This window comes from Collinsella sp. AF20-14LB, assembly GCF_003459505.1.
GTDB lineage: Bacteria > Actinomycetota > Coriobacteriia > Coriobacteriales > Coriobacteriaceae > Collinsella.
Window position 1 is genome coordinate 76,746 of sequence record NZ_QRWD01000001.1, and the last position, 57,671, is coordinate 134,416.

Annotated in this window: 52 protein-coding genes, 2 tRNA genes and 1 pseudogene (1 of these 55 only partly in view); 13 read left to right on the forward strand and 42 right to left on the reverse strand. The window is 63.0% G+C overall.

Annotated features, from left to right (window positions below):
- Positions 1-29: 29 nt before the first annotated feature.
- From def to gltX, 3 genes are all read right to left on the reverse strand, one after another.
- Entirely contained in the window at positions 30-566 is a 537-nt protein-coding gene (gene def, locus DWX63_RS00345; protein WP_117842449.1) for a peptide deformylase, read from the reverse strand.
- Positions 567-584: 18 nt separating this feature from the next.
- On the reverse strand, positions 585-3,038 hold the full coding sequence (priA, locus tag DWX63_RS00350; RefSeq protein WP_117842450.1) for a primosomal protein N': 2,454 nt from the start codon (positions 3,036-3,038) through the stop codon (positions 585-587).
- Positions 3,039-3,248: 210 nt separating this feature from the next.
- Entirely contained in the window at positions 3,249-4,724 is a 1,476-nt protein-coding gene (gene gltX, locus DWX63_RS00355; RefSeq protein WP_117842451.1) for a glutamate--tRNA ligase, read from the reverse strand.
- A 283-nt stretch (positions 4,725-5,007) separates the two neighbouring features.
- Here gltX and metK point away from each other — a divergent pair, with 283 nt between their 5' ends.
- The 6 genes from metK (at position 5,008) to DWX63_RS00385 (ending at position 13,619) form a co-directional block, all read left to right on the forward strand.
- On the forward strand, positions 5,008-6,288 hold the full coding sequence (gene metK, locus DWX63_RS00360; RefSeq protein ID WP_117842452.1) for a methionine adenosyltransferase: 1,281 nt from the start codon (positions 5,008-5,010) through the stop codon (positions 6,286-6,288).
- 311 nt (positions 6,289-6,599) lie between these two features.
- Positions 6,600-8,207: an L-serine ammonia-lyase, iron-sulfur-dependent, subunit alpha gene (sdaAA, locus tag DWX63_RS00365; RefSeq protein ID WP_117842453.1), complete on the forward strand. Its 1,608-nt coding sequence runs from the start codon at positions 6,600-6,602 to the stop codon at positions 8,205-8,207.
- A gap of 149 nt (positions 8,208-8,356) precedes the next feature.
- Entirely contained in the window at positions 8,357-10,081 is a 1,725-nt protein-coding gene (locus DWX63_RS00370; RefSeq protein ID WP_158559572.1) for a L,D-transpeptidase, read from the forward strand.
- A 132-nt stretch (positions 10,082-10,213) separates the two neighbouring features.
- The gene (locus DWX63_RS00375; RefSeq protein WP_158559573.1) at positions 10,214-11,635 is read left to right on the forward strand and encodes an efflux RND transporter periplasmic adaptor subunit; all 1,422 of its coding nucleotides are present in this window, start codon (positions 10,214-10,216) and stop codon (positions 11,633-11,635) included.
- A complete protein-coding gene (locus tag DWX63_RS00380; RefSeq protein WP_055250391.1) occupies positions 11,635-12,408 on the forward strand; it encodes an ABC transporter ATP-binding protein in 774 nt (257 codons plus the stop codon). Before DWX63_RS00375 ends, DWX63_RS00380 begins: the two co-directional genes overlap by 1 nt.
- On the forward strand, positions 12,405-13,619 hold the full coding sequence (locus DWX63_RS00385; protein ID WP_117842456.1) for an ABC transporter permease: 1,215 nt from the start codon (positions 12,405-12,407) through the stop codon (positions 13,617-13,619). The genes DWX63_RS00380 and DWX63_RS00385 overlap by 4 nt, the downstream gene beginning before the upstream one ends.
- 196 nt (positions 13,620-13,815) lie before the next feature.
- On the opposite strand, the gene cobK is transcribed toward DWX63_RS00385, so the two are convergent.
- The 17 genes from cobK to cobM are packed head-to-tail and all read right to left on the reverse strand — an operon-like array spanning position 13,816 to position 30,225.
- Positions 13,816-14,571 carry a precorrin-6A reductase gene (gene cobK / locus DWX63_RS00390; protein WP_117635183.1) on the reverse strand — a complete coding sequence of 252 codons (756 nt, stop codon included), beginning with the start codon at positions 14,569-14,571 and terminating at the stop codon, positions 13,816-13,818.
- The gene (locus DWX63_RS11355; RefSeq protein ID WP_199411048.1) at positions 14,568-15,209 is read right to left on the reverse strand and encodes a precorrin-8X methylmutase; all 642 of its coding nucleotides are present in this window, start codon (positions 15,207-15,209) and stop codon (positions 14,568-14,570) included. The genes cobK and DWX63_RS11355 overlap by 4 nt, the downstream gene beginning before the upstream one ends.
- Positions 15,210-15,725, reverse strand: a complete 516-nt coding sequence (locus DWX63_RS11360; protein ID WP_117635181.1) for a cob(I)yrinic acid a,c-diamide adenosyltransferase — start codon at positions 15,723-15,725, stop codon at positions 15,210-15,212.
- On the reverse strand, positions 15,722-17,221 hold the full coding sequence (locus tag DWX63_RS00400) for a cobyric acid synthase (protein ID WP_233514417.1): 1,500 nt from the start codon (positions 17,219-17,221) through the stop codon (positions 15,722-15,724). The genes DWX63_RS11360 and DWX63_RS00400 overlap by 4 nt, the downstream gene beginning before the upstream one ends.
- Entirely contained in the window at positions 17,214-18,437 is a 1,224-nt protein-coding gene (locus tag DWX63_RS00405) for a histidinol-phosphate transaminase (protein WP_158559574.1), read from the reverse strand. Before DWX63_RS00405 ends, DWX63_RS00400 begins: the two co-directional genes overlap by 8 nt.
- Positions 18,434-19,408 carry an adenosylcobinamide-phosphate synthase CbiB gene (cbiB, locus tag DWX63_RS00410; protein WP_117842459.1) on the reverse strand — a complete coding sequence of 325 codons (975 nt, stop codon included), beginning with the start codon at positions 19,406-19,408 and terminating at the stop codon, positions 18,434-18,436. The genes DWX63_RS00405 and cbiB overlap by 4 nt, the downstream gene beginning before the upstream one ends.
- The gene (locus tag DWX63_RS00415) at positions 19,408-20,472 is read right to left on the reverse strand and encodes a histidine phosphatase family protein (protein ID WP_233514418.1); all 1,065 of its coding nucleotides are present in this window, start codon (positions 20,470-20,472) and stop codon (positions 19,408-19,410) included. The genes cbiB and DWX63_RS00415 overlap by 1 nt, the downstream gene beginning before the upstream one ends.
- Complete coding sequence (gene cobS / locus DWX63_RS00420; RefSeq protein WP_158559575.1) at positions 20,406-21,173, reverse strand: adenosylcobinamide-GDP ribazoletransferase; 768 nt, start codon at positions 21,171-21,173, stop codon at positions 20,406-20,408. The genes DWX63_RS00415 and cobS overlap by 67 nt, the downstream gene beginning before the upstream one ends.
- A complete protein-coding gene (locus tag DWX63_RS00425) occupies positions 21,170-21,718 on the reverse strand; it encodes a bifunctional adenosylcobinamide kinase/adenosylcobinamide-phosphate guanylyltransferase (RefSeq protein ID WP_117842462.1) in 549 nt (182 codons plus the stop codon). The genes cobS and DWX63_RS00425 overlap by 4 nt, the downstream gene beginning before the upstream one ends.
- Positions 21,715-22,857, reverse strand: a complete 1,143-nt coding sequence (cobT, locus tag DWX63_RS00430) for a nicotinate-nucleotide--dimethylbenzimidazole phosphoribosyltransferase (protein WP_117842463.1) — start codon at positions 22,855-22,857, stop codon at positions 21,715-21,717. The genes DWX63_RS00425 and cobT overlap by 4 nt, the downstream gene beginning before the upstream one ends.
- Positions 22,850-24,232 carry a cobyrinate a,c-diamide synthase gene (locus DWX63_RS00435; RefSeq protein ID WP_233514419.1) on the reverse strand — a complete coding sequence of 461 codons (1,383 nt, stop codon included), beginning with the start codon at positions 24,230-24,232 and terminating at the stop codon, positions 22,850-22,852. The genes cobT and DWX63_RS00435 overlap by 8 nt, the downstream gene beginning before the upstream one ends.
- A complete protein-coding gene (cbiE, locus tag DWX63_RS00440; protein ID WP_117842464.1) occupies positions 24,229-25,701 on the reverse strand; it encodes a precorrin-6y C5,15-methyltransferase (decarboxylating) subunit CbiE in 1,473 nt (490 codons plus the stop codon). The genes DWX63_RS00435 and cbiE overlap by 4 nt, the downstream gene beginning before the upstream one ends.
- A complete protein-coding gene (gene cobJ, locus DWX63_RS00445) occupies positions 25,689-26,432 on the reverse strand; it encodes a precorrin-3B C(17)-methyltransferase (protein WP_042435525.1) in 744 nt (247 codons plus the stop codon). Before cobJ ends, cbiE begins: the two co-directional genes overlap by 13 nt.
- Positions 26,432-27,565 (reverse strand): cobalt-precorrin 5A hydrolase, encoded by a 1,134-nt coding sequence (locus DWX63_RS00450; protein ID WP_117758123.1) that lies wholly within the window; start codon positions 27,563-27,565, stop codon positions 26,432-26,434. Before DWX63_RS00450 ends, cobJ begins: the two co-directional genes overlap by 1 nt.
- A complete protein-coding gene (cobI, locus tag DWX63_RS00455) occupies positions 27,566-28,255 on the reverse strand; it encodes a precorrin-2 C(20)-methyltransferase (protein WP_117842465.1) in 690 nt (229 codons plus the stop codon).
- The gene (gene cbiD / locus DWX63_RS00460) at positions 28,248-29,432 is read right to left on the reverse strand and encodes a cobalt-precorrin-5B (C(1))-methyltransferase CbiD (RefSeq protein ID WP_233514420.1); all 1,185 of its coding nucleotides are present in this window, start codon (positions 29,430-29,432) and stop codon (positions 28,248-28,250) included. The genes cobI and cbiD overlap by 8 nt, the downstream gene beginning before the upstream one ends.
- Before the next feature lies 1 nt (position 29,433).
- Positions 29,434-30,225, reverse strand: a complete 792-nt coding sequence (gene cobM, locus DWX63_RS00465) for a precorrin-4 C(11)-methyltransferase (RefSeq protein ID WP_089571784.1) — start codon at positions 30,223-30,225, stop codon at positions 29,434-29,436.
- 458 nt (positions 30,226-30,683) lie between these two features.
- Here cobM and DWX63_RS00470 point away from each other — a divergent pair, with 458 nt between their 5' ends.
- The 6 genes and pseudogenes from DWX63_RS00470 to DWX63_RS00495 all read left to right on the forward strand — a co-directional run.
- Positions 30,684-31,610, forward strand: a complete 927-nt coding sequence (locus tag DWX63_RS00470) for a sirohydrochlorin cobaltochelatase (protein ID WP_117842466.1) — start codon at positions 30,684-30,686, stop codon at positions 31,608-31,610.
- Positions 31,611-31,756: 146 nt separating this feature from the next.
- On the forward strand, positions 31,757-32,290 hold the full coding sequence (locus DWX63_RS00475; RefSeq protein ID WP_117716075.1) for a hypothetical protein: 534 nt from the start codon (positions 31,757-31,759) through the stop codon (positions 32,288-32,290).
- 4 nt (positions 32,291-32,294) lie between these two features.
- A complete protein-coding gene (locus tag DWX63_RS00480; RefSeq protein WP_147336042.1) occupies positions 32,295-33,866 on the forward strand; it encodes an ABC transporter substrate-binding protein in 1,572 nt (523 codons plus the stop codon).
- 22 nt (positions 33,867-33,888) lie between these two features.
- Complete coding sequence (locus DWX63_RS00485; RefSeq protein WP_117842468.1) at positions 33,889-34,911, forward strand: iron ABC transporter permease; 1,023 nt, start codon at positions 33,889-33,891, stop codon at positions 34,909-34,911.
- 12 nt (positions 34,912-34,923) lie between these two features.
- On the forward strand, positions 34,924-36,093 hold the full coding sequence (locus DWX63_RS00490; protein WP_117842573.1) for an ABC transporter ATP-binding protein: 1,170 nt from the start codon (positions 34,924-34,926) through the stop codon (positions 36,091-36,093).
- Positions 36,094-36,122: 29 nt separating this feature from the next.
- Positions 36,123-36,347 (forward strand): annotated as a pseudogene (locus DWX63_RS00495) (DDE-type integrase/transposase/recombinase); the annotation flags it as partial.
- Between the two features lie 3 nt (positions 36,348-36,350).
- Here the strand turns inward: DWX63_RS00495 and DWX63_RS00500 are convergent.
- The 10 genes from DWX63_RS00500 to DWX63_RS00545 form a co-directional block, all read right to left on the reverse strand.
- The gene (locus DWX63_RS00500; protein WP_158559576.1) at positions 36,351-36,962 is read right to left on the reverse strand and encodes a TetR/AcrR family transcriptional regulator; all 612 of its coding nucleotides are present in this window, start codon (positions 36,960-36,962) and stop codon (positions 36,351-36,353) included.
- A 116-nt stretch (positions 36,963-37,078) separates the two neighbouring features.
- Positions 37,079-38,386 (reverse strand): lysylphosphatidylglycerol synthase transmembrane domain-containing protein, encoded by a 1,308-nt coding sequence (locus DWX63_RS00505; RefSeq protein WP_117842470.1) that lies wholly within the window; start codon positions 38,384-38,386, stop codon positions 37,079-37,081.
- Positions 38,387-38,536: 150 nt separating this feature from the next.
- A tRNA-Glu gene (locus tag DWX63_RS00510) sits at positions 38,537-38,613 on the reverse strand.
- 22 nt (positions 38,614-38,635) lie between these two features.
- A tRNA-Glu gene (locus DWX63_RS00515) sits at positions 38,636-38,712 on the reverse strand.
- 128 nt (positions 38,713-38,840) lie between these two features.
- Positions 38,841-40,235, reverse strand: coding sequence for a CCA tRNA nucleotidyltransferase (locus DWX63_RS00520; RefSeq protein WP_117842471.1), 1,395 nt, complete (start codon positions 40,233-40,235; stop codon positions 38,841-38,843).
- Between the two features lie 195 nt (positions 40,236-40,430).
- Entirely contained in the window at positions 40,431-41,363 is a 933-nt protein-coding gene (locus DWX63_RS00525; RefSeq protein WP_117842472.1) for a 1-phosphofructokinase family hexose kinase, read from the reverse strand.
- Between the two features lie 188 nt (positions 41,364-41,551).
- Positions 41,552-42,484: a 1-phosphofructokinase family hexose kinase gene (locus tag DWX63_RS00530; RefSeq protein ID WP_006233969.1), complete on the reverse strand. Its 933-nt coding sequence runs from the start codon at positions 42,482-42,484 to the stop codon at positions 41,552-41,554.
- Between the two features lie 74 nt (positions 42,485-42,558).
- Positions 42,559-44,262, reverse strand: coding sequence for a phosphoenolpyruvate--protein phosphotransferase (gene ptsP, locus DWX63_RS00535; protein WP_117800215.1), 1,704 nt, complete (start codon positions 44,260-44,262; stop codon positions 42,559-42,561).
- A gap of 133 nt (positions 44,263-44,395) precedes the next feature.
- Complete coding sequence (locus DWX63_RS00540; RefSeq protein ID WP_022094575.1) at positions 44,396-44,659, reverse strand: HPr family phosphocarrier protein; 264 nt, start codon at positions 44,657-44,659, stop codon at positions 44,396-44,398.
- Positions 44,660-45,187: 528 nt separating this feature from the next.
- Positions 45,188-47,191 carry a fructose-specific PTS transporter subunit EIIC gene (locus DWX63_RS00545; protein ID WP_117842473.1) on the reverse strand — a complete coding sequence of 668 codons (2,004 nt, stop codon included), beginning with the start codon at positions 47,189-47,191 and terminating at the stop codon, positions 45,188-45,190.
- A gap of 271 nt (positions 47,192-47,462) precedes the next feature.
- Between DWX63_RS00545 and DWX63_RS00550 the strand changes: the two genes are divergently transcribed.
- Positions 47,463-48,320: a MurR/RpiR family transcriptional regulator gene (locus DWX63_RS00550; protein WP_117806188.1), complete on the forward strand. Its 858-nt coding sequence runs from the start codon at positions 47,463-47,465 to the stop codon at positions 48,318-48,320.
- Between the two features lie 59 nt (positions 48,321-48,379).
- Here DWX63_RS00550 and DWX63_RS00555 read toward each other — a convergent pair whose 3' ends face one another.
- From DWX63_RS00555 to mltG, 12 genes are all read right to left on the reverse strand, one after another.
- The gene (locus tag DWX63_RS00555) at positions 48,380-50,008 is read right to left on the reverse strand and encodes a DNA repair protein RecN (protein WP_117842474.1); all 1,629 of its coding nucleotides are present in this window, start codon (positions 50,006-50,008) and stop codon (positions 48,380-48,382) included.
- Entirely contained in the window at positions 49,998-50,858 is an 861-nt protein-coding gene (locus tag DWX63_RS00560; RefSeq protein ID WP_035138200.1) for an NAD(+)/NADH kinase, read from the reverse strand. Before DWX63_RS00560 ends, DWX63_RS00555 begins: the two co-directional genes overlap by 11 nt.
- Positions 50,855-51,658 carry a TlyA family RNA methyltransferase gene (locus DWX63_RS00565; protein WP_229077119.1) on the reverse strand — a complete coding sequence of 268 codons (804 nt, stop codon included), beginning with the start codon at positions 51,656-51,658 and terminating at the stop codon, positions 50,855-50,857. Before DWX63_RS00565 ends, DWX63_RS00560 begins: the two co-directional genes overlap by 4 nt.
- Before the next feature lie 35 nt (positions 51,659-51,693).
- A complete protein-coding gene (locus tag DWX63_RS00570; RefSeq protein ID WP_006233978.1) occupies positions 51,694-51,933 on the reverse strand; it encodes an exodeoxyribonuclease VII small subunit in 240 nt (79 codons plus the stop codon).
- 2 nt (positions 51,934-51,935) lie between these two features.
- Positions 51,936-52,523, reverse strand: coding sequence for a transcription antitermination factor NusB (gene nusB, locus DWX63_RS00575; protein ID WP_117842476.1), 588 nt, complete (start codon positions 52,521-52,523; stop codon positions 51,936-51,938).
- A 3-nt stretch (positions 52,524-52,526) separates the two neighbouring features.
- Positions 52,527-52,889: an Asp23/Gls24 family envelope stress response protein gene (locus DWX63_RS00580; RefSeq protein ID WP_117842477.1), complete on the reverse strand. Its 363-nt coding sequence runs from the start codon at positions 52,887-52,889 to the stop codon at positions 52,527-52,529.
- A gap of 24 nt (positions 52,890-52,913) precedes the next feature.
- Positions 52,914-53,477 carry an elongation factor P gene (gene efp / locus DWX63_RS00585; protein ID WP_006233983.1) on the reverse strand — a complete coding sequence of 188 codons (564 nt, stop codon included), beginning with the start codon at positions 53,475-53,477 and terminating at the stop codon, positions 52,914-52,916.
- 159 nt (positions 53,478-53,636) lie between these two features.
- A complete protein-coding gene (locus DWX63_RS00590; protein ID WP_117842478.1) occupies positions 53,637-54,767 on the reverse strand; it encodes a Xaa-Pro peptidase family protein in 1,131 nt (376 codons plus the stop codon).
- A gap of 131 nt (positions 54,768-54,898) precedes the next feature.
- A complete protein-coding gene (locus DWX63_RS00595; RefSeq protein ID WP_117842479.1) occupies positions 54,899-56,008 on the reverse strand; it encodes a hypothetical protein in 1,110 nt (369 codons plus the stop codon).
- Entirely contained in the window at positions 56,005-56,538 is a 534-nt protein-coding gene (locus DWX63_RS00600; protein ID WP_089571747.1) for a shikimate kinase, read from the reverse strand. Before DWX63_RS00600 ends, DWX63_RS00595 begins: the two co-directional genes overlap by 4 nt.
- Positions 56,539-56,546: 8 nt before the next feature.
- Positions 56,547-57,044 (reverse strand): YqeG family HAD IIIA-type phosphatase, encoded by a 498-nt coding sequence (locus DWX63_RS00605; RefSeq protein WP_117800222.1) that lies wholly within the window; start codon positions 57,042-57,044, stop codon positions 56,547-56,549.
- Position 57,045: 1 nt separating this feature from the next.
- On the reverse strand, positions 57,046-57,671 hold the 3' end of the coding sequence (mltG, locus tag DWX63_RS00610; RefSeq protein ID WP_231500808.1) for an endolytic transglycosylase MltG. 808 nt of this gene lie beyond the right edge of the window; the window shows 626 of its 1,434 coding nt (coding positions 809-1,434); the start codon falls outside the window, past its right edge — the gene reads right to left on this strand; it ends in the stop codon at positions 57,046-57,048.

Genomic DNA, 57,671 nt, shown 5'->3' on the forward strand with positions numbered 1-57,671 from the left:
TTAGGCGGGCGCCCCGGGGACGGACAAACCTACTCCGTCTCGCCCGGTCGAGCGCCGCGGGCCAGGGCGTCCTGGTACTCCTTGACGGCCTTGATCCTCTGCATAGGCTTAAGGCGCTCGAACATGGTGTTGCCATGCAGGTGATCGATCTCGTGCTGTAGGCACACGCAGAACAGGTCGCCCGTAGCCTCGTAGCGAATCAGGTTTGCGTCCAAGTCGTACGCCTCGACGACGACATGGTCGGGACGCTCGATCTCGCAGCTAATGCCAGGGATGGACAGGCAGCCCTCGCCAAACGGCACCATATGGTCGCTCTGCTCCACAATCACGGGGTTGATGAGCACGTACGGGTCGTAGTCGTTCTTGTCGCTGTAGTCGCAGTCGATGGTGACGAGCTGAATAAGCTCGCCGATCTGCGGGGCAGCCAGGCCGCAGCCGCCGTTCTCGAACATCATCTTCTTCATCTTCTCGGCAAGCGCCTCGATCGCCGGGGTGATCTCCTCGATGACGGCGCACTCCTGGCGCAGACGAGGGTCGGGCGACAGTACGATTCCGTTGGCTTCCATGGCCATCCTTTCGGGTTGTTACATCAAATCATAGGCATCGACGTCAACGCTCACGCTCACGCCGCGCACAGAGCCCACCTCTTTGAGGCAGGCGTCGATATCATCAGAGACATGGTACCCCACGGGCGACTTCACAAGCAGATGGAAGCGGTAACGGTCCTTGGCTCTCTCGATTACACACGAAGCCGGGCCCAGAACCTGCGGCACGGAACTCCCCGCCCGCAAAAAGTCGGACGCGGCGGCATGCCAGCGGCGCTTAAGAAGCTTTGCGATACGCCCGACGTAGTCCTGCGCGTCGTCTCGGTTCGCCGACCACACCAAGATGTTGACCAGGCGAACAAACGGCGGGTACAGCGCGTCGCGGCGCTGGTCCAGGTCATAGTCGGTAAAGATCGAACGGTCGTGCTCAGCGACGGCGCGAATGACCGGATCCTCGGGCAGGTAGGTCTGGATGATGACCTCGCCGGGACGATCGCCGCGACCGGCACGGCCCGCGACCTGCTCCAGCAGATCGTAGGCGCGCTCCCCTGCTCTAAAATCGGGCATCTTGAGGGCAAAGTCGGCATTGACCACGCCCACGAGCGTGACTTCGGGAAAGTCGAGGCCCTTGGCGATCATCTGGGTACCCAACAGCACCGCGCAATCGGCGGCATCGAACTGCTCGAGCAGCTTTTTGTGCGCATCCTTGCCGCGCGTGGAATCGGCATCCATGCGAATAATGGCGACGTCCTCGGGCAGCATCTGGTGCAATGCGTCCTCGATCTGCTGCGTGCCCAGCCCCATTTTTGCAAGATAGCGACTGCCACATTTGGGGCAACGGCTCGTGGGCGCGGGATACGGCTGCACGCGCCAAGACGAACCGCATGTGTGACACTGCAGCGTGTGTGTGCGCTCGTGATACGTAAGCGCTGTGGAGCAGTGGTTGCAGGTGGGGACGCAGCCGCACTCGCGGCACATCAGGAATGGCGCAAAGCCACGGCGGTTATGCAGCAACACGGCCTTCTCGCGGCGCTCGACCACACGCTCCAATCCCTCCATCAAGGGTTTTGAGAACATGGAGCGGCTGCCGTGTGCGAACTCGCGACGCAGGTCGGCAATGCGGACCTCGGGCAGCACGGCGTGTCCCGGGCGCTCGGGCATCTCGACGCGCGTCCAAGTGGTGCCGTTATACGTTCCATGGCGGCAGTGGTCGAGGGCCTCGGCAGAAGGCGTGGCCGAGCCCAGCACAAGTGGGCAGCGATAGCGGCGCGCCATCTCGGCCGCAACCTCGCGCGCATGGTAGCGCGGGCTGGAGCCCTGCTTGTAACTGGTCTCGTGTTCCTCGTCGATGATGATGAGGCCCAGGTCGTCAAGCGGGCAAAAGAGCGCTGAGCGGGCGCCGACGACCACGCGGGCCGCACCGCTGGCGACCATATCCCACTGGTCCAGGCGCTCGCCAGCAGATAGACGCGAATGGAACACGGCGACCGTCTCGCCAAAGCGCGAGCGGAAGCGGCCGACGGTCTGGGCCGTCAGCGAGATCTCGGGCACGAGCACGCAGGCAGAGCGGCCTGCCGCGAGCACGCGCTCGATAGCGGAGAGGTAAACCTCGGTTTTGCCGGAGCCGGTGACGCCGTCAACCAGCACCACGTCGCCATGAGCGTCAAGGCGGGCGCGCTCAATCTGCGCGAGTGCCTGTTGCTGGCCGTTGGTAAGGGAGACCGGCGCCTTGCCGCTTGCCGAGGACAGCGTAGTCTGCTCGCTGCAACCGCGCCAGGCACGGCGCTCCTCCACCACCACGATGCCGCGTTTTTCGAGCGCCTTGATGGTCGCCGACATACTGTTATAGAGAAGGTTGAGGTCGCGCGTCGTGACAGGACCACACTGGAGCGCCTCGATGAGTTGGCGCTGGCGGACCGCGGTCTTGGGTGGCGTGTAGTCAAAGCCTTCGGGCGTAAGCATCACCCAGCGGTTTTGGATGGGTTTGACGGCTGGACGCTCAACCGTCCACACACCGTCGTCGCCCTTGACCACACGCGGGCTGCCACCCGGAGGCAAGAACAGGCGCAGACACTCGGAAAGCGTCGCGACATACTCGCGGCTCATCCAACGTGCGATGCGGGCGGCTTCGGCGGTAAAGAGCGGTTTGCTGAGGATGGCCTCGATGGGCTTGATGCGCACCGGGTCGAGGGAGTTGTTGCCCGGCAGATCGCCCAGATCAGGCGCAATGTCGACGACATAGCCCGCGGCGGCACGGTTACCAAAGTGGACCAGGACCGTGGATCCGATCTGGACCTCGTTGGCAAGGGACTCGGGGATGCCGTAAGCAAACGGTTCCGACAGCGCACGGGTGGGGATGTCGAGGACCACGCTCGCGTAGGCGGCAGGGGGCTCGGGCGAAGGCTTAGACTGAGCCGAGGCAGCGGCAGGCTTGGGCTTCACCGGAGCTTCCTCCGGTTCCGGCAAACCAAACAGCGACAGTTGTTGAGCCATACACCACCTCTAACGAACGGACCTGAAAGGGGTGGGACAAAACAATCAGTAGAGTTTGTCCCATGGCCGATACGAGTGTCGAGCTCGTTGCGTCACTCGAACATGGGACAAACACTACTGATTATTTTGTCCCAGCAACCCACTCATCGGTACAGAAACAAGAGCCCCGCTCGGGTGAACGGGGCTCGGATACATGCATTTGCGCGTCTACTACAGCGCCATCGTGCGAGCGCGGTCGATACGCGCCAGGCAGTCGTCGCGGCCGACGAGCGCCATGGTCTCGCCCAGCGGAGGGCTCACCATGTTGCCGCAGACGGCGACGCGCACGGCCTGGAACACCACGCGCTTCTTGAGGTCCATCTGCTCGGGCAGCGGCTCAAGCGCGGCGTCGATGGCCTCGGCAGTCCACTTGTCCACGCCCTCGAGCGCGGCCTTGGCGGCATCCAGAATGGCGCCAAGGCCTTCCTTAGCCAGGCCCTTGTTAACGGATTTCTCGTCATACTCGAGCGTCTCGGCCGTAGCAAAGATGGGAGCGGCGACGGTCACGGCGTCGGCCGGCATCTTGGTGCGCGGCTTGACGATGGCGGCAAGCGCATCAATCCAGTCCTCGCCGTACTCGACGTTGCCCTCGATGAGACCTGCCTCGTGCAGTTCGGGGACCATGATTTCATCGGCAAACTGCGCGTCGGACATGCCGTTGATGTACTCGGCATTGACCCAATCGAGCTTCTTGGGATCGAAGGTCGCCGGGTTCTTGGAGATGCGGTCGAGCGAGAACTTGCTGGCTAGGACATCGCGCGGGATGATCGTGGTCTCGCCGTCGAGCGACCAGCCGAGCAGCGCCAGGTAGTTGACGAAGGCGTCGGAAAGGTAACCGGCGTCGCGGTACTCCTCCACCGAAGTTGCGCCGTGGCGCTTGGAGAGCTTCTTACCGTCGGCGCCCAGGATCATGGAGATGTGGGCGAACGTGGGCACGGGCGCGCCGAGGGCCTCGTAGACCATGACCTGGCGCGGGGTGTTGGACAGGTGGTCGTCGCCGCGGATGACATGGGTGATCTTCATCATGGCGTCGTCGACGACGGTCGCGAAGTTGTACGTGGGCGTGCCATCGGAGCGGAAGATGACAAAGTCGTCGAGCTCCTTGGCGTCGAAGGTCACTTCGCCGTGGACGGCGTCGTGGATACGGACGTCGCCGCGGTCCTCGGGCACCTTGATGCGCAGGACGTAGGACTCGCCGGCCTCGATGCGGCGGCGGGCCTCCTCGGGATCAAGATCGCGGCAGCGGCGCTGATAGCCCTGGAAGGGGTCCTTGCGCTCCTGCGCGGCCTTACGATCGGCATCGAGCTGTTCCTTGGTGCAGAAGCAGGGATAGGCCTTGCCCTCATCCCAAAGCTTCTGGGCGGCCTGCTTATACAGGTCCAGGCGCTCGGTCTGGGCGTAGGGGCCATAGTCGCCGCCCACCTCGGGACCCTCGTCCCAGTCCAGGCCAAGCCAACGCATGGCGCGCAGGATGATCTGCGTGTTTTCGTCGGTGGAGCGGGTGGGGTCGGTGTCGTCGATGCGCAGGATGAACGTGCCGCCGTTAGCGCGGGCGAAAGCCCAGTTATAGATAGCGGTGCGGGCGCCGCCGATGTGCAGCTTGCCCGTCGGTGAGGGTGCAAAGCGGACGCGAACGTCTGATGCCATGGAAATCTCCTCGATTACAGGATGGATGTCTAACCGCACCAGTATAAAGCATCAAAGCAACCTCCGCACAAAGGGCACCGACCTACTCATTGGGGACAGGCTTAAATGACCAGTCTTTGGGCAACCTGTCGGCACTTAGCCAAGGATGGTCATTTAAGTGTGTCCCCAATGAGTAGGTGCGGAAAGGGTGTGAATGTTTGATTTACGCGCTATGATGTGCCCTTGCATAGAGAGCCCAGCGGAATGGTAACGGTCGCCGGGACACGTTTTTGAAAGGACAATCATGTCAGAAGAACTTCGTTCCATCCCACCCCAACACGGGTCCTTTGTTTTTACGTCGGAGTCGGTGACCGAAGGTCATCCCGATAAGATCGCTGACCAGATCAGCGACGCCGTCCTCGACGCAATCCTCGCCAAAGAAATAGAGCTCCAGGAGCAGGGCTACATCGCCCCCAACGGCGTGCCTGCCAACGTGGAGAACGTCCGCTGCGCCTGCGAGACCCTCGTGACCACCGGCACCGTCATCGTCGCCGGCGAGATTCGCACCCAGGCCTACGTCGACGTACAGGAAATCGCCCGCGGCGTTATCCGTCGCATTGGCTACAACCGTGCCAAGTTCGGTTTTGACTGCGACACTTGCGGCGTTATGAGCCTCATCCACGAGCAGTCGCCCGATATCGCCCAGGGCGTTGACGAGTCCTTCGAGACCCAGACCGGCGCTACCACCGACCCGATCGAGCTGATCGGTGCCGGCGACCAGGGCATGATGTTCGGTTATGCCTCCAACGAGACCAAGACCCTCATGCCCATGCCGCACTACCTGGCAAGCCGCCTGGCCGAGCGCCTGGCAGCCGTGCGTCACGACGGCACCCTCGCCTATCTGCGTCCCGACGGCAAGACCCAGGTCACCGTGCGCTACGAGGACGGCAAGCCCGTCGAGGTCACGACGATCGTCATCTCCACGCAACACGCCGCCGAGATCGAGGACATGGGCAAGATCAAGGCCGACCTCATCGAGCACGTTATCACCCCGGTCATGGCCGCCGAGAACATGCCGTGGGACAACGCGGACATCTACGTGAACCCCACCGGTCGCTTTGTCGTGGGCGGCCCCATGGGCGACACGGGCCTCACCGGCCGCAAGATCATCGTCGACACCTACGGCGGCTACGGCCGTCACGGCGGTGGCGCCTTTAGCGGTAAGGACTGCACCAAGGTCGACCGCTCCGCCGCGTATGCCGCGCGCTGGGTCGCCAAGAACGTGGTCGCCGCCGGCCTGGCCGACCGCTGCGAAGTCGAGCTTGCCTACGCCATCGGCGTTTCCAAGCCCCTCTCAATCATGGTCGACACCTTCGGTACCGCGCATGTTGCCGAGGACAAGATCGTCGAGGCCGTCGAGAAGACCTTCGACCTGCGCCCGGGCGCAATCATCCGCGACCTAGACCTGCGTCGCCCCATCTACGAAAAGACGGCAGCCTACGGTCACTTCGGCCGCGAAGACGCCGACTTCACCTGGGAGAATACCGACCGAGTCGAAGAACTCAAAGCAGCCTGCGGCCTGTAAGCTAGCGGCAAAAGCTACAGCCAAATCGAAACGCACCAAAAGAGGTACCGGACCAACCGGTACCTCTTTTTTATTAACCGGTGGTGAAGATGAGCCGACCTGGGACGCAGAATAGGTCACCAGCTCATGAATTTTGCAGCACGAGCGCCTCTACCATGTATCCTTAGTCCCGAGGGGCGGGGCATAAGGTCGATCGCGAGTTCCGCACGAGCCGGAGAGCACTTAATGTGCTCTCCGTGCGAGTCAGGACTGTCCGAGCAGGCGACCTTATGCCCCGCCCCTCGGGACGACGGGATAGAACAGGAGCGCATATGGCAGGCAAGCCACAAACACTAGCTACGACCTCGGCATTCGAGATCTTGGGCCCCGTCATGGTCGGCCCCAGCTCATCGCACACCGCCGGCGCCCTGCGCTGCGCACAAGTTGCCGCCAGCCTGCTGGAAGGCCGCATCACCAAAGTCACCTTTGGCCTGTGGAACTCCTTCGCCCACACCTACCGCGGCCACGGCACCGACCGCGCTCTCGTCGCGGGCATTCTGGGCCTCGACACCGATGACGAGAACATCAAGCAGGCCTTTGACCTCGCACGTGAGCAGGGCCTCGAATATCACTTTGACATCAAGGGCGACGACGCCTCCATCCACCCCAACACCGTCGACATCGATATGGTCGACGCCACGGGCGCCACGGCGCAGGTCCGCGGCGAGAGCTTGGGCGGCGGCAAGATGCGCATCAGCCGCATTAACGGCGTCGGCGTCGACATCTCGGGCATGTATTCCACGCTCTTCGTGGCGCACCAGGACGTCCCCGGCGTGCTCGCAGCGCTCACCAACCTGCTCGCCTACGCCCATGTGAACATCGCCTTCTGCCGCACCTACCGCACCGAAGTGGGCGGCCAGGCCTACTCCGTCTTTGAGACCGACGGCGCCCCCGACGACACCGTCGTCCCCATGCTCCGCAAGCTCGACAATGTCGATTACGCGACCTTTATCGAGCTCCCCGGTTCTGCCTCGTCGCTCTCCCCCGGCGTCTCGGCAAAGGAAATCTTCGACGACGGCGAGCAGCTGCTCGATGCGTGCGAGGAACTGGGGCTCAACATCGGCGCCGTCATGGCCGTGCGTGAGGCACGTCTGACCGGCGAGGCACACGCTATCGCCGCCATGCGCCGCGTACTCGACGTCATGCGCGAAGAGACCACAGCCCCCATTTCCAATCCACAGCGCTCGCTCGGCGGCCTCATCGGCGGCGAGGCAAAGCTTGTCGATGCCACCAGCCGAAACGATCTGAGCATAAGCCTGATGGGCGCCGTCCAGACTGACGCCGTGGCCCGCGCCATGGCCGTGCTCGAGCGCTCGGCCACGATGGGCGTAATCGTCGCAGCTCCGACGGCAGGATCAGCGGGCGTCGTCCCCGGCTGTGTGCTGGCACTCGCAGACCATTTGCAGCTGGACGACGAGCAGGTCATGGATGCCCTTTATTGCGCCGCCGCCATCGGCCTCAACCTCACCACGAGCGCCTGCGTTGCCGGCGCCGAGGGCGGCTGCCAGGCTGAGGTAGGAAGTGCGGCCGCCATGGCTGCCGCCGCGCTGGTGCAGATGCTCGGCGGCACACCCGAGCAGGCGCTCGATGCCAGTTCCATCGCGCTGAGTAATCTGCTGGGCCTCGTTTGTGACCCCGTCGGTGGCCTCGTGGAGGTGCCCTGCCAAAACCGCAACGCCATCGGTGTGGCAGCCGCCTTTAGCTCCGCACAGCTTGCCCTCGCCGGCATTAAGAGCCTGGTGCCGTTTGACCAGATGGCGCACGTCGTGCTCTCGGTGGGCCACGCGTTGCCGGCCACGCTGCGCGAGACGGCAAAGGGCGGCATCGCGCAGGCTCCGGCCGCACTTTCGGCCTGTGCAAAATGCGGTGTGTGCGGATAGCGACAAAGAACGACTCGAAGGTGGGACAAATGTCCCACCTCTTTTGAATGCTACCGTTTCCATACCACAATCAACTAGGTAATCGCTATAATGCAAGCCCAGTAAAAACACGATGAGCCGCAAGGCAAAATCCGAAGGATATGCATACGATGTCGCAAAACGATCGAACTCAACTGATTCCCGATCCGCAGCAGCCGAGCAGGCACACCGGCGGCGTTCAGTCGCCGCGTCCTATCGCGCCGAGCCACGGTCAGCAGCGTGGTGCGGCAAACGCTTCGCAACGCCCGAACCAGCAGCGCCAGCAACGTCAGCAGCGCCAGGCAAACGGCAATACGCCCAAGCAGCCCCCCACGCACGGTCGAGGCGATCGCGGCCCCGCGCGCAAACCCACCGGGAACAATAAGTCGGGCAAAAAGACGACGCTCTTTGTCCTCCTGGGTCTTATCGTCATTGTCTATATCGTAGGCGCCGTAGCATTTTCGCAGGTAGCCTACCCCAACACCACCATCGCCGGCGTCGACGTCTCGTTCTCAAACGCATCGTCTGCCGCCACCAAGGTCAACTCGGCGTGGAAGCACTATAAGCTCACCGTGACAGGCGATGACTTTAGCTGGACCTATCAGCCCGAGTCCGATGAGCCCATTGTCGACGGCGAAGCTGCCGCAAAAGAGATTATCAGCCGCAACGAAGCCATTGTATGGCCGGTTCGCCTTGTAGAATCCTTAAGCGGCAAGACCAAAACAACCGCTAGCTCCAACGAAGTCGATCTTGATCAAGACGTCGACCTGTCCATGCTCTCCGACACCTTTGACCAAAAGCAGTTTGAGAAGGATCTGGGCGCCGCCGTCGACGAGTTTAACGAGGGGCGTTCGGGCGCGTTCGAGGCCAATAGCTCCTATGACGAGCAGGCCGGCAAGTTTACCGTCGAGAAGGCGCGCTCCAACGAAAAACTCAACCGCGAGCATGTCATTAAGTATGCCGAGCTCGAGCTTGCCTCGCTGGCCGAGACCGTAGATCTTTCCAAGCTCGGCAACGATGCCTATGAGCCGCTCAATGGAACGCTGACTGATGATCAGATTCAGTCTGCATGCGATGCCGCCAACAACTTCTTGGGCGTCAACGTGACCCTCAAGCTCAACGGCGAGGATGCCGGCAAGGTTGATGGCAGCTCCGTGTTGCAGTGGATCAGCTTTGCCGATCCGGCCAACCCCACGCTCGATACGTCGCAGATCAGCAGCTGGGCAGCCGAGCTCGCCAACGGCTTCAATACCGTGGGCTCCACTCGCTGGTGGACGCGCGCCGATGGCAAGCAATGCGCCGTCGAAGGCGGCGACTTTGGTTGGTCCATCGACAGCAGCTCGCTCGCCAAGCAGGTCGAGGACGCCATTAACAACAAGCAGACCGGCGAAATCGAGATCAAGTACTCCCAGAAGGCCGACACCTTTACTGCAAAGGGAGAGCCCGACTGGAAGGCATACGTCGATGTCGATCTGTCCGAGCAGCACGCGCGCTACTACGACGAGAGCGGCAATATCGTGTGGGAGGCCAACTTTATCTCCGGCAAGCCGGGAGAGGACGCCACGCCCGAAGGCGTTTGGCAGATCAACAGCAACAATGGCGCCAGCAAGCTCATCGGTGCCAAGGACCCCGAGACCGGCAAGCCCAAATACGAGAGCCCGGTCAGCTATTGGATGCCGTTTGAGGGAAACATGGTCGGTTTCCACGATGCAACGTGGCAAAACGACAAGAGTTTCGACGATCCCAACTCCTACAAGTGGTGCGGCAGCCACGGATGCATCAACCTTCGCCTGGCCGACGCCAAGGCGCTGCACGATTGCATCAAAGTCGGCCTGTGCGTGGTTGTCCACTCGTAGTGCAACGCGCGCATTCATACAACATGCAACTGCTGCGACCAATCTAACAATTCCGAAAAATACCGTCCTATGCGCCTGCCCCAACCGGCGGGCGCATATACTTATCAAGGTTCTTTCTATAAAGGAGACGCTATGCCGAATGTCCCCAACATCACCCCGGGCCCGGATGATACCGAGCACACGCCCGAAGGTGCCACCGAAACGCTTCCTCTGATCACAGACGTACATGCCGACAAGGAGAGCGGACGCACGAACGATACGGCCGAGATTTCCGATGAAGAGGCATATGCCAAGCTCAAGGCAAAACGTGCCGAACGTCGACGCAAAAAGCTGATTCGACGCGGCATTGCCGCCGGCATCGTGGGTGTCATCGCGCTCATTGCTATTGTTGCAACCCTGGTTATCAATGCGCAGCCACAGGGCGCTAGCGGGCCTGCGACCGACATGGTGACTGAGGGCACGTTTAGCACAACGGTCGAGGCAAAAGGCCAGCTCAAACCCATTTCGTCCTCAGTGGTCTCCCCTTCTGTCGACGGCACGGTCGATACGATCAACGTGCAGGCAGGCCAATCCGTCAACGAGGGCGACGTGCTTATGACCATTAAAAACGAAGAGCTCGATCGCAACGTTGCCGAGGCGCAGCGTGCAGTTGCAGCCGCTCAAGAAGACCTCGCCAACGCGAAGAAAGCCGCAGCTGCCGCGCAGGCCAACCCAACGACGGACGTCGACGGAGGTTCCGCAGCGGCTGGCATCTCCGCCGCATCAGCGGACACGAACGCCGTATCGGCCGCGCAGCGCAGCCTCACATCGGCCCAGGCAAACCTCGATCAGGCGAACGCCAAGGCCGCCAGCCGTACGGTCACGGCCCCGAGCTCGGGCAGCATCGTGGCGCTCAACGCCAAGGTGGGCGCCACGGTAACAGGCGGCATGATCATGGGCGAAGGCGACACGAGCGGCGGCAAGCAGTGCATGCAAATCGCCGACCTGTCCAAGATGAAGGTGACGGTTCAGGTGGGCGAAAAGGATATCGCCAAAATTGCCGTGGGCCAAAGCGCCAACGTGACCTATCCCGCGTTTCCCGATATCGTGAGCCAGGGCACCGTCACGGCTATCGCCTCGGTGGCAAACTCTGACTCCGGCTCCGGTAGCGGCGGCAGCGTGACCTTTAACGTCGACATCCTCATCGAAGCACCCGACAGTCGCCTTAAGCCGGGTATGACTGCCGAGGTCTCGGTAGTGACCGAGAAGCTCGACGACGTGGTTATGGTGCCGACCATGGCGCTGATGACCGAAGATGGCGAGCACTATTACGTCAATCTGGCCACCGATTCGGAAGGCAAGAAGACGCGCCGCGTGAAGGTGACCGTCGTGACGCAAAACGACAACGAGGCTGTAGTCGGTAAGACGCAGGTCAAGCGCGACGACCAGGGCAACGAGATCAACCCAGACGTCCCGGTTACCAAGTTACGCGACGGCGACACCATCGTGACGGATACCGGCGCAGGCATGACGGCAGACGGCGGCGACAATATGTCTGCCGACGAGGGCAAGTAATGCGTCCCGTCATCGACATCCGCAACGTGCACCGCATCTTTGAGAGCGAGGCCGGTTGCGCCCACATCCTGCACAACGTGAGCCTGGCGGTGAACCCCGGTGAGTTCGTCGCCATCACCGGCCCCTCGGGCTCGGGCAAGTCGACGCTCATGAACATCCTGGGCTGCCTGGACAAGCCGACGGCGGGTGATTATTTCCTGCAAGGGCTCAACGTCGCCGAGCTCGACGATGATGAGCTCACCGAGGTGCGCGCGCTGAGCATCGGCTTTGTCTTTCAGAGTTTTAACTTGCTGCCGCGTCTGACGGTGATCGAAAACGTCATGCTGCCGCTGTCCTACACCAATGTGCCGCGTAGCCAGCGCGAGATGCGCGCCGTGCACGCGCTGCAAGCCGTCACACTGCCGGTCGACCATTGGGACCACCGCATATCGGAACTCTCGGGCGGACAGATGCAGCGCGTCGCCATCGCGCGCGCCCTCGTCAACGACCCGCCCATCATTTTGGCCGACGAGCCAACGGGAAATCTAGACTCGACAACCGGGGCGCTCGTCATGGAAACCTTCCACAAGCTCCAGAAACGCGGCAAGACCATCGTACTCATTACGCATGACCCCGGCATCGCCGCCGAGGCCGATCGAGCCGTAACCATCCGTGACGGGCGAATCCATGACGGCGCATATGTCGCGCATACACCGAATACGTTACGCGGGGCCGTCAAAAACCTGCCCGCGATTTCTGCAACCACCAATCAGCCGAAAGGAGCGAAGGCATGAGCACCCGCGATCTTGTCCAAGAAGCCCTTCACTCGCTCGAGGCCAACAAGGGACGCAGCCTGCTCACCATCCTTGGCATCGTCATTGGCATCGCCTCGGTCATCGCCATGACTTCGCTCATCGGCGGCATCCAAAACAGCTTGGTCAACAGCTTGGGCCTCAACGCAGCTCGCATGGTTCAGATCTATTCGTCCCAAGAACTCTCTGATTCTGACGTCCAGAAGCTTAAAAAACTGGTACCGCAGATAGAACAGATCGGCATTGTCAACAGCGCGTATACCGAGTACAAGATCGGCGATAAAAGCTATACCGTCATGGCACAGGGTGTCGATAGCGACATGCTCGACGCCGTGGGTGCCAGTAAGCTCGTTGTGGGGCGCACCTACACCGATGTCGAGTCAAAGGCAGGCTCGCGCGTGGCGCTCATCAGCCGCGGCGGCGCCGATCAGCTTTACGGCAACGAACAGGATGCGCTGGGAAAAACCATCAAAGTGTCCAACGGCGAGGTGCAGATTGTAGGCGTGATTGATGGCGGCAGCGACTCCATGGGCTCGCTCACGCTGTATATGCCACGCGAAACCATCTCCGGCCTGTTTGGCGACGAGAATCCTTCATTCCCCAGCGTGACGGCACTTGCCGCCGAGGGCACGGACATGGATGAGCTCTGCAAAAACATCGAGTCCAAGGTGCGCGCGATGAAGGGCATCTCGGAGGACGATGAGTACGACAGTGTATCGGCGACCTCCATGAAAAGCGCCATCGATGCACTCAACTCCTTTATGGGCGCATTCTCGCTCATCATGGGTGCTGTCGCCAGTATCTCGCTGCTTGTCGGCGGGATCGGCATTATGAATATGATGCTCACCAACGTGACCGAGCGAATCCGCGAGATCGGTATTCGCCGTGCCCTGGGCGCCAGTCGTCGCGATATCACCGCGCAGTTTTTGGCCGAGTCCTCGGCGCTGTGCGTCACCGGTGGCCTGCTGGGTGTCCTGATTGGCTATCTGCTGGCCTGGGGCCTCGCGATGTTTGCCGCAGGATCAGGGGTTCTCAACGAGCTCGGTGCCAGTGGGGAGATCACACCGAGCTTTTCAATCGCCACGGTGCTGCTGGCCTTCGGCGTCTCCGTCGGCATCGGCGTAATCTTTGGCTTCTACCCCGCTCGCCGCGCGGCAAAGCTCAACCCGGTGGAGTGCCTACGCTACCAGTAAGCCACCACCAGCTACCAGTAAGCCACCACCAACAAGTTGCGGTGAATTAGGGACTGAATATGCTATCTAGCAGCAAAAACAGACACTATTTCACCGCAACTTATTGAAGGGCTGTTTGCGCCAGTTCTGGGCGTCGTCCTCGAGCTATTGATGGATGACGGGCTTGTACGGGTCGAGCTTGCTCGGGGCGCTCCTCCTAGCGCGCGAACTCCCGTAAGAGAGCGTCTTCCACTTCCCGAAGCGAAAGGGCCCCGCCTCCCTCGGCGGGACGGGTGACCACGATGCAGCGCGCTCCCACAGCGCGCGCTGCGGCGAGCTTCTCAGCCGTGCCGCCTACGGTTCCCGAGTCCTTGGTCACAAGCCACTGGGCGCCCACCTGCCGAAGCATCGCCTCGTTGAGCTCGCGGGTGAAGGGCCCCTGCATGCCGATGACGTGCGACGGCGAAAACCCCGCGTCGATGCACTTCGTTATAGCACCGGGCAGCGGGAGCACACGCACAAAGAAGCGTTCCGCGAAATCGGGGACGCGCGTGTAGGGAGCAAGCTCCTTGCTCCCCGTCGTGAGAAGAACACGACCCGGGTTCTCGGAGAGAAAGCGCGCCGCGCAGGCGATCGACGCGACCGACACGACGCCTTTGGGCAGCGCCTCGACCGGGCGCGCAAGGCGCAGGCATTGTGCACCCACGGCGAGCGAAGCGGCCCGGATGTTGCCGCTTGCGAGCGTAGCGAAGGGGTGCGTGGCGTCGACGACGATGCGCGCGCCGGAAAGCTCGCGATCCATGTCGGCCTCGTCGAGCCTGCCCGCATGCACCTCGATGCCCGGAAGCTCGCCCAAAAGCTCGCCTCCGTACTCGGTTGCCGCGTAGGCACGAGCGGGGATGCCCACCCCGCTCGCCCATTCGCACAGAAGGCGGCCCTCGGTGGTCCCGGCGAAGATGCGCAGCGCCGTCACTTCGGGCCGCCTGTGCGCGTGATCTGGTAGAGTAGCGCGTTCATAATGGCGGCCGCCACGGTCGAGCCGCCCTTGCGACCCCTCGCGACGATGGCCGGCACGCGTCGCGCGAGTAGCTCCTCTTTCGCCTCGACCACGTTCACAAACCCGACCGGCACCCCAACGACGAGAGCGGGCGCGATCTTCCCCGCGTCCATGAGCTCGGCGAGGCGCAGAAGTGCTGTGGGAGCGTTGCCGACGGCCACGATGAGCGGACCCTCGATGCCGCAAGCTTTGTCCATGCTCGCAACGGCGCGAGTCGTGCCCGCGGCGCGCGCAGCCGCGGCGACATCAGGGTCGGCCATGAAGCACACGGCCTTGCAGCCGAGCTTCGCGAGCGCGGGCTTGCTTATGCCTGCGAGCGCCATGTTCGTGTCGGTGAGCACCGTGGCCCCTGCGCGCAGTGCGTCGAGCGCACAGTGCACGGCGTCATGGGTGAACACGAGGGAATCGGCGTACGAGAAGTCGGCAGTGGTGTGGATGACGCGCTTCACGACGGGCTCTTCGAGCGGCGGGAACGTGCGGCCGCCGAGCTCTTCGGTGATGATCTCGAAGCTGCGCCGCTCGATGTCGCCAGGCGCCATCTCCTTGGAATCCATCTAGTACTCCACTCCTTCTCTTGCACATATCCCCTGAGCGTAGGGGTGTTTCTCGCACCGCATCTCGGTTATGTAATCGGCCTTCTCCACGATCTTGCGGGAAGGCGCGCGCCCGGTGAGCGCTACTTCGACGCCGCGCGCGGACATATCGAGCGCGCGGTCCACGAGCGCCTCGTCGACAAGCCCCTTCGAAAGCGCGTCGAGCGCCTCGTCGAGCACGAGCAGCCCCTCCTGCGCGCCCTCGAGCTCGGCGAGCGCGGAAGCGAGGTTCCCATCGTGCAGCTCGCACGTCGCGGCAAGTTCTACCGACGTCATCGACCAGGTAAACTTGTCCGACACCTTCCCCGCGAACACGGGCACGCCGAAATGCTCAGCGAGCAGGCGCACCTCCCCGCTTTCGCCGTCTTTCAGGAACTGCACGACGACGACGCGGCGGCCTGCAGCGAGCATGCGAAGGGCGAGGCCCATCGCCGCCGTGGTCTTGCCTTTGCCGTCGCCATGATACACGTGGATCATACGCCCTCCTCGATAATGCGGTAGACATACTCCATGTCGAGCACCCCGCGCACGACGTCGGCCAGGCGGTCGAACTCGCGCGCACGGTGATCGGCCGCGGACGCCGCGCCCGCAGCACCCACGACGCTCTCGGGCAGGCCGCGCATGCGCGCGAGCGAGCGCGCGAGGGCGAGCGCAACCCCCGGTTCGTCGAACAGGCCGTGGAGATAGGTTCCGAACACGTTTCCGCAGGCCGCGCCTTCCGGTTTGCCGCCAATCGTGCCCGCAGGAGCGCAGGAGACGGTCGTTTCGCCGTCGTGAATCTCGTACCCGCGCGCCGTCATGCCGTTCCACACCGAAAACGCGCCTTGGGCGCCCGTGATGCGCAGTGTCGACTGGGCGAGGCGCTTTTCCTCCTTGAACACCGTACTTGCAGGGATGAGCCCGAGCCCGCGCGCGGTGCCAGCGCCTTCCCTGCCGTGCGGGTCGGAAAGCTCGTCTCCCAAAAGCTGGTAGCCTCCGCATATGCCGAGCACCGGCGTGCCCGCGCCCGAAAGCGCGCGTACACAGGCTCCGATGCCGCTAGCCGCAAGCCAGCGCGCGTCGTCGAGCGTAGTCTTCGAGCCGGGAAGCACCACCAGGTCGGGTCGGCCCAGATCGGTCGTCGAGGAAACGTAGCGCACGCCCACGCCGGGCACGCGCGAAAGCGGGTCGAAGTCGGTGAAGTTCGACAGATGCGGAAGACGCACGACGGCGACGTCGATGACGCCGCGCGCCTCGCGGGCAGATAGGCGCGGCGCGAGCGAGTCCTCGTCGTCCAGGTCGAGCGTAAGATACGGCACGACACCCACGACGGGAACCCCGCACATCTTCTCGAGCGGGGCCAAACCCGGGCGCAGGATTTCCACATCGCCGCGGAACTTGTTCACCACAAGCCCCCGCAAAAGCGCGCGGTCCTCGGGCGCAAGGAGCGCGACCGTGCCGTAGAGCTGGGCAAATACCCCGCCCGGGTCGATGTCGCCCGCAAGCAGCACGGGGGAGGACACGGCGCGCGCGAGCCCCATGTTGACGATGTCATTTTCGGCAAGGTTGATTTCGGCGGGGCTGCCGGCGCCCTCGATGACGATGACGTCGTTTTCCTCCGCGAGCGAATCGAACGCCTCCAAAATCTGCGGCATGAGCGCCTTCTTTCGCGCGAAGTAGTCCCTCGCAGCGAAGGCTCCCTGCGCCTTGCCGGCCACGATGAGCTGGCTTCGGTGGCCGCTTTCGGGCTTGAGCAGGATGGGGTTCATGCGCACGTCGGGCGCGATGCCGCACGCCTCGGCCTGCATGATCTGGGCGCGCCCCATCTCGAGCCCGTCGGCCGTGACACCGCTGTTGAGTGCCATGTTCTGGCTCTTGAAGGGAGCCACGCGCAGGCCGTCCTGCGAAAGCACGCGGCACAGCCCAGCCGCAAGCAGGCTCTTCCCCGCGTTCGACATGGTGCCCTGGATCATGATGGGCTTCGCCCTACCCACGGGTATCGACCTCCTTCGCCGAGCCTCGGCCATCCGCGCCCGCCATAGCGCCGCTGAAAGAAGCGCCGCCCCGTTCGTCGGGTTCGCCTTCGCCCGATGCGCCTTCCGCCCGAAGCGCACGGCCGAACGCCATCGCAAGCCGGGCATTCTCCTTGCGCGTGCGCACCGCGACGCGGCACCAGAAACGGGACAGTACCGAAAACGAGTCGCACGTGCGGACCAAAACCCCCTGTTTATACAGGCGCTCGGGGATGTCTTTCGCCGGCGTGCGGACTAAAAGGAAGTTCGCATCCGACGGCACGACGGAAAGCCCGAGCGAGGAGAGCTCGTGGGAAAGCCACGCTCGCTCGCCCGCCAATACATCGCGCGTGCGCGAGACGTATTCAACGTCCTCCAGGGCGGCGATGCCCGCGGCCTCGGCGACCGAGGAGACGGGCCACGCCTGCCCCGCCCGGCGAATCCCCTCGATGAGTTGGGTGTTTCCGCTGATCAGATATCCCAACCGCAACCCCGCCATTCCGTAGAGCTTGGTGAACGCGGAGAGCACGGCCACATGGCGCGAACACGCGGCGCGTGCGGCCACGCTCCTTTCGCGGGCGTCGGGCGCAAATCCGAGAAAGCACTCGTCCACGACGAGCAGCGCGCCCACCTGCTCGCAGCGACAAGCCGCGGCATCGATCACACGGGGGTCGACGAGGCGCCCCGTCGGGTTGTTCGGATTGCAGAGGTACGCCACGTCTCTCGGCCCCTCGATCGCGCGGGCGAAGGAGGCAGGCACGTCGAAGTCGTCCGCTTCGGAGAGCGGGAACTCCTGCACGCATGCGCCGTAGTACGATGCCGCCTCCGCATATTCAGAGAACGTCGGCGCGCACACGACGAGGCGTTTCGGGCGCACCGCCGCGGCGAGCCGCCAGATGATGTCGGACGCGCCCGCGCCGCAGACGATAGTATCTTCGGGAATGCCCTGGGCGCGCGCTAGGGCGCGAACGAGCGCGAGGCTTTCCCTATCGGGGTAGGCGTCGATTCGAGAAAGCGCCTTGCAAGCTGCGGCGACGGCGCGCGGCGAGGGGCCTGCCGGATTCACGTTCACCGAGAAGTCAATGAGGTCGGAGGCGTCCCCTTCGCAAGCGATGCCAAGCGATTGCGTGCTACCCCCATGCGCACGGGCGCGCAGGATTCCCCCGGCAGCCCGGGGCGCGGCGTGGTCTTCCCTCATGCCATCGCCCCCACGGCGAGCACGACCGCCGCGCGCGCGGCACCGAAGACGACGAGCGCGCATACGGACGCGGCGAGCATAAGCCTTGTCGCCCGGGCGATGTCGCCCCACTCGATTTCGCGAGACGCGTCGCCTATCGTCGGTTTCTCAACGAGCTTGCCGAAATACACCGCGGGTCCTGCCAGGCGCAGCCCGAGCGCGCCCGCGCACGCTGACTCGGTCTGTGCCGCATTCGGGCTCGCATGGCGACGCCTGTCGCGGCGCCAGATGTGCGCCGCCCCGCGCGCGTCGAGCCCGACGATCGGGCATACGGCGATCATGAGCAGGGCCGATAAGCGCGAGGGAATCCAGTTCGCCGCATCGTCGAGGCGCGCCGAGGCGCAGCCGAAGTCGATGTAGCGATCGTTTTTGTAGCCCACCATGCTGTCGAGCGTATTCACCGCCTTGTACGCCATGCCCAAGGGCGCACCCCCGATCATAAGGTAGAAAAGCGGCGCGATGACGCCGTCGCTCGCGTTCTCCGCCACCGTTTCCACGGCGGCGCGCGCGACGCCCTGCTCGTCGAGAACAGACGTGTCGCGTCCCACGATGAGCCCGACAGCTTCACGCGCCGCGACAAGGCCGCCCCTCGAGAACGCACGGGCCACGGCCAGGCTCTGGCGGCGCAGCTCGCATGCCGCGAGAATCTGATAGCTCGCCCATGCCTCGGCCACGAAGCGCAGGCCGGAGTGAACCATGCCGCAAAGATGCAGGATTCCCCAGGTCAAAAGCCCACACGCAAGCGGAAGCGCCACGGCGAGCACAAGTCCTGCGGCGCGCGTGCCCGCGGACGTTTGCGGGAATGCGCGCCGCAGGCGGCCTTCGGCCCACGTGATCGCGCGCCCCATGGCGACGACGGGATGGGGAAGCCAGCGCGGGTCGCCGAAGGCAAGGTCGGTCGCGAACCCGGCGGCGACGGCAAGAATCGTCATCACCGGGCATCGCCCCCCGAAGCGGGGCGAACGTCGCGAAGGCAGCGCCCATCCCAGGTGGCGGCCCATGCGCCGCCCGGCTCGGTATGCACGTCGAAGTATCCAATTTTCGGGACAGCTAGCTCGGAGAGCAATGCTTTCACGGTACCCGCGTGAACGACGAAGACGGCGCGCCCACTCCCCTGGACGCGCTCCGATTCGCACGCCTCCCGAAACGCCGCGACGACGCGGCGGGTGAAATCGCTCTTGCCCTCGCCATGCGGGCAGCGCGTCTCGCACCAGGAGTCTACCCAAGCGCGGTAGCGCGCATCCTCTTTAAGCTCGGCGGCGCTTCGCCCCTCGAAGTCGCCGAAATCCATCTCGCGCAGACCGGGGCACGCAATAAACTCCGCGTTCGGGAAGAGGATGCGCGCCGTCTGGTCGGTGCGGGCCATGCCGCTCGTGATAACACGGAACACGTCACGATAGCACGCGAGGTCGCGCAAAGCGCGCTCACCCGCGCTCGACAGGGGCTCGTCGGTGCCCGCCCCGCTGTAGCGATGGTCTTCCGTGCCCGCCGTGGCACCATGGCGCACGAAGACGACTTCCAAAGGCGCGCCCGCACCCTGCGCCCCTCGAGGCGCATCGACAAGGTTTCCTTTGATGACCTGGGGTATCCCGCACGTCATGCGCACGACGACATCGGCGCGCGCAGCGAGCGCGCATCCCAGGCGCCCCGCGCGCTCGCGCCATTGGGCGTCTTCCGCACGCATGGGGATGACCCCCGAGCCGACCAAGGACAGAATCACTACGTCGAAGCCGATCAGCCGCTCGAGCGCCCGGTCAGCGTCGAGCGCGCGTACGAGTTCCTCAGCACGGTAAGCGACACGGCCGGCAAAAGCCGCGGGCACGCCGCCCTCCGCAAACTGCGCCGCGTCGACGAAATCGTCCGCCGCGAACCCGAGCTTTTCGCGCACGAAGGTCCTCTTCCCCGAATGCGCGCCACCTACCACGATCATCATAGGAGCATGCCCCCCGCCACCAGCATGGCAAGCATCGCGAGCTCGGCCCATTGCAGAAACCATCCGGCCAAATCCCCCGTCACCCCGCCGAAGCGGGACAGGGCAACATGGCGGTACCACGCGAGCGCCAAAAGCCCCGCCACAGCCATAAGGGCGCCGACGGCCTGAGCGCACGCGACCATCCCTGCAGCCGAAGCCGCAGCGAAAGCGCAAAGCGGCACGACGATCGCCGCGCGCTTCTTCGCAGGCGAGAGCCCCGCGGCCATGCCGTCCGCCCGCGCGGCAGGCCAGCATTCAACGGCGAGCCCCGAAAGCGAGCGGGAGAACACGAGAGAGCACAGAAGCGCGAGGAACGCCCCCGCCGTAAGCGACAGCGCGGTGAAAAGGGAAAACTGCAGAATAAGGTACACAACAACACCGATGACCCCGAAGGCGCCCGCTCGCGGGTCGTGCATGATCTCGAGCTTTCGCTCGCGCGGGGCCCAACTTGCAAGCGCATCGGAGGTGTCGCAGAGCCCGTCTAGGTGGATGCCTCCCGTCACCGCCACAGGCAGCGCCACGAGCACGGCCGCGACGATGGTCGCGGGCACGCCGAGCAAGTTCGCCACGTACCCCCACGCCGTCATGAGGAAGCCTTCCGCAAGGCCCACCAGGGGAAACGCGGCAAGCGCATGGGTTGACCCGAAATCGGTCCAGGCCGATTTCGGGACGGGGATGCGCGAGAACGTTCCGAACGCCGCGCCGATTGCCTCTACTATCTTCACCTTGTAGGTCCTTCGCCTTTCATCCACACGGGAATCCCGCATACCACTTCGACTGCGCGGTCGGCCAGCGCCGCCACACCCGCGTTCACGCGCGCGAGCGCGCGCCTCCATGCCTCGGTCCCTTCATCGTAGCGCATCCCATCGGCGAACACGTCGACGGTGACCACCACCGTATACGCAGCGGCCTGAGCGAGCCGTTCAATGCCTCCGAGCACCTCGCGCGCCGCAGCGTCGGGGTCACGCGGGGACAAGCCGCCTTCCGCGAAGAGCTCGTTCGCGACCAGGTTGCCCACGTCCTCCAAAAGAAGCGTGCAGCCGCGCGGAAGCCCGGGCACTGCGGCGCCCACGTCACGCGTGCACTTGAGGGTAGAAAACCCCTTGCCCTCGCGCAGCCCCCGATGGCGCGCGATGCGGCGGGCGCCCTCTTCCCCGAAGGGCTCCATCGTTGCCAGGTACACGCGGGGGCCGTCGTGCCCGAGGCACAGGGACTCGGCGTAGGCGCTCTTGCCGCTCGCGGCGGCGCCGATGACGAGTGTCACCGTCATTTCCCGGCCTCGAAATGCTCGTAAGCAGCCATGCCAGTCGCCGTGAACGTCTTCCCATCCCGGTACACGCGCAACGCCGAATCCAGAAGGGGCAGATACGCCATGGCGCCCGCGCCCTCGCCCAAGTGCATGCCTGCATCGAGTGGTGCCTTTATGCCGAGCTCGCGAAGGAGCTCCTGGCTTGCGGGTTCGCTTGATGCGTGGGTGCCCACGAGGTAGCCCAAGGCGTTGGGGCACAGGCGCGCCGCGCACAGGGCCGCCGTGCAGGATATGACCCCGTCGAGGAGCGCCGGCGCCTTCGAGGCCGCGGCCCCCAGGTAGAAGCCACACATCGCCGCGATGTCGAAGCCGCCCACCTTCGAGAGCACGTCGATCGGGTCGGCGGGATCGGGCGAGTTCGCGTCGATAGCGCGCTCGACCACGTCGCGCTTGCGCGCGAGCGATGCGTCCGAGAGCCCCGCGCCGCGCCCGACGAGGCTCCGCGCGTCCGCCCGGATGAGCACCGCGGCCACCGCCGCCGAGGTGGTCGTGTTGCCGATGCCCATCTCGCCCGAGGCCAGAAGGCGCACGCCGGCGCGGGCAAGCCCGCACGCGACGGCGATACCGACCTCGATCGCGCGCACGGCCCCATCGCGAGACATAGCGGGGCCGTGCGCGATGTTGCCGCTCCCCCGCCGCACGTTCGCGCGCACCATGCGCGCGTCTTCTATACCCCGGGCCATACCCACGTCGACGGGCACGACCTCGGCACCCGCGAACGCCGCCATGCGGCAGGCGCTCGTGGCCCCCTCGCACATGTTGCGCGCGACGGCTCGCGTCACGTCTTGCCCGCTTTGCGACACGCCTTCGGCAACGACCCCGTTGTCGGAGAAGAATACCGCGAGCGCACGGGGAAACTCGGCCACCTCGGCGCTCCCCTGAGCTGCGGCGATACACGCGACGGCGTCTTCAAAGTCGCCCAATCCCCCCAAGGGGTGCGCGATGGAATCCCACGCGGCGTACGCGGCGGCGCGGGCACACTCGTCTGCGGGCGCGATCCGGGAGAGCGTGGCTTCGAGCACGGCGCCCGGCGCCGACGAGAACGCACGCTCGACTTCCTCGCGGATGCAGGCAAGCGCGGTTTCGGTTGCTTCAGCCATGCAGTCTCCTCTCTACGAACGACGCTGCGGCAGACGCGAACGCGCGCGCAACGTCGGGGTTCGCAGGATAGTACACATGCGGGAAGCCCGCCACCAGGGACGGGGTAGTCGTCATGCACGGCCAGCCCTTGTCGCGCCGGGGCTTCTGCGCCCAGAAGTCGCCGCCCGGGCAGGCGGACTGCCAGTAGTGGAACTCGTGCGCGCGGATGCGTGTGCCGCGCGGCCCGTAGAGCCCGTCGCGTTGGGAAGTGAGCTCCACGTACCCGAAATGGGACAGCCTTCCCCCGTTCTCGCTTGCGCCCTCAAGGGCGCCCGCAACAGGCCAGCGCCGCCCCTCGCTATCGGCGATTTCGCGCTGCAGGTACAGAAACCCACCGCATTCGGCGACCGTCGGCATGCCGGATTCCACCGCGCGCCGCACCGCCTCGCGCATCGGCGCGTTCTCGGAGAGCTGCCGCGCATGGAGTTCCGGGTAGCCGCCCCCCAGATAGAGGGCGCTTGTCCCCCGGGGCAACTCGCTATCACACAAGGGGCTGAAAAAGGCCAGCTCGCAACCCAGGTCCTCGAGCGCGCGCAGGTTCTCCTCGTAGTAGAACGAGAACGCCTCGTCACGCGCGACGGCGACGATGGGCCGCGCTCCCGCGATCGGCTCCAACCGGTAAGGTTCCTCGCGGATATCGGGTGCCGTCACCGCTATTTCGAGCAAGCGGTCGACGTCGACGCTCTTTTCCACCAGCTCGGCCATCTTGTCGATGCGCGCGGAGAGCTGCTCGACCTCGTCGGCGGTCACAAGCCCCAGATGCCGGCTTTCGAGCGAGAACGCCTCGTCGGCGGGGATATTCCCCAAAACCGCGACGCCCGTGTGCTTCTCGATCGCAGGCGCCGCGTAGGCGCAGGCAGCGGCGCTCGTCTTGTTCAGCACGACGCCGCGCACGTTCGCACAAGGCAGGAACTCGGCAATGCCGCGGATTACGGCGGCGAGCGATAAAGACGCCCCGCGCCCGTTCACCACTAAAACGACCGGCGTTTCCGTGTCGCGCGCAACCTGGTAGCTGCTCGCGTCGGCCACGCCGGGCGCCATGCCGTCGTAGAAGCCCATAACCCCCTCGAGCACCGCGACATCCGCGCCCGCGGCGCCGCGTGCGAGCAGGGCGCGCAGCGTCGGGGCGTCGGTGAAGAAGCCGTCTAAATTGCCCGAGCGCGCACCCACGACGCGGCGATGAAAGAGCGGGTCAATGTAGTCGGGTCCGCATTTGAAGGCCGCGCATGCAAGGCCGCGACGCGCGAGCGCGCGCAGGAGCGCGCACGTGACGACCGTCTTGCCGCTCCCGCTCGAGGGCGCAGCGACCATGAAGCGCGGGATGGACGTGCTCACCGGGCGCCGCCTTCCCCACCTGCGGCGTTGCAGTTAGCAAGCGAGACCACCTCAACGGATGGTTTCCCCTCGGCAGAGGGGTCCTCCCCGACAGGTGACTCAACAAGCGCCCCGACATCGGCAAGCTCCTCGGCATCCGCGCCCGCACCACGCGCGCTGACGAGGAACACGGGGTTTTGCGCCTTCATAAGATGGTGCGAGCCTACAGCCTCGGCGCGGGCGGCCGACACCTGGCACGCCTCGAACTCCTTAAAGCGCGAACCCGAGAGGAGCGCGCACGCCTCGGTGAGCGTCTCAACGGTGACGCATGGCACGCACAGGCGAACCTGCGAGTTCTTCTCGAGCGCCGCCTCCACGATGGAGGGAAGCTCGCCCGCGCTCCCGCCGACGAACACGGCGTCGGGGTCGGGCAGTTTCGCGAGCGCTTCGGGGGCGACACCGGGGACCGCATGCACGTTGCCGCACCCGAATGCATCCGCGTTCTCTCGGATGAGCCGCACGCCGGCCGCGTTGCGCTCGACCGCCCATACCGACCCCGCTCGCGCGACGAGCGCCGCCTCGATCGACACGCTCCCCGTGCCGGCGCCGACATCCCACACGGTGTCGGTCGCGGTAAGGCGCAGCTTCGCGAGCGCGACGGCGCGCACCTCCTGCTTGGTCATGGGAACGTCGCCGCGGATGAAGAGCTCGTCGGGAATGCCCGAGGAAGCGTACGGCCAGCGGGGGCTCGCGGCGTGGAATGCGACCGCAGAGTCCGCCACGAAAGAAGCCGCCGCGGGCGCAGAGGCGCCAGCCGGCGCCTCGGAGGCTGCACTAGAGTTCGCAGGCGACCCGGCGCAGCCTGCGAACTCGATAAGCATCACGTTCAAGTCGTCGAACGTCTGACCTGCGATTTCACTTGCGGTCGCGCAGGTGATGCGCTCGTCGGGGTACGACAGGCGCTCGGCCACCGTCACGCGCGCGTCCTCGAAGCCCGCCTGCACAAGCTCGCCCGAAAGCCGCGAGGGGTCTTCCCCGCCCGACGTGGCGAGGAAGAGCTCACCTGCGCGCTCGGCCTCGGCCACGATGTCGCACGCCACGCCGTGAGCGCTCACGAAGCGCCAATCCTGCCATGGACGCGCGAGGCGCGCGGCGAGATACGACGCTGAGCTTATGCCGGGAATGACGCGCACGTCCACCTGCGCGTCGCCGGAGAGCGCCTCCACCAGGCGGCGCGCGCCGCTGAACAGCCCCACATCGCCCGTCATCACGACCACGGCGCGCTGCCACGACGCCGCATCGGTGAGCGCGGCGACGATGTCCGCCGTCTTAACGAGCTCGCATCTCACCACGTCGGGCGGCACGTCGATGCCGACAAGTGCGCGATGAGCGCCGATGACCACGTCGGCGATGTCGATCGCGTCGAGCGCCGCGCGCGAGAGCAAGTCGGGGTTTCCGGGCCCCGCCCCGATGATCGTTACCTTTCGCATGGAATCTCCCGATACCCGCGCGGCGTGACCATACGGCCGCCTACGCGCTTCGTGTCCGCGTTGCCGACGAACACGGTGGTGAACATGTCTGCATCGAACTCCCCCAGCTCGGAGAGCCTGCACATACCCGACTGCTGCCCCTCGCGCCCGATGTTGCGCACCCAGCCGCAGAGCGTGTCGGGGGCCTTCCATTCGAGCATAATCTTCGCCGCGCGCGAGAGCCTGTCGGCGCGCTTTCTGCTGCGCGGGTTGTACAAACAGATGCAGAAGTCGGCGCTCGCCACGGCGGCGAGCCTGCGCTCGATGACCTCCCACGGCGTGAGCAGGTCAGAGAGCGACACGACCGCGAAATCGTGGGCAAGCGGGGCGCCGAGCACCGCCGACCCGCTCTGAGCCGCGGTGGCCCCGGCGATAACTTCCACGTCTACATCGGGGTAGTCCTCCGCAAGCTCCAGCACGGGGCTCGCCATGCCGTACACGCCCGCGTCACCGCTGCACACGAGCGCCACGGCTTCTCCGCTCTGCGCGCGCGAAAGCGCCAGGCGGCACCGTTCGACCTCGTGCATCATCGGCGTCGCGAGATGCGCCGCGTCGGGCACGGCGGCGAGCGCGAGCTCCACGTATTTCGTGTACCCCACAACGATGTCGGCCGCCTCGAGCGCGCGCCGAGCCGCAATCGTCATGCCGTCGGGGCCGCCCGGGCCAATCCCCACCACGAAGAGCTTTCCCATCACCGCTCCTTAAACGAAAGTTCGATAGTTACCTTGGAAAACGCGACGGTCACGCCGCCGTGAGCGAGCTTCGGGAAGAAAAGTTTGCCCCCGCCCGCGAGCGCCGCGCGCTCGCACACGTTGTCGACCCCCACCGTCGCGCGCACGAAATCAGATGGCGAAACGCTGCCTTCGACCTGCGACAACTCCTCTGCGGAATACGTCGCGAGCGGGATACTGCGCGCGTGGCAGAAGGCGAGCAGACCCTCCTCGCGCGCCTTCACGTCGATCGTCGCCGCCTCGCGCACGGCCGAAGGCGAGATGCCCGCCTGCCCGCACGCGAGAAGAAACGCCTCCCCGATCGCTTCGGTGCACGCACCGCGACGGCACCCTATGCCCGCAACGATGCAGGGTAAGACAAGGTGAAGCGGCTCGGGCGCAGGCGCCTGCGCCCGCACGCCCGCCGGCTTCCCCGTCACACCGGCGGGCACGACCTCGCCCGTTGTCTCCGCCGCGCGAACGGACGCACCTGCATTCGCGCCAGCGAACGGCGACACGACGATATCGGCCCGAGCGCGGTCGGACGCAATGTCAACCCCCTCAGGCGGCTGTCCCGAAATCGGCATGTCGGAATAGAGCGCCACGCGCCCGCCCGAAAGCAGCCGCGCCGACACTCGCTTGATAGCCTCGGGATTCGAAACGGCGAGCCCAGCACAGCGCGCCCACGTATCCACCGCCCACACGCCGCGGACGTCGGTCGCCGTGGTGATGACGGGGATGGCCCCTGCCGCGCGTGCCACAGTTTGCGCAAGCTCGTTCGCACCGCCCAAATGCCCCGACAAAAGCGAGACGGCAAAGCGCCCCGCCTCGTCGATCACCACAACCGCGGAATCGTTTGCCTTCGAGGCGACATGCGGCGCGATCGCCCGCACGGCGATGCCCGCCGCGCCCACGAACAGAAGCGCGTCCGACGCTTCCCACGCGAGCGCCGTCCATGCGCGCAGGTCGGCCTTCCCCTCGCCGAACCCGCGCGAAACGGAAACGTTCCAGCCAGAGTCATCTTCACCTGTCTGCGCGCAATCGGAAAGCGCGCGTGCGGTGCGCTCCGCCAACGCATACCCCCTCTCAGTGAACGCTATGCAGGAAACCCTCATCTAGCGCACCACCATCGTCGAGAAGTAGCTGCCCCGATCGGGCACATCGTCGAGCGAGCGGTACACGCGCTCGCCCGGAAGCCCACAGTCCTCTACGAGCTCGGCACCGTCGAAGGCGCCCTCCTCGCGAAGGATGCGCTTCGTGTCCGCAAGCGAGCGGCGCGACTTCATGACCACCTTCGTCCCCGGCCAGCCGATTGCGCGGCGCACGTCATCGTAGCCGCCGGGCACGATGTGCAGAGGCGACGACATCTCGGGCGTGAGGTCGCGCTCGAGCGCCGCGGCGACCGCGCAGAAGCTCGGCACGCCGGGAATGGCGCGCGCCTCGAACCCGCGGGCGCGCACGTCGGGCGCTATGCGCTGGAAGGTGGCGTAGATGCTTGGGTCCCCCAGGTTCAGCAGCGCGACGTCGCGGGCCGCATCCAGGTGCGCGACAAGCTCGCGAACAAGCGAGGCATGCTCGGCCGCGCGGCGCTCGGCGTCGCGCGTCATCGAGAATCGCACGGGGATCACCGTCTTGCCTGTAAGGTCGACGGCGCCGCGCACAATGTCAAGCGCGACCATGACCCCGTCCGCCGTTTGCGGTGCGGCGATGACCGGACACGATTCGATTGTGCGGACGGCCTTGATCGTGAGCAGCTCGGGGTCGCCAGGCCCCGTGCCCACCCCGTACAGCACGCCTTTACTCATACGTCGCCCCCAATTCCCCGATAACAGCATCGGCGCCCGACGTGCGGAAAAGCTCGCGGCGCCCGGCGTCGAACACGACCGCGGCGATGTCGCATGCGCCCGCCGCGCGGCGGCGCAACCTGTCCTCGATTGCCGCAGCGAGCGAGGCGCGCACAGCGTCCCCCACGCCGGCGGCCTCGATTACCTCAAGCGCCGTCGTGGTCGTGACCGACGACATGATCTCGTGCACGGTCTTCGCGCCCGCGCCGGCCAAGGCCGCGTGGGCGGCCAGAATCTCCGCGCGGCAGTCGGCGGTACGCGAATGGGTGTCCATGATGCCGCCCGCGACCTTCACTAGCTTGCCGATGTGTCCCACAAGAAGGACATTGGTAAATCCCTCGCGAACGCAGCAATCAATCGCATCGCCCACAAAGTTGGAGATGAAGACCACCGGCGCACCGTTTAGGTGGAAATGCCCCGAGATGAACTGCCCGCCGTAGTTGCCGGGCGTGAGCACGACTCCGCGCCGCCCCATAGCCGCATGCTGCCGGATCTCGAGCTCGATGCTGTCGCGCAAGGCAGCGAGGCTGCGCGGCTCGACGATGCCCGTCGTACCCAGGATGGAGATGCCGTCCTCTATCCCCAGGTGCGGGTTGAAGGTCTTTTCGGCAAGGGCAACACCCTCGGGTACCGAAATCGTCACAGCAATATTTCCAGAAAAGCCGTGCGCGGCGCACACCTCGCGCACCGCCGAAGTGATCATCGCGCGCGGCGTCGCGTTGATGGCGGCCGCCCCCACCGGCTGCTCAAGCCCGGGCAACGTCACGCGCCCCACGCCCACGCCGCCATCGACGGAAACTTCCGATTCGCGCGCGGGCACGCCCTTGCTGCCCGCAGCGCCCGTGCCCGGCCCCGCATGTTCCACGAGCGCGTACACGAGCACGCCGTCGGTCACATCGGCATCGTCGCCTGCGTCCTTTCGCACGGCGCACTGGGCGCACCCCTCGCCGATGCATACGTCGACCACGTCCGTCTCGACGGGCAGCCCGCCGGGGGTGACGATCGACACGCGGCCCACGGGCTTTCGTGACAAGAGCATCTCGCAGGCCGCCTTCGCCGCGAGCGCGGCGCAGCTCCCCGTGGTGTAGCCGCAGCGCAGGCGGGTCGTCCCGGTATATATATAGTGCTCGAAGGCCATGCTAGCTGCTCGCCTTCCGATACCCTGTGGCAAACGAAGGGTCGTAAAGCTTGCTGCGCTCGTACGACTCCGCTTGCGCGCCGTTGTGCGCAAGCCCGCCGCGAGCTCCGAGCACGCGGCCCACCACCACGAGCGCCGTGCGGTCGATGCCCTCTCGCGCGCCCGCATCGGCGAGCGTGCCCACTGTGCATCGAACCACGCGCTCCTCAGGCCAGGTCGCCTTGTACACGAGCGCCGCCGGCTCGTCGGAGCTGCGGCCCGCGGCCAAAAGCTCGGCGGAAAGCTCGGCGAGCATACCCGAGCTCAGGAAGATGACCATAGTCGAGCCGCTTTCCGCCATGGTGCGCATGCCCTCGCCCGCGGGCATGGGGGTACGTCCGGAAAGCCGCGTGATCACGACCGACTGGCTGATTCCCGGCAGCGTGTATTCCTGGCGAAGCGCCGCCGCGGCACCGCAAAAGCTCGACACGCCGGGCACCACCTCGTAGTCCACGCCGCGCGCGTCGAGCGCGTCCATCTGCTCCTGGATGGCGCCGTACAGGCACGGGTCGCCCGTGTGCAGGCGCACCACTTCCTCGCCCCGCGCATCTGCCGCGCACATCACGTCGAGCACTTCCTCCAAGGTCATGTGCGCGCTGTCGTAGACGACGCAGGATTCCTTGCACTCGGCGAGCAGCTCGGGATTCACAAGGCTTCCCGCCCAAACGACTACGTCGGCCGCGCGCAGAAGGCGCGCCCCGCGCAGCGTGATAAGGTCGGCGGCGCCCGAGCCTGCGCCAACGATATGAATCATCCGAGCCTTCCCTTCCCGTTTCTCATCGCAACCGTTTACGCCGCCATTCGCGCAGCGGGCAAAACACGGCGCCTGCGGCAGCAATCGGCGCAAATACGCAGGCAGGAGGCGCAATGCCGCCCGCGCTGGCTTTGACACGTTCACAAGTGCCCACTATCATAGTAAAAGTTTCGGCAACGAGCATATGACAATCGGATAAAAGGAAATGACCGGCGCGGCGCCTGCACAGCCCGCGCTGGCTTGCGGAGGGAACCAGGTGGGAATCCTGGGCAAGGGACATTACTGTATAGGACGCGCGGGCGAACCGCCTCGCGCCCCAAGCCAGACTGCTTCGCCTTTTCCTCACGGCATCGCCGTGGCGTTAGCTCCTTGTGAACCCCGAGGGGTGCGCTTTTCTTTCGCTTGTGCCGACAAGCAACTGTCGCCGGGGGACCGGCAAACCGAGGAAAGGAAAAACCATGTCCGACCAGATGTCACGCCGCGGCTTCATGGGCGCCGCAGCAACCGGAGCCTTCGCGCTCGCCGGAGTCGCGCTCGCGGGCTGCTCCAACACCTCCGCGAGTTCCGAGAAATCTAGTGAAAAGGAGAAGACCGCGAAGCCGGTCATCCTCGTCACGAGCTTCGGCACGAGCTACAACGACTCGCGCCACATCACCATCGGCGCCATCGAAGACGCTATCCGCGAGAAGTACTGGCAGGACTACGACATCCGCCGCGCCTTCACCGCGCAGATCATCATCGACAAACTGAAGAAGCGCGACGGCATCACGATCGACAACATGACCGAGGCGCTCGACCGCTGCGTGGAAGACGGCGTGAAGGAAATCGTCGTGCAGCCGACGCATCTCATGGCTGGCCTGGAATACGCCGACGTGAAAGACGAGCTCGACAAGTACGCCGACAAGTTCGACAAGATCTCGCTCGGCGACCCGCTGCTCACCTCCGACGACGACTACAAAAAGGTGGCCGCAGCCATTAAGGAGAACATGGCGTCCTTCGACGACGGCGAGACGGCGCTGTGCCTCATGGGCCACGGCACCGAAGCCGATTCCAACGCCGACTATGCCAAGATGCAGGAAGTGTTCAAGAACGAGGGTTTGACGCAGTTCTTCGTCGGCACCGTCGAGGCTGAACCGACCTGCGAGGATGTTATCGCCGCCGCGAGCGCCGCAGGCTACAAGAAGGCCGTGCTCGCGCCGTTCATGGTGGTCGCGGGCGACCACGCGAACAACGACATGGCAGACGAGACCGACCCCGACAGCTGGGCTGCGAAGTTCGTGGCCGCCGGCTTCGAAGTGACGTGCCTGCTCCAGGGTCTGGGACAGAACGTCGCGGTCGACGACATCTACGTCTCGCACGTGGACGACGCCATCGCCAAGCTGTAAACTCGCCGCGCACGGGGGCGCCGGTCGCGTCCCCGTGCAACGGGCATGCGCCTTTCCCCGACTGACGACGCATGCCCGTTGCATTCGCATCCCGACTGCCCACCGCACGGCACAGGCGGTCGAAGCGATTGAAAGGAACCCCCTCCATGTTGAAGAAAACCCTCGTCTTCGCCCTGTCGGCGGCGCTTTGCGCGTTCTCGCTCGCCGGCTGCGCCGGAAATTCAATCGACAGCGCAAAGGCAAGCGATGCCGATTCCCAGGAAAAGACCGAACAGGCGGCCGATGCCCCCGCGGGCGCAAGCGCTGCCCCCATCACCGCCGACAAGGTGGCCGACGGCACCTATCCAATCACCGTAGATTCCAGCTCGAACATGTTCAGGATCGTGGACGCCCAGCTCATCGTGGAAAACGGCTCCATGCACTGCGTGATGACGCTTTCCGGCACGGGCTACGGCAAGCTCTTCATGGGCACGGGCGACGAGGCTGCCGCCGCAAGCGAGGCCGACTTCATCCCCTATGTGGAAAACGCGGAAGGCAAGTACACCTACGACGTGCCCGTTGATGCGCTCGACGAGGACACCGCCTGTGCCGCGTGGAGTATTAGAAAAGAGCAGTGGTACGACCGCACACTTGTGTTCGAATCCGCCGGCGTCGATCTGCGCGCCGACGCACTGAAGTAACGCCATGCGGTCGATTCTTCCCAAGGGGGAAAACAGGAAGCTCCACAGCATCGCGGCGCGCGCGATCGCCTGCGTTCTCGTCGCCCTGCTCGCGCTTCCCTTCGCGGGGTGCAGTGCGAGCCCGAACGCGACCGGTGGCACGGCGGGCTCTCAGGAATACACGGTGAGCGTCTCGCTTTCCGGCGGGTCAGGGCGCGCAAGCATCGCCTCACCCACCACAATTGTGAAGGATGGCGACACCTACACCGCGACCATCACCTGGTCGAGTTCGAACTACGACAAGATGACCGTCGACGGCGTGGACTACGCGCCCGTAAACGACGGCGGCAACTCCACGTTCGAGATACCCGTCACGCTCGACGAGGACATCGCCGTGTCGGCCGAGACCGTCGCCATGTCGACGCCGCACACCATCGACTACACGCTCCACTTCGACTCATCCACCATGAAGGAGAAATCGGGCGACGATGCAAGCGGCGGCTCCCCTGCGGGAACGGCTTCAAGCGCCGCGGCCGACTTCCACAACGCCGATTTGGGCTGCGGCTGGGAGCCGACGGGAGCGCTTCAGCTTGAATACGCCGAGCACTTCACTGTCGACGAGTTCGAAGGCGGCCTGCGGCTTATCTGCGTTTCGAACGGGGAGCGCTTCCTCGTGGTGCCGCAAGATGCGAAGGTACCTGATGGGTTAAGCTCCGACATCGCGGTCATAAGGCGCCCCGCCAACAAGGTGTACCTCGTGTCGTCGGCGACGATGTGCCTAGTCGACGCGCTCGATGCGAACGACAATATCATCATGTCGGGCACGAAGGCCGACGACTGCTCGGTCGTGGGCTTCAAAAGCGCACTCGAAAGTGGGGCGATCGCCTACGGCGGCAAGTACAGCGCGCCCGACTACGAGCGAATATCGGCCTCGGGCTGTACGCTCGCCATCGAGAACACCATGATCAACCACACGCCCGATGTGAAGGAAAAGCTGCAGAAGCTCGGGCTCGTCGTGCTCACCGAACAGTCGTCGAGCGAGCCCGAAGCACTCGGGCGCGTCGAGTGGATTAAGCTTTTCGGCGTCCTGTTCGACAAGGAAGACGAGGCCGCGCACCTGTTCAACGAGCAGAAGGCCCGCGTCGAGCAAACGTCGGGGCTCGCGTCGTCAGGTAAAACCGTGGCGTATTTCTACATTAACTCGAACGGGGCCGCCGTCACGCGGCGGGCGGGCGACTACGTGGCGCAGATGATCGAGCTTGCAGGCGGCAGCTATGCGCTCGATGACGCGCAGACGGCGTCGACGTCAGGTTCGTCAGTAACGCTCGAAATGGAGCGCTTCTACGCGACGGCGAAGGATGCCGACATCATCGTCTACAACGGCACCATCGACGAATCGGTTGCCACCTTGAACGACTTCGTAGGCAAAAACGCGCTATTGTCGCAGTTCAAAGCCGTGAAGAACGGCAACGTCTGGGTCACAAGCGCCGACATGTACCAGCAGATGACTTCTACCGCCGACATTATCGACGAGCTGCACGGGGCGTTCACCGGCGATGACGCGAGCGACTTCCATTATCTGAGGAAGCTCGGTTAGCGCCATGAGAAGCCGGCTTTCCATGGCATACGACGAATCGGGGCGCGCCGCGCGGTGTCGCGTCGTGACGGCGCTGCTCGCTGTTGCCCTCATCGTGCTCGTCGGGGCCAACCTGTGCATCGGGAGCGTGCTCGTGCCCGCAGACCACATCCCCGGCATCCTTTCGGGCGGCGCGGCCAATTCCATGGAAAGCCAGGTCATCTGGGAGATTCGCCTGCCGCGCGTGCTTTCAGCCGTGCTTCTCGGCGGGGCACTTTCGCTTTCCGGGTTCCTGCTGCAGACGTTTTTCAACAACCCCATCGCCGACCCGTTCATCTTGGGCGTCTCCTCGGGCGCAAAGTTCGTCGTCGCGCTTACGATGATCGTACTTCTAGGCGCGAACATGGCCATGTCTTCGCCGGCCATGGTGGCCGCAGCGTTTCTGGGCTCGCTTATCACCATCGGCTTCGTGCTCCTCATCGCACGGCGCATAAGTTCCATGGCCATGCTCATCGTGGCGGGCGTCATGGTGGGATACATCTGCTCGGCGGCGACGAACTTCCTCATCGCCTTCGCCGACGACCAGTCCATCGTGAACCTGCACAACTGGTCTTTGGGTAGCTTCTCGGGTTCGAGCTGGGACGACATCGCGGTCATCGCGGTCGTGGTGATCACCGTGAGCGCATGCGTATTCGCGATATCGAAGCCCCTTTCCGCCTTCCAGCTGGGAGAAGCCTACGCGAAAAGCGTCGGCGTGAACGTCGCACGCTTCCGCTTGGTGCTCGTCCTTCTAGCGAGCATGCTCTCCGCCTGCGTGACCGCGTTCGCTGGTCCGGTGTCGTTCGTAGGAATCGCGGTTCCGCATCTCGTGAAGTCAGCGCTAAAGTCGTCGAAGCCCATCCGCGTGATTCCTGCGTGCTTCTTGGGAGGCGCCATCTTCTGCGCGGGCTGCGATTTGATCGCACGCACGCTGTTCTCTCCCGTCGAGCTTTCCATCAGCGCCGTCACCGCCATCTTCGGCGCGCCGGTGGTTATCGCGCTCATGTTGAAGAAGCGGGTGAGGTAGATGGGAGAATTCGTGCCGCGGCCCAAAACGCAGGCTGACGGAGCGCCGCTTTTCCGCATAAGCAACCTGTCTGCGGGCTACGACAAGAAGGTTGTAGTCAAAGGCGTCGATCTGGAGGTTCGCGCGGGCGACGTCGTGGCGCTCATCGGGCCGAACGGCTCGGGCAAGTCGACCATCTTGAAAACCATCACACGCCATCTGGCACCACTTGCCGGTGCGGTCGAGCTCGACGGACGGGAGATTTCCCGATGGAAGACGGCGGAGTTCGCAAGGAACCTTGCCGTTATGCTGACGGATCGCCCCCGGACCGAGCTCCTCACCTGCCGCGATGTCGTAGAGGCGGGAAGGCACCCCTACACCGGGCGAATGGGCACACTCTCGCCCGACGACCATAGTCGGGTCGACGAGGCCATGAAAACCGCACATGTGGAAGAGCTCGCCGAGCGCGACTTCATGCAGATAAGCGACGGGCAACGCCAGCGCGTCATGCTCGCACGCGCCATCGCGCAGGATCCGCGTGTGCTCGTGCTCGACGAGCCCACGTCATATCTCGATATCCGCTACCAGATCGACCTGCTGCGAATACTTCGCCACCTTGCGAAATCGCGGAATGTGGCTGTCATCATGTCCATCCACGAACTCGAGCTCGCGCAGAAAAGCGCCGACAAGGTGATTTGCGTGAAGGACGGCCGGGTCTTCCGCGCCGGCGCACCCGAGGACATATTCACGCGCGAGACGATTGGCGAGCTCTACGGCCTTCAACATGGCACCTTCAACGAGCGCTTCGGCAGCGTGGAAATTGGACGCCCGCACGGCGATGCGCACACGTTCGTCATCGCCGGCGCAGGTACGGGGTCGGCTGTGTTTCGCCAGCTCATCCGGCAGGGCAAGGCGTTCTACACGGGCGTTCTGCACGAAGGGGACATCGACTGCGAGCTAGCGCGCGACCTGGCGGCGGAATGCGTGGCCGAGCGCGCCTTCGAGCCGATCGGGGATAAAACCATAGCCCGCGCCAAAGAGCTCCTCGTCCACTGCGCGCGCCTTATCGTGTGCCCCGCCGCCTTCGGCACCATTAACGCCCGCAACGCAGAGCTCGTCGAGTTCGCACGCTCGCACGGTATCGAGGTCATGCGAGCGTGCGAAGGCGCATCGGAGGATTCCCAATTGGGGTGGAAAGGATAAACTGGACTTTCTTTTAAGGATCCTCAGGCTACAGCTCCTACGCCGGCGAGGTCTACAAGGCGCCGGAGAACCTCGTAAACAGGAATTTCCACGCCGACGAGCCCAACCTGCTGTGGCTCACCGACATCACCGAGTTCAGGCTCCCGGGCGGCGAGAAGGTCTACCTGAGCCCGGTCATCGACTGCTTCGGCGGGATGCTCGTCGCCTGGTCGATCGGGCTGCACCCCGACAAGCGCCTCGCGAACTCGAGCCTGCGCCTAATCCAAGCGAGATTCCAGACTCGACAGGCCATTGAGAGTCAGGTCGTTGGCGACCTCCGAGACGCGCTCGATAGGAACCGAGCCGTCAGACAGCGCCCGTGTGCGATAGATTCCGATAATACCCGACAGCAAAAACGCCAGATAGTAGTCGAACATCTCGTCCTTGAGACCGTGGGGCAGCAGATCGCGCTCGGCAATCTCGTGCTCGAGCGGCGCACGAAGACGAGCCATAAAATCATCGAGCGGAATGTTCTCGATCAGCTGACGATTGAGCACCAGGTTGTTGCACAGCGCCTCGTTAACGGTTTTAAAGAAGGTCGCCGCCGCGCCCAGGGCGCGCTCGTTGGTGTCACCGTCCATGGAAGCAAGCGTTTTCTCGACCGAGTCGACAATCATCTCCACCACATCGACGGCAATGGCATCGAGCAAGCCATCAACCGTACCAAAGTGCACGTAGAAGGTTTTACGGTCGACATTGGCCTCGCGCGCGATGGCACTCACCGTAATGTCTGCCAGCGGCTTTTCCATGAGCAAGCGCTCAAAAGCGGAAAGGATGGCATTGCGGCTGCGAACGATACGGCGATCAATACGCGGTTTGCTGGTGGCCATGGGCGTGTCCCTTCGATATGCGGGCATTCATCAACAGATGAGAGATAATCTACGTAAGAGGATTATCCCCCATACAGCACAAATATGCCCCGCATCATGAAGAACGCACGACTGCCCTACTGCGACTTAGGGTGCTTCTTCTTATTGAGTGCCGACGGAGATACGCGAATACCGTCGCCTGTCTGGCGCACATAGGCTTTATGAGCCGGCTTAGCGGTCCCAGAAGCCTTCTGAGCGTGCTTCTTGGGATCAACGGTAACCGCATTCGTGGGGTGCGGCTTAGTGGGCGCAGAGGGCGTCTGAGACGTGCGGCCGAGTTTGCGCATCACGCGATCCCAGCGCGCATGGATGCTCTCGTTGTGGGCGCTCTTAAGTCCCAGCAGGGGCGCAGCCAAAATGGTCGGCGCAATAAACGTAATGAGGCGCCACAGCAGATAGCCGGCGGTCGAAGCCGACCCAAAGAAATGACCCAAGAACAATGCAAAGCCGCCCTCAGCGCCACCAGTTCCACCGGGCAAGGGAACCGCAGAGCTCAGCAGCTGGACAAAGGCGCTCGCGGCCATGACCGAGAAAAAGTCGACCTCGTGGTGGCCAAAGGCAAGCATCAGGAAATACGGAACCAGATAGAAAAACGCGAGCTGCAGCATGGTGATAAACACGGTGAGCAGCATGGAAGAAAAATGTCCGGCCGAAAGCTTGAACTTCTCGGAGAAGGAGTAGATCTCGCCGTCGACAAACGTGCGCCATCCCTCGATCTTAGTGGCCGAGACACCTATGCGCTCGAGCCAATTGATGATGCAATGGGCAACGCGCGTGACGGTCTTAGGCATGAGCGCGACGGCGAAGATGCCCAGCAAGATGCAGCAGTGCCCACCAAAGCTAAAGACGCACAGCAGCGTCATGTCGCCATAGCGCTCGGCAAAAAACGGCATGCGAGCAAGCAGTAGGATAGCCCCCCAGGCAACGAGGCCAAACTGGTACACAATAAAGCGCGTGAACTGCGTGGCTCCGGCCTCGCCGACATTTTGGCCCGCCTTGGTCAGGCGGTAGATCTGGGCGGGAGTCGAGCCCATCATCATAGGCGTGAGGTTGCCAAAGAAGATGCCACTCGCCTCGACCGAGATCAGGTCGCGAATGCCGACGGGTGAATTGGGGTCAAGCCATACGGCGATCGCATAGGCCACAATGCCAAAGAACAGATACATGAACATGCAAAGACACGCGACAAAGAGCCATGACGCCTGCACGCTCGACATAGCAGCCCAGAACTGCCCCATCTGCCCGGTTACCACCAGATAGACGATATAACCCACCAGCACGACGCCGATAAAGATGGCGCCGCGGCGTGCGCTCTTATTGTCATCTCCGCCCGAGGCCTCAACCTCGACCTGGGGCTTAGACGTATGCTGAGAGGACTCCGTCATGAGACTCCTTCTAACAGTCAAAATATCTTGGTTATTGTACCCGTAAGGCCCATAGGCAGAACGCAAAGCTCTGGTTCAAACGGGAATTGCAGACGGTTGATTGAAAATAAAAAACCCGGGCTTCCATGAGAAGACCGGGTATCAGATGCGTGGTAGCCCGTACCAGATTCGAACTGGTGATCTCCGCCTTGAGAGGGCGGCGTCCTAAACCGCTAGACGAACGGGCCATAAGCCTCAGCAGAAAAGAAGTGGTAGCCCGTACCAGATTCGAACTGGTGATCTCCGCCTTGAGAGGGCGGCGTCCTAAACCGCTAGACGAACGGGCCACATGACATCTGCACTGCCGTGCTGCGAGGAAATATATTACGGGACAAAAAACATCAGCGCAAGAAGAAATTCCAAATTGCCGAAAAAATTGTCGGCAGGTTATGGAACGCGCAGGTCAACTGGTTAGCTAGTTCAAGTTGAGATGAGCCAGGAGGGCTTCGCGGTTGTTGGGGATGTTGTCCTCGATCACGGCGTCGAGGGCGGCGTTGAGAAGCTGTCCCAGCTCCGACCCCGGCTTGACGCCGGCGCGGATCAGGTCGCCACCATTAATGGCAAGCATCTTGAGTGTATAGGGCTCCCCCGCCTGCAGCAGATCGTGGGCGAGCGTACGCATCTCCTCGATCGTCTCGACGTAATAGAAGCACGACGGGGCCTTGCCAAGTGTGTCAGCACGCTTAAGATCCATGAGCTCGTCCATCAGACGCGGCGTGTCGACACCCTCGCCCGAAAGCGCGCGCATCATATTGAGCAGACAAGTACGCTCGGGGCGCAGCGGCTTGTCATGGTATTTGATCAGCAGGCACACATCGCGCACCAAATCGTGCGAGAGCGCCAGGCGATCCATGATGACACGCGCCTTCTTGGCGCCGAGCTCGGGATGACCGTAGAAGTGGCCGCTGCCGTCGTGATCGACCGTAAAGCACTCGGGTTTGGAAACGTCGTGCAAAAACGCCGCCCACATAAGGCTCGACGAGGGCGCGACGCCGTCGCACAGCGCCAGCTCCCCTGCCACCGTCAGCACGCGGGCGATATGCTCGTAGACGTTAAACGCATGATAGACGCTGCGTTGATCAAACCCGCGAGCGGACGCGAGCTCGGGCACGGCGGCACAGATGAGCTCGGGATAGCGAAGCATCGCGTCTCCCCCATGACCGGTCGAAAGAATGCCCTCGAGCTCAATACCCACACGCTCGCGCGCCACGGCATCGAGCAGCGGTGCACACTCTGCAAGCGCGCGCTTGGTCTCGGGCTCAATCATAAAGTCAAGGCGGCAGGCAAAGCGTACCGCACGCAGCATGCGCAGGGCGTCCTCGTTAAAGCGGCGCTTGGGATCGCCGACAGCGCGAATCAGCTTGCGCTCCAGATCACCCTGGCCGTCATAGCGGTCGACAAGCCCGCGCTCGGGATGCCAGGCCATGGCGTTGACGGTAAAGTCGCGGCGCGCCAGATCGTCCTCGAGCGAGGCGGCACGCTCCACACTCTGGGGATGGCGACCATCGGTGTAAAAGCCATCCAGACGGTACGTGGTGACCTCGATACGCTCGCCATCGGAAATAGCCGTGATTCCGCCAAATTTAATGCCGGACTCCACAACCGCGATGCCGGCGGCCTCGAGCGCCGCTTTGGACTCCTGCCACAGGCCGCTACAGCACATATCAACATCGTGGCTGGGGCACCCCATCAGGGCGTCGCGCACCCAACCGCCCACGTACCAAGCCTCAAGACCAGCCGCCTCAAGCGCGCGCAGGACGCACAGGGACGCATCGGACGGTTGAGTACCGTTGAGCGAAACATTGCACATGCCTATGGCCTCCTGCACTTGTGAGCGTGAATCGATGGTTCTCAAGAAGTCTAACAAGAAACGAGAAAACACGCACACGCAATCGCGTCGTCGATTAGATAAATCGAGACAGCAGACGCCACATACGTTCAGCGCGCAAAAAACACCCGCCTTGGTAATCCAAAGCGGGTGTTCGGCAACGACATATCGATGCTGCTAGCAGACCTGGCGAACCACAATGTGCTTCATATATTCGTCCACCTTGGCAAAATCGCCCAGACCCGGGCACTCGACCACGTTGGCGCCGGTGGCCATCGAGAGGCGCAGGGCATCCTCGACGCGCTCGGGGGCGTCGTGCCACACGGACAGGAAGGCAGCGAGCGAGGAATCGCCGGCGCACACCGTCGACAGCAGCTTGACGTCGAAGGTGCGATTGGCAAACCAGATATGCTCGCCGTTGGAGAAGTACGCGCCGTCGCCACCGAGGGTCAGCAGCACGTTCTTGGCGCCCTTGGCGTGCAGCTCGGCCATGGCGCCCTTGACGGACTCGTCGTCGCCACCGCTCACCTTGATGCCAAAGATGTCGAGCAGCTCGTCGTCATTGGGCTTGATCAGCAGCGGCTCCATGGCAATGAGGTCTGCCAGCTGATGGCTCGAGATGTCGAGGACGAACTCGGCCCCCTTGGCCTTGACGCGGCGCAGGACCTCGGCCAGGAAGCCCTCGGAAGTGTTGGGAGGCAGCGAGCCGCTGATGACCAGGCAGGTCATGTCATCGAGCGAATCGATGAGCTCAAACATCTCCTGCTCGTTGGCCTCGTTGATGGCAGCACCGGCGTTGACCATGTTGTACTCGGTGTCAGGGCCGGCGTTGAGGAACACATTGACGCGCGTGATGCCGTCGGTCCACACGGGCTTGACGGGCACGCCCAAGGCCTCGGCGCCCTTAACGATAAACTCGCCCGAGAAACCGGCGAAAAAGCCCAAGATCGTCGTGTCGACACCGTAGTGATCAAGGGTGAACGAGACGTTGAGGCCCTTGCCGTTGGGCGTATAGACCGCGTCACGCGTGCGGGTGACGGTGTTGGCGGAAAGACCGTCGCAGGCGATGTTGTAGTCAATAGCGGGATTTGCAGTGAGCGTATAAATCATGAATGTTCCTTTCACGAAGCAACGTGTTAATGAAAGTATATTCCACGCATCGGTAAAAGGCTAGGACAACTCGGTGAACGGTGTGGAAGCGATGAAGTACGGCGGGACACCTCTCCCCCGTGGCGGAACAAAAAGGCGCCCCAGCCGAAACCGGGGCGCCACATGCGCACGAATATGTCGCGTTTCGATTACTGACGATCGAGCTTGCGGACAGCAACGCGCTTGCTATACTCATCGACGTGACCGAAGTCGCCGATGCCGACGGACTCGGCGACGTTGGCGCCGGTGGCCATAGCGAGCTTCATGGCCTCCTCGACGTTGTCGCGATCCCTGTACCACTTGTGCAGGAACGCAGCGAGGGTGCAGTCGCCGGCGCAGACGGAAGAAACCAGCTTGATGTTGAACTCACGCTTGGCGTACCAGATGTCCTCGCCGTTGGAGAAGTAAGCGTCGCCGCGGCTACCACGGGTAAGCAGCACGTTCTGAACGCCAGCGTCGTGAGCCATCTTCATGGCAACGCGGACCTCGTCGTCAGTGTCAACCGGCACGCCGAAGATAGCCTTCATCTCGTGATGGTTCGGCTTGATGAGCAGCGGCTTCTTGTGAGCGAGCTCCTTGAGCTTGTCGGAGGAAAGGTCCAGGACGACGTCGGCGCCACGAGCCTGAGCGTGCTCCATGACCTGAGCCAGGAAGTCGGGCGTAGCTTTGGGAGGCACGGAGCCGGAGACGATCAGGCACTCAAGATCGCCCGCGGTGTCCAGGATGTTGTAGAGCTCCTCCTGGTGCTGCGGCGTAATAGGAGCGCCAGGGTTCAGGATGCCGTACTCGTGCTGGCCATCGTTGACGTAGGTGTTAATGCGCGTGATACCGTCGGTCCAGACCGGGCGGCAGAGGCAACCCAGGTTCATGACCTCCTCGACGATGAACTTGCCCGTAAAGCCAGCGAAGAAGCCGAGCGCGACGGTGTCGACGCCCATCTTCTTAAAGGCGAAGGACACGTCGAGGCCCTTGCCGTTAGCCGTGTAGCTGGCCGAGCCGGTGCGGACGTTCTCGTCGGGCTCGAGCGGAGAGCTCGAAACCGTCATGTCGACAGCCGGGTTAGCGGTTAGCGTGTAGAACATTTACAGTACCCCCTGTATATGTGAGGGCCGCGTGGCAGGCCCATTCCAACCACGCGGTTACCTCTGATACCAAATTAGCGAGCTGCGGACTCGAGCAGTGCCTTGACCTCGGCGGCGGTGTTGCAGGCGAGCGCCTTCTCGGCGAGCTCATCGCACTCGGCCTTGGTCCACTGGCTGATGGTCTTGCGGGCGCGCAGGATGGACGGAGCGCTCATCGAGAACTCCTCCAGGCCCCAGCTGATCAGCAGCGGCTCGAGCAGCGGATCGGCAGCGGCCTCGCCGCACATACCGACCATGATGCCGGCCTTAACGCCGCTCTCGATGATGTTCTTGAGCGAGCGGAGCACGGCGGGATAGTACACCTGGTACAGGTTGGAGATGGTGTCGTTGCCACGGTCGGCGCACATGGTGTAGCCGATCAGGTCGTTGGTGCCGATAGAGAAGAAGTCGGCGACCTCGGCCAGACGGTCTGCGAGCAGCGAAGCGGCGGGCGTCTCGACCATAATGCCGACCTCGATGTTCTCGTTGAACTTGCGACCCTCTTCGGTCAGCTCGGCCTTGCACTGCTCGACGAGCTCCTTGACAGCCAAGACCTCCTCGACGCAGGTGACGAGCGGGATCATGATCTTGACGTCACCAAAGGCGCTGGCGCGCAGCAGGGCGCGGAGCTGGACCTTGTACTGGTCGGGGTTGGCCAGGCAGTAACGCACGGCGCGGAAGCCCATGAAGGGGTTCTCTTCCTTGACCATGTGCAGGTACGGAATTTCCTTGTCGCCACCCACATCGAGCGTGCGGATGATGACCGGAGCGCCCTTAAGCGCACTGGCGACCTTGCGGTAGGCGTTGAACTGCTCCTCCTCGGAAGGAAGCTCAGCAGAGTCCATGAACAGGAACTCGGAGCGGAACAGACCGATAGCCTCGGCGTCGTGATCGAGCGCGTTGGGCACGTCATCGGGGTTACCGATGTTGCAAGCGATGATCTTCTTGATGCCGTCGGCAGTCACGGACGGCTTGCCACGGAAGGCCTCGAGGGCTGCCTTCTCGGCAGCGAAGGCCTCGGCCTTGGCGGTGTAGGCAGCGAGCGTCTCCTCGTCGGGATCGGCCTCAACGATACCCTTGCCACCGTCGACGACAACGGTCATACCGTTGCGCAGCGCGGTGCAGCTGTTGGAAACCGAAAGGACAGCCGGGATCTCGAGGGCACGCGCGATGATCGCGGAGTGCGACGTGCGGCCACCGGTCTCGGTGACGATACCGGCAACGTGGGCCTTATCGATCGTGGCGGTCATGGACGGCGTAAGGTCGTGCACGACAACGACGGTGTTCTCGGGCAGGACGGAGAGGTCGACGACCTCCTTGCCCAGCAGCTCGGCCAGAATACCGGTGCGGATGTCGGCGATGTCGGCCGCGCGCAGACGGAACATCTCGTCGTCCATGGACAGGAACATGTTCTCGAACATGGTCGAGGTGTCCATGAGCGCCTGCTCAGCGCAGGTGCCACCGTCAATGGCGGCGTTGATGGCGTCAGTCATGCCCGGGTCCTGAGCCAGGACAATGTGTCCGCTCATGATCTCGGCCTCGGCCTCGCCCACCGTCTCCTTCATGTGGTCGGCCTGAGCCTGGGTCTTCTCGCAGAAGACCGAAAGAGCGGACTGATAGCGCTCCTTCTCTGCTGCCGAATCAGCAACCTCGTGCGGCTCAAACGTCAAGTCGGGATCGACGGCGACCATGACGGTGCCGATACCGATGCCCTCGGAAGCGTTGACTCCCTGATACATTCCCATTCCTCTCTCCGTGTCATGTGATAAAGCGTTTTGCCATATCCATGACAAAAGAGCGCAGCTACCTTACAACAGGTCACTGCGCCCCCAAATATGAACTTAGTTGTTCAACATGCGACCCGTTTGAGTTCTACTCGCCAAGACCGCTCTTGATGAGCTCGATGGCAGCAGCCAGAGCCTCGGCCTCGTCAGCGCCGTCGCACTTGACCTCGACCTCGGTACCGCAGGGGATACCAGCAGCCATGAGGGCCATCGGGGACTTGCCGTTGACCTCCTTCTCGGGGGTGACGACCGTCACGTCACAGGCATACTTGCCCATGGTGGAGGCGAACAGACCAGCCGGACGCATGTGAAGACCCTGCGGATTGACGAGGGTAGCCTTCTCAGAAACCATAATTGACTCCTTTTTGTGTTTAACCCCTGTCGTGTATGCGGCAGGAGTCAGATTCACGACGTTGTTTATATTAACTCACATCAAACGGTTTTTCATTGTGTTTCGCACGAATTGTTGGACAGATGTGTTTGTCGTCCGCTTGCTCGCCCACAGGGGGCCGGGCGCGGGCTGTGAGATTTCCTGCTCTACAGTCCTGCTCGCACGAAGAGCACATTAAGTGCTCTTCGGCTCGTGCGGAACTCGCGATAAATCTCACAGCCCGCGCCCGGCCCCCTGTGGGCGAGCAAGCTGCGGAAACTCGGTCGGTCCAGAGCAATATCGTGCGAACGGAATTCTAGCTATTTTTTTGTTCGCCTGGTTGATCTAGTTGATGGAGCCTATCTATACCCTCTTGTGGACTGAGGACTGTCCCAAACTGCCGGCAGAAAAGGAACGTCCCTAAGTGCCGAGTAGGGATGAAAAAGGCGGAGGCCCTGGTGAGGGTCTCCGCCTTTTTACAGGGGGCGATATTAATCGCTGACTGCTGGATTAGACCAGGCGGGCGTTGATCGTCTTAGCGATCTCGGCGGCGTCGGTGGAACCCTTGACGGTGGCACGGAAGTCCTCGTCCATGAGCGCCTCGGCGACCTTGGACAGGATCTTGAGGTGCGTAGTGCCGGCCTGGGCACCAGGGATGAGCAGGGCGATAGCCACGTTGACGGGAGCGCCGTCCATGGTGTCCCAACCGGTCACGCCGGATTCGTCCTTGACGACGATGACGGCAGCCTCGGTAATGGCGTCGGACTTGGCATGCGGAATGGCGAAGCCCTCCATCATGCCCGTGGTGCCCTCGGCCTCGCGGGCCAGGAAGGCGTTCATCACAGCGTCGGCGTCGCTGGCGATACCGGCCTTGACAGCCTGGTTGGAAACGAAGCTCAGAGCCTCGTCACGAGAAGCGAAGTCCTCGGCGACAAAGACATTCTCAACCTTCACGAAGTCGGCAGCCTCGGCCTTAGGGGCCTCAACGGCAGCGGCCTTGGAAGCCTCAACCGGCTTGGCTATAGGAGCGGCCTTCTGATTCTTCTCGAAGTCGTACTTCTTGAAGGCCACGAACAGGATGCCACCGACCACAGCGCCGATGAGGATCGCGAGGACCCACAGCGGACCGTTCTCGACAACGGGCAGGACCAGGAAGCCACCGTGGGGCGCCGGATCGTGGACGTTGAACATAATGGTCAGGATCGAGGCGATGGAGGAACCGAGCATCATGATGGGCATGACCGGCCAGATGTTCTTGGTCATGAACGGAATGGCGCCCTCGGTGATGTGGGTGCAACCAAGAATGAGGTTGACGATACCGGCGTCGTGATCCTCCTGGCTGAAGTACTTCTTGCCGACAACGACAGCGAAGGTAGTGATCAGCGGCGGAACGATGCAGGCGGCAGAGACGGCAGCCATGAAGTTGGTGCCGAAGTTGTAGGTATCGGTGCCAACGCCGGCAGCCAGTGCCTCGGTGAGCATAGCAGTACCGGTGACGTAAGCAGCCTTGTTGACCGGGCCACCCATGTCAAAGGCGCACATGCAGCCGATGGCAAGACCCAGGACAACGGCGCCAGAGGCGGACAGGCCCTTGAGGAAGTCCATCATGGCGGTGTTGATGGCAGCCATGGGGCCCGAAATGCCGAGCATGACCAGGCCGACGATAGCCGTCGAGAACAGCGGGTACAGGAAGATGGCCTTGAGGCCGTCTAGGTTCTTGGGCAGACCGGCAAAGACCTTCTCGAGCAGCAGGATGACATAGCCGGCGAGGAAGCCGCCGACGATGCCGCCCAGGAAGCCGAAGCCCACGCCGGCGCCACCGGCGTCGATCATGCCGGTCTCGGCGTTAACAGGCAGGCCCTGGATGGCGATCATACCGGCAACAAAACCGGGGACGAGCGCCGGGCGCTTGCCGATGGATTCGGCGATGTAGGCGGAAAGCACCGGAACCATGAGGTTCATGGCGATGCCGCCGATGATCTTCAGCATCGCAGCAAAGCTGTTGTAGTCAGACGCCGTCGAATCGAAGGACGTAATGCCCCACAGGAACGAGACGGCGGTCAGGACACCACCGGCAACGACGAAGACCAGCATATGGCTGACACCGTTCATAAGGTGCTTGTAGATGACGTGGCCGATGGACTCCTTCTCCTCGGTCTCGTCCTCGACATCGGCAGCGACTGCAACCGTGCTGTCGCCCTTGGCGGCGAGCGCGCGGTCAATCAGCTTACCGGCGGCCTCAACGGACAGGGCCTTGGAAACACCGACGGAAACCATGGGCTTGCCGGCGAAACGCTCAGCCTGGACATCCTTATCGGCTGCGACGACGACGGCCTTGGCACCGGCGATCTCGCTCTTGGTGAGCTCGTTCTCGACACCGACCTGGCCATGGGTCTCGACCTTAATGGTCAGACCTCGCTCGGCAGCTGCCTTCTCCAGCGCCTCCTTCGCCATGAAGGTGTGCGCGATGCCGGTCGGGCAACCGGTGGCGGCGATGATGTCAAACTTAGCCATGTGTCCCTCCTTTTTAAGTTTTGCGCCCGCAGGCGCTCCCCTACACGCGCGTCCTTGCGCGCTTTTCCACAACTGAAAGATACCAACCTACCGTCCGCGTGAGAAGAGACAAGGCGCAATTCTCCGGTGAAAGGTTCTTTCATAACCGTAAACGGTAGGTGAAAGTTTACCATCAACACTTGAAACGGCAAGGTGTATCTTGTTATTGAAAATCCCCCTATACTATGAGAATACAAACGAGTCCGATTTTCATGCCAACCAGGAGCCATCCATGACCGATAGTAGCAAGAGCGCACTTTCCCTCATTAGTACCCACCAGGGATACAGCGAGTCCGAGCAGCGCATTGTCGACTATATATTGGAGCACCAGTCCGAGGCGCCACGCCTCACGGCGGCTCAGCTCTCGCGCGCCGCTGCCACGTCCGAAGCGACCGTTTCGCGCTTCTGCCGCAAGCTGGGCTTTGGTAGCTTCCGCAGCTTTCAGTTTTCTCTGGCGAGGGATTTGGAAAGCCAGCGCAACGAGGGCCTGACTGACGAGGTCTCGCTCGACAATATGGAGCAGAGCCTCAAGAACATCCTGGCCGCCAAGGTGAGCGAGCTTAATGCGACCATCGACGGAATCGACCACGATACGCTGGCGGCTGTTGTGCATGCCCTTAAGCATGCAGGGGTTATTGAGTTTGCAGCTGTGGGCAATACGAACGCGGTCGCGCTCGATGCGACGTTTAAGTTTTCGCAGCTGGGCCTGCGCTGCATGGCGAGCACCATTAGCGAGACCTCGATTGGTTTTGCGCTCACGTTACGCCCGGGTGACGTTATCGTACTGATTTCAAACTCGGGCAAGTCGCGCCGTTTGAATCGCATGGCAAAAGCGGCTCGCGACTGCGGCGCAACCGTAGTCGTCATCAGCAGCGACAGCAAATCCCCGCTCGCGCGCCTGGCAGACTACACTTTTAATACCGTCAACCACGAAGCGCTGCTGACGACGGGCGACTTTGCGTTCTCTAAGATCAGCGCCACGATGATCATCGAAGTCATCTACAACTTCCTGCTGCCCGAGATTGAAGACGCTCGCGAACATATCAGCTACTACGAGGAGCTCATCCAGCCGGATAAGGTCGTTGAGTAAAACGCGTAGTGGGACAAAAATTTCAGTCTAGTTTGTCCCACCAACACCGCTGATACGACCTAACCTCGAGCTTCTTCGAGCATCTGCTTGGCGTGCGCTAAGCTCGCCTCCGATTGATCGCCGCTCAACATGCGGGCGATCTCGGCGGTACGCGCTTCGCCGGTTACCTCGTCCAAATGCGTCTGGGGAACATCGCCCGGCTCCTTGCTGACAACATAATGCTTGTCGGCCATGACGGCGACTTGCGCCAAGTGGGTTACGACAATCACTTGATGCGTGGCGGCAAGATCGGCCAGCACACCAGCAAGAGCACGAGCCGTGGAACCACCGACACCGGCATCGACCTCGTCAAATACCAGTGTGTCGACGCCGTCAGCATTACCCAAGACCACCTTGCTCGCCAGCATAACGCGACTGAGCTCGCCGCCCGAGGCAATGCGGCGCAGAGGGCGCGGCGTCAATCCGGCACCGCTGCGATACAGAAGCTCGTAGCTCGAAGGGCCCGCGGGTGTCCACTCAGCGCGAGGGAGATCGCGGGACTCCCAGACCAGCTCAGCGCCGCCCATTTCTAGGCGTGCCATCTGACGACCCACCTCGTGACAAAAACGCGGGGCTGCCGTATTGCGTGCGCGCTTAAGCGCCTTGGCAGCGGCGAACAGTTCGTGCTCCGCCGCGCCGAGTGCCTCGCGTGCCTTCCTAATCTGCTCGTCACCATCGTCCACCAGCGATAACAACTCCCGCGAGCGGTCACGCATGGCAAATACATCGTCCATGGTGGGACCCCACTGCCGCAGAAGTCCCTTAAGGTCGGAATACCGCTCGCGCATGCGAGCGAGGTCGCGAGGATCGAACGCAACGCCATCGCGATAAGCACGCAGCTCGTTGGCGCAATCCTCGAGTGAGATGCAGGCATCCGAAAGTGCGTCGGCGATGTCACCCAGTTTGCGATCGACGGTCGCCATGCGCGACAGTTCTGCCACGGCGCCGTTCACGGCATCGAGCGCTCCCCCTTCGGCAGTAAGCGATGCATGGGCATCGTTGGCCGTCGCCACCAGCACCTCGGCATGCTCGGAGCGCGGCAGCAGCTCATCGAGCTCCTCATACTCGCCCGGCTTGGGGTCGACCTCGCCGATGCGCTCGAGGGCAAAGCGCGCCTCCTCGACGCGGCTCCCCTGCGCACGTGAGGCCTCTTCGACGCGTCGAACCTCCTTGGCGGCAGCGCGCGATGCCTTAAAGCAGGCGCGATACGCATCCAGCGCCTCGAGCGCAGAGCGCCCTGCCCACGCATCGACCATCGCAACGTGATGCGCCGGGTCGAGCAAACGCTGGTGCTCGTGCTGGCCGCACAGATCCATCATCACGCCAACGCGCTCCGAAAGCTCGCGCACACTGGCGATGCGGCCGTCAATCTTCACGCGGCTGCGGCCCTCGGCAGAAAGGCTGCGCTGGACCGTGAAGCCTTCCGTGTCGTGCGGGCCGTCGAACAAGCGCGCCTCGACACTCGCCAGCGCCTCGCCCTCGCGCACCGTCGACGAATCCGCGCGCTCACCCATAATAAGCTTGAGGGCCGAGAGCAGCGCGGTCTTGCCGGCACCGGTCTCGCCGGTCAGGACAGTCAGGCCGGTACTCGGCACCAGCGTCGCCTCGCGAATGAGTGCAATGTTAGAAACCTGCAGCTCATCGATCATGACGGACTCCGTAGAATACGCGGCTCACCGAGTTGTAAAAACTCTCGGGGCCGTAGTCGAGCAGCAGCACATCGCCGGGCCCGCGGCGCACCGCCACGCTCTCAACGGTGCCATCGCAGGTAATAAACTGTCCATCGATAGCGATCGCCGGAACGCTCGGACGGTCATCAGACATAAAGATTTCGACGACATCACTCGGCGAGGTCAAAAAGGCACGAGCCTGAATGGTGTGCGGCGCAATGGGTACGCAGACCATGCCCGTATAGTCGGGGCTCACGATGGGGCCGCCTGCGGATAGTGCATAGCCAGTGGAGCCGGTCGCCGTCGAAACGACGACACCGTCACCGCGCAGTCGATCGATATGGTGGCCCGACACCGTGATGTCGAACTCGACCATATCGGACAGCGGACCGCGGGTAAGCGCCATGTCGTTGAGGGCGAAGGTGCGAACGACATCCTTCGTACCGTCTTCGCGCACGGACACGATATCCGCGGCGATGGTGGCGCGACGGCTCACGTGCAGCTCACCGGACAGGGCATCACTCACAACCTGCAAAATGTCACGCTCCTCGGGGCTAGCGGCCGTCAAAAAGCCCAGGTGACCATAGGAAAGACCGAGGATAGGAATCTCGCGATGGTTGAGGATGCGGGCAGCGCGCAGCAGCGTGCCGTCGCCGCCGAGCGTAATGACCAGATCGGAGCCGTCAATATCAGGCGTGCTCTGAATCTTGGATCGCTGGTCGGCAGCCCATGCGACCTCATAGCCCTGGCGCGTCAGCCAAAGCTCGAGCATCAGGCCGCTCTCGACCGCCTCTTGCTTGTAGTAATTGGGAACCAGAAAGACCTTCATAGCGTTGCAGCTTTCTCGCTCAAAACCGATACCTGGAATTGCAGCTCGTCTTGCGTTCGGTCGCCGGGGTCAAATCTCGTGCCGTACAGGAAAAACTCAACGTTTCCCTTGGCACCATGAATGGGCGACACGCACACATCGACCGGGAACAGCCCCTTGGCAGCAAAGAGTTCAACTGCCGCAACGAGTGTATCGCGGCGCACGGCGGGGTCGGTCACAATTCCGCCCTCGCCCACCAGCGCCGCCGGAGCCTCAAACTGCGGCTTTACGAGCGTGCAGAATGCACCCGTAGGCGCCAGGCACGCCAGCACCGCATCGATAATGTTCGCGATGCTGGTAAACGAGACGTCACACACAGCCAGGTCGATAGCGCCGGCATAGCCAAGCTCAGGCAGCTGCGTCACGTTTGTGCGCTCATGCAGCGTCACGCGATCGTCCTGACGCAACGACCAATCGAACTGGGCGCGACCCACGTCCACCGAGACAACTGTCGCAGCTCCGCGCTTAAGCAGGCAATCGGTAAAGCCGCCGGTAGAGCAGCCCACATCCAGACAGGCAAGGCCCGTCGGATTGATACCAAACGCATCAAGCGCGCCTTCGAGCTTAAGACCGCCACGGCCAACATAGGGAATGCGTCCCTTCACGTGCAGCGGCAGGCCCGGGATCACCTTAAGGCCCGGCGAAGTCAAACGCTCGCCGCCACTCGAGACCAAGCCGGCCATAAGAGTGCGAAGGGCATCCGCGCGATCGGCGCAGATGCCCTGTGAAATCAGTTCGTCATCAAGACGCACGCGTTTCATGAATGCCATCAACCATTCGTATCCGGAGATGCGGCCTAGCTATCCTGGGATTCGTTTGCCGCATCCTCATCGTATTCCTGCTCGAGCTTGTCGGCCTCACGCGGCGTCAGCTCAAACTTATCGACCATGTCGACCGCGCGGGAGCCCAGCTCAATCGCCTCGTCAAACAGATCGAGCGAACGCTCCAAGGAGGTATCCTTGGAGCGAACGGTGGCGATGATCTGGTCCAGGCGATCCGAGATCTCATCGAAGTTGCGGACGGAACCCTCTGGCATGGCTACTCCTCGACGGAGTCGGCCTCGACGGCCTCAGCAGCGTCCGCATCCTCGGCAAGTACACCGGCGGCAGCCTGAGCGGCAGCGACCTTTGCGGCCGCCTCGGCAGCCTGCGCCTCCTCGCGAGCGCGATCCTCGGCCAGCAGTTCCTGGTACAGGTCCTCGCCCGGCAACTCCTCGCTGCGCGCGATCTTGCCCAGCACGCCGTTGACGAACGACGCGGACTGGTCGGTGCCATAGGCCTTGGCAAGTTCGACGGCCTCGTTGATGACGATAGCGTCCGAGACCTCCTCGTCGGTGAGGAAGCGCATCTCGTAGACGGCGATACGCAGCAGGTTGCGGTCGGCGCCGGGCATGCGCATAAGATCCCAGTTCTTGGCGACGGCGCGCAGAGCGCAGTCGATGCGGTCGATATGCTCGTAAGCACCGCGGCACAGCTCCAGCGCATAGGGGTCGAGGGGACCCTTCGAGATCAGGAAATCGCCCTCGAGGACGCGCTCGAGCGGGCTGTCCGTGGCCTCGGCCTGGAACAGCAGCTGCAGCGCCTGACTGCGGGCAAGCGTGCGCCCGCGATAAACCTTAAGGCTCAAAGGTTACTCCTTGGGGAAAACGAGGCCGTCGATGCAAACGTCAACGCGCTCGACCTCAACGCCCACCTGGGCATCGATGGCGGTGACCACGGCGACGCGAACGGCCTCGGCGAGTTTCTTGAACGGATAGCCAAAGAACACCACGACACGCACGGTGAGTGCGAGCTTGTCGCCGACGACCTCGGCCTCGACCGCCGGCTCGGAAGCCGGGGCCTTGGACGAGAGCATCATGGAGACAAGGTTGGTGGCAAGGTCCTTGACGCCAACGGAGGCGATGCCCTCGACATCCGACACGGCGCGCGAGACGATGGCGGTCAGAACATCGGGTGAAATGCCGATGCCGTCAATCTTGATTTCCTGGGGCATGAGTCCTCCTAGAAGAGTTGGTTGCTAGACGCGGGAGACGAACTTGCCATCGCGGGTGTCAACCTTAATGACCTCGCCCTCGTTGAGGTACATGGGGACCTGGATGACAGCGCCGGTGTCGATCGTGGCCGGCTTGGTGGAACCCTGGACGGTGTCGCCCTTAAAGCCCGGGTCGGTCTGGACGATGGTGGTCTCGATGAACATCGGCGGGGTCACGCCCATGAGCTCGTCGTCGGCGAAGAGCAGCTGGCAGATGTCGTTCTCACGCAGCCACTTGGAGTTCTCGCCCACCATGTCCTCGGGAACGGGAACCTGCTCGTAGGACTCGTTGTCCATGAAGATGTAGTCGGTGCCGTCGTTGTAGAGGTACTGGAACTCACGGGTGGTGAGCATGACGCTCTCGAACTTGGTGCCGGCGTTGCAGGTGTTCTCAACGACACGACCGCTCTTGATATCGCGAGTCTTGTAGCGCACAAAAGCACCACCCTTGCCCGGCTTGACGTGCTGGAACTCGACGATGGTATAAACCTTGTCCTTAATACGGAGACCGAGGCCGTTCTTGAAGTCGGCGGTAGAAATGGTAGGCATAGCGACCTTTCTTCTTATGGGCAGAACGCACAGGCGTCCAAATTACATACGACCGAAATTATACACTTGCAGACGGCGCCTGCAGCGAGCGCATAAAAAGAGAACGCGGGGCGTCCGAATCGATCCGGACGTCCCGCCCCAAAAATCTATCGAAATGAGCTAGCAATCGATGACGTGAAGGTCATGCGGCGTCTTGGTGAAGGGCTCGTAGCCGTTCTCGGTGACCACGCCGTAGTCCTCCAGACGCACGCCGCCCACGCCGGGCAGGTAGACGCCGGGCTCCATGGTGATAACCGAGCCGACCTCGATGATATTCTTGCTGCGGTTGAAGTTGGGCAGCTCGTGGATGTCAATGCCCACGCCGTGGCCCAGACCATGGTTGTAGTAATCACCATAGCCGGCATCGCCGATGATCTTCTTGGAAAGCTTGAAAATGTCGTTGCCCTCGACGCCCGGATGGATTGCGGCGACGCATTCCTCGTGCGTACGGCGCACGAGCGCGTACAGGTCGAGCTGTTCGGACGTGGGCTCGCCCATCACGACGGTACGAGTCATGTCGGAGCGGTAGTCGCAGTAACCCGCGCCATAATCCATGAGAACGAAGTCGCCCTTCTCGATCACGCGGTCGCTCGGGACGGCATGCGGGTTGGCGGTGTTGGGACCGCTCGCGACGATGGAGCCAAAGGCCAGGCTATCGGCACCGTTAGCGAACATAAAGTTCTCGAGCTCGTTGCGGACCTGTTTCTCAGTCATACCGGGCTTAATATAGCCGAGCATGTGCTGGAAGGCGGCGTCGGTGATCGACTGCGCGTGGCGCATGAGCTCGATCTCCTCGGCGTCCTTGATGGCGCGCATCTTACGGATGTCGTCATGCATCAGCGGCAGCATGCAGGCAACGGAGCGGTCCTCCAGGCCACGCTGAATACCCTGGTAGAAATTGATCTGCATGTCGTCCTCGACAGCGCAGACGCGGCACTTGTTGGCCGCGATCTTGCCGGCGACCCAGCCGGGGATGGTGCCCTCGTCCATGTCGTAGACCCAGGGGCTGCCGGCGGGCGTGTTCTCCTCAAAGCTGTTGAGATAGCGCGAGTCGGTATGGAACAGGCACTGGTCAGCCGTAATAAACGCAGCATGCGGGAACTCGAAGGTGTAATCGAAGACGCCCTTGACGCCCGTAAGCCAACGAAGGTTGGCCTCGTCGCGCACCACGATAGCGTCGTAGCCACGCTCAACCATCAGGGCACGGACACGCTCGATACGACCGGCAGGACCGGCAGCAAACTCAGACATGCAGATTCCTTTCTTGTTGTCTTCATAAAGACGGGACGGGCTCAATCAGCGTACGGAATCGCGCGCGATTCGCAACCGATTGGAAACTCGCCCCTCAACATGATACGAAAGACGATGTATGTCAATAAATCCTAGAGAAGTTCTTTACGAGAAGCCAAGTATGCGTGAGCATGGCGGTCGAGAACCTCGTCCTCAACGCTCGTTAGACGAATGGCGCCGAGCGCCGCGGGCAGCGGCAACATGCTGCGGTTCGAGCGAACAAACTGCTGCCTGCGGAACTCCTCGATATATGCGGCAGGCTCCAGATCGAAGGCAAGCTCCTCGATACCAAAGTCCTCCAGGCAGTCATCGACCTCAAAGACGTAATCGATATCGAAGTCGCAGGCATCGTGAGCAAGGCGTGCCTCAAAGCGCATGCCCTCGGACAACAGCTGGTAGGCAGGGACCTGCGAAGCGGCATCGCCCAAGCAGGCGCGCAGGGTACGCTCCCCCGTCTTACCAAAATCGAGCGCATGGCGGGCGCTCGGGTTCGTGGCCATCAGTACGTCCTTGCGGGCAGTCTGAGACCACTGAACGGCATTGACGAGCGCGACCTCCTCGCCCGCGAGAATCTCGGGGACGGTCTCGGTAAACTGATTCCAGCGGGACTTGCTGCTCGAAAGCATGGTGCCAACAAGTACCGCATAGCCGAGCTTGAGATCCTCGGGGTCCGCCTCGCGTACAAGGTCGAGGTCACACACGACCAAGCCCGGCTCGGGACGGAACGCGATAGCGGGAAGCGCATGCGCCGACGAGGCGACGAGCGGCTTCATGGTCGTCGCGACCGTGAGCATGGCGTCGAACGTCGTCGGCAGCAAGGCGCACTCGGTGCGACCGCACCACTGATTGGCACACCAGCAAACGACCGAGCAGGTCGCCGTATCGCCGACGGCGACAACGAGATCGTCGCAGGTAATGCCGTTAGCCGATAGGGCGCCAAAGACGGTATCGGCATCGGCAAGCGTAGCACCGGCAGGCGAAACCTCGAGGACGAGCAGCGACACGGCAAAACCGGCGTCAACCAGTGCATGCTCGACAACCTCGCCAAAACGCTCGGATGTAGCGTCGTTCCAAACCACCATCGCGCGCTTGGGCTTGCCCACAGCCGAGGCAAACATGCGCGGCAGCTCCTCGAACGCGCCCAATCCGACGCGGACATCGACGCTGCGGTTTTGGAAATTGATAAGTTGACGGCGAATCATAGCAGTCCACGCTCCAAAAGCATCTCGGCACAAAGGTAGGAAACGTCCTCGAAGGACTTGTTGCGAATATCAAGGGTAATATCGGCGGCCCGGCGATACAGCGGACGGCGATGCTCAAACAGGCGCGCAGCGTGCTCGGGCGAGCGGAAATCGGGCCGGGTATCGGAGCGGCGAATCTGGCGCAACGAGTCCTCAAAGTCGCCTTCGAGGTACACACAGGTACCCATCTCGTGCATCAGCTCAATGTTCACCGGCGTCTCGACGATGCCACCCCCGCACGACACCAGCAGGCTGCGCTCGCTTTGAAGCGAACGGAGTGCCGAGGTCTCAAGCTCGCGAAAACGATCCTCGCCCTCGGTCTCAAATATCTCGGTCACCGACTTGCCACATCGACGCACAACCAAACGATCGGTATCGATAAAACGCCGCTTGAACATAGTGCCGACGTTGCGCGCGAGCGTCGATTTGCCCGCGCCCAAAAAGCCGATAAAGAAGATATGGTCGCAGCCGTGTTTGATGTGCTGAGACATGGCGAAACCTATTCCTCGCAGGGAAGGTCGCGCAGGGCCCGGCGCTCAAAGATACGGAAGATCTGCGTGTACCACAGGTCCTGGGTTGCCTGCGGCTTGACCAGAATAGTGTCAACGCCGGCAAAGTTACCGCTCCACACGTCCGTGTACAGCTGATCGCCGATCAGCACCGCCTCGTCTGCCGTGGCGCCAAGGCGCTTAAGACCCGCCTTCAAGGCAAACGGGGCGGGCTTCATGGCGTGGCTGATGGCCTCGAGTCCCAGCTCGCGTGCAGAGCTCATGACCTGATCGCGATGCCAGTTGTTGGACACCATGCACAGCTTAAAGCCTTTGGCGCGGGCGGTATCGAGCCAAGCGGAAACCGCGGCGGGAACCTGCTCGGTGTCGCGCGGAACCAGAGTGTTATCGCGATCGAGCAGAATGGCGCGTTTGCCGTCGGCCCAGAGGGTATCAAGGTCGATGCAATCGACCGAGGCAACGTATCGTTTGGGGCTAAAAATCCTCATGCTAATTCCAAGACAGTTGATGCTCTTCGTAGGTTTGCGAGAAGTACTCCTCGTCCTGCGTAATGTAGAAATACAGGTCATCGGAGTCGGTTGGCTCAAGCGTGGCCTTGAGTGCCTCGAGCGACGGAGAGCAGATGGGCGTGGGTGGCAGGCCCTCGTGCTTATAGGTGTTATACGGGCTATCGCTCTGCAGGTCGTCGGCGGTAACCTCGCCACCGGTGACATACATCATGGTCGCATCGCTGTTGAGATAGCGCAGACCGTCGAGCTTGCCGGCAAGGCGGTTGTAGAAGACCGAGGCCACGTGTGCACGTTGATCGGCGTTGAGGCCCTCGCGCTCAACGATAGAGGCCAAGTTGACGATGTCGTAGTCGGACATCTCCACACCGTAGCGCTCCTTGATCTTGGCTTCGCAGCTCGCAAAGTCAAGCGACTTGTACTCGGTCTTAAACTGATCGAGCATGGCGCGAATCACGTCATCGGCCGTCGGCGAATCACCCAACGAATAGGTCTTGGGGAACAAGAAACCCTCGAGCGAGTCGTTGGCGGCTCCCTTAAGGAAGCTATAGTCGTCCACGTAGTTGGAGGCCTTGGCCTGGTTGAGGAAGTCTTCCTTAGAGATGCTGT

Bases quoted from the DNA above. Each gene is read 5' to 3' on its own strand.
- DWX63_RS00380 (WP_055250391.1), top strand. From the start codon at position 11,635: ATGCGTCCCGTCATCGACATCCGCAACGTGCACCGCATCTTTGAGAGC.
- DWX63_RS00555 (WP_117842474.1), bottom strand. From the start codon at position 50,008: ATGATCGATGAGCTGCAGGTTTCTAACATTGCACTCATTCGCGAGGCG.
- DWX63_RS00560 (WP_035138200.1), bottom strand. From the start codon at position 50,858: ATGAAGGTCTTTCTGGTTCCCAATTACTACAAGCAAGAGGCGGTCGAG.
- cobJ (WP_042435525.1), bottom strand. From the start codon at position 26,432: ATGGGAAAGCTCTTCGTGGTGGGGATTGGCCCGGGCGGCCCCGACGGC.
- cbiB (WP_117842459.1), bottom strand. From the start codon at position 19,408: ATGACGATTCTTGCCGTCGCCGCCGGGTTCGCGACCGACCTTGCCTTC.
- DWX63_RS00550 (WP_117806188.1), top strand. From the start codon at position 47,463: ATGACCGATAGTAGCAAGAGCGCACTTTCCCTCATTAGTACCCACCAG.
- DWX63_RS11360 (WP_117635181.1), bottom strand. From the start codon at position 15,725: ATGATCCACGTGTATCATGGCGACGGCAAAGGCAAGACCACGGCGGCG.
- efp (WP_006233983.1), bottom strand. From the start codon at position 53,477: ATGCCTACCATTTCTACCGCCGACTTCAAGAACGGCCTCGGTCTCCGT.
- DWX63_RS00605 (WP_117800222.1), bottom strand. From the start codon at position 57,044: ATGAGGATTTTTAGCCCCAAACGATACGTTGCCTCGGTCGATTGCATC.
- DWX63_RS00370 (WP_158559572.1), top strand. From the start codon at position 8,357: ATGTCGCAAAACGATCGAACTCAACTGATTCCCGATCCGCAGCAGCCG.
- cobM (WP_089571784.1), bottom strand. From the start codon at position 30,225: ATGATTCATATCGTTGGCGCAGGCTCGGGCGCCGCCGACCTTATCACG.
- DWX63_RS00590 (WP_117842478.1), bottom strand. From the start codon at position 54,767: ATGTCTGAGTTTGCTGCCGGTCCTGCCGGTCGTATCGAGCGTGTCCGT.
- DWX63_RS00450 (WP_117758123.1), bottom strand. From the start codon at position 27,565: ATGAGGGTTTCCTGCATAGCGTTCACTGAGAGGGGGTATGCGTTGGCG.
- DWX63_RS00500 (WP_158559576.1), bottom strand. From the start codon at position 36,962: ATGGCCACCAGCAAACCGCGTATTGATCGCCGTATCGTTCGCAGCCGC.
- DWX63_RS00580 (WP_117842477.1), bottom strand. From the start codon at position 52,889: ATGCCCCAGGAAATCAAGATTGACGGCATCGGCATTTCACCCGATGTT.
- DWX63_RS00530 (WP_006233969.1), bottom strand. From the start codon at position 42,484: ATGTTCTACACGCTAACCGCTAACCCGGCTGTCGACATGACGGTTTCG.
- DWX63_RS00600 (WP_089571747.1), bottom strand. From the start codon at position 56,538: ATGTCTCAGCACATCAAACACGGCTGCGACCATATCTTCTTTATCGGC.
- DWX63_RS00375 (WP_158559573.1), top strand. From the start codon at position 10,214: ATGCCGAATGTCCCCAACATCACCCCGGGCCCGGATGATACCGAGCAC.
- DWX63_RS00595 (WP_117842479.1), bottom strand. From the start codon at position 56,008: ATGATTCGCCGTCAACTTATCAATTTCCAAAACCGCAGCGTCGATGTC.
- DWX63_RS00470 (WP_117842466.1), top strand. From the start codon at position 30,684: ATGTCCGACCAGATGTCACGCCGCGGCTTCATGGGCGCCGCAGCAACC.
- cobT (WP_117842463.1), bottom strand. From the start codon at position 22,857: ATGGCTGAAGCAACCGAAACCGCGCTTGCCTGCATCCGCGAGGAAGTC.
- def (WP_117842449.1), bottom strand. From the start codon at position 566: ATGGAAGCCAACGGAATCGTACTGTCGCCCGACCCTCGTCTGCGCCAG.
- sdaAA (WP_117842453.1), top strand. From the start codon at position 6,600: ATGGCAGGCAAGCCACAAACACTAGCTACGACCTCGGCATTCGAGATC.
- cbiE (WP_117842464.1), bottom strand. From the start codon at position 25,701: ATGCGAAAGGTAACGATCATCGGGGCGGGGCCCGGAAACCCCGACTTG.
- metK (WP_117842452.1), top strand. From the start codon at position 5,008: ATGTCAGAAGAACTTCGTTCCATCCCACCCCAACACGGGTCCTTTGTT.
- DWX63_RS00485 (WP_117842468.1), top strand. From the start codon at position 33,889: ATGGCATACGACGAATCGGGGCGCGCCGCGCGGTGTCGCGTCGTGACG.
- DWX63_RS00385 (WP_117842456.1), top strand. From the start codon at position 12,405: ATGAGCACCCGCGATCTTGTCCAAGAAGCCCTTCACTCGCTCGAGGCC.
- DWX63_RS00415 (WP_233514418.1), bottom strand. From the start codon at position 20,472: ATGGTTTCTGCAATGGGCCGAGCTCGCGATGCTTGCCATGCTGGTGGC.
- priA (WP_117842450.1), bottom strand. From the start codon at position 3,038: ATGGCTCAACAACTGTCGCTGTTTGGTTTGCCGGAACCGGAGGAAGCT.
- cbiD (WP_233514420.1), bottom strand. From the start codon at position 29,432: ATGGCCTTCGAGCACTATATATATACCGGGACGACCCGCCTGCGCTGC.
- DWX63_RS00525 (WP_117842472.1), bottom strand. From the start codon at position 41,363: ATGATTTATACGCTCACTGCAAATCCCGCTATTGACTACAACATCGCC.
- DWX63_RS00570 (WP_006233978.1), bottom strand. From the start codon at position 51,933: ATGCCAGAGGGTTCCGTCCGCAACTTCGATGAGATCTCGGATCGCCTG.
- DWX63_RS00480 (WP_147336042.1), top strand. From the start codon at position 32,295: ATGCGGTCGATTCTTCCCAAGGGGGAAAACAGGAAGCTCCACAGCATC.
- DWX63_RS00565 (WP_229077119.1), bottom strand. From the start codon at position 51,658: ATGAAACGCGTGCGTCTTGATGACGAACTGATTTCACAGGGCATCTGC.
- gltX (WP_117842451.1), bottom strand. From the start codon at position 4,724: ATGGCATCAGACGTTCGCGTCCGCTTTGCACCCTCACCGACGGGCAAG.
- DWX63_RS00545 (WP_117842473.1), bottom strand. From the start codon at position 47,191: ATGGCTAAGTTTGACATCATCGCCGCCACCGGTTGCCCGACCGGCATC.
- DWX63_RS00520 (WP_117842471.1), bottom strand. From the start codon at position 40,235: ATGTGCAATGTTTCGCTCAACGGTACTCAACCGTCCGATGCGTCCCTG.
- cobI (WP_117842465.1), bottom strand. From the start codon at position 28,255: ATGAGTAAAGGCGTGCTGTACGGGGTGGGCACGGGGCCTGGCGACCCC.
- ptsP (WP_117800215.1), bottom strand. From the start codon at position 44,262: ATGTATCAGGGAGTCAACGCTTCCGAGGGCATCGGTATCGGCACCGTC.
- DWX63_RS00475 (WP_117716075.1), top strand. From the start codon at position 31,757: ATGTTGAAGAAAACCCTCGTCTTCGCCCTGTCGGCGGCGCTTTGCGCG.
- DWX63_RS00540 (WP_022094575.1), bottom strand. From the start codon at position 44,659: ATGGTTTCTGAGAAGGCTACCCTCGTCAATCCGCAGGGTCTTCACATG.
- DWX63_RS11355 (WP_199411048.1), bottom strand. From the start codon at position 15,209: ATGGATTCCAAGGAGATGGCGCCTGGCGACATCGAGCGGCGCAGCTTC.
- DWX63_RS00425 (WP_117842462.1), bottom strand. From the start codon at position 21,718: ATGACGGTGACACTCGTCATCGGCGCCGCCGCGAGCGGCAAGAGCGCC.
- DWX63_RS00505 (WP_117842470.1), bottom strand. From the start codon at position 38,386: ATGACGGAGTCCTCTCAGCATACGTCTAAGCCCCAGGTCGAGGTTGAG.
- DWX63_RS00405 (WP_158559574.1), bottom strand. From the start codon at position 18,437: ATGAGGGAAGACCACGCCGCGCCCCGGGCTGCCGGGGGAATCCTGCGC.